The 43,050-nt window shown below is 69.4% G+C and carries 30 protein-coding genes, 1 tRNA gene and 4 pseudogenes; 21 read left to right on the forward strand and 14 right to left on the reverse strand.

What is annotated here, in order from left to right:
* The 3 genes and pseudogenes from ACTWQC_RS33410 to ACTWQC_RS33420 all read left to right on the forward strand — a co-directional run.
* Positions 1 to 309, forward strand: a pseudogene (locus tag ACTWQC_RS33410) (ubiquinol-cytochrome c reductase cytochrome b subunit); the annotation flags it as partial.
* A 430-nt stretch (positions 310 to 739) separates the two neighbouring features.
* Positions 740 to 1,849 carry an alpha/beta fold hydrolase gene (locus tag ACTWQC_RS33415; RefSeq protein WP_443319613.1) on the forward strand — a complete coding sequence of 370 codons (1,110 nt, stop codon included), beginning with the start codon at positions 740 to 742 and terminating at the stop codon, positions 1,847 to 1,849.
* Positions 1,850 to 2,054: 205 nt separating this feature from the next.
* A complete protein-coding gene (locus tag ACTWQC_RS33420) occupies positions 2,055 to 2,423 on the forward strand; it encodes an MmcQ/YjbR family DNA-binding protein (RefSeq protein WP_443319614.1) in 369 nt (122 codons plus the stop codon).
* A gap of 131 nt (positions 2,424 to 2,554) precedes the next feature.
* Here ACTWQC_RS33420 and ACTWQC_RS33425 read toward each other — a convergent pair whose 3' ends face one another.
* From ACTWQC_RS33425 to ACTWQC_RS33435, 3 genes are all read right to left on the reverse strand, one after another.
* Positions 2,555 to 3,529 (reverse strand): transketolase family protein, encoded by a 975-nt coding sequence (locus ACTWQC_RS33425; protein WP_443319615.1) that lies wholly within the window; start codon positions 3,527 to 3,529, stop codon positions 2,555 to 2,557.
* A gap of 136 nt (positions 3,530 to 3,665) precedes the next feature.
* Entirely contained in the window at positions 3,666 to 4,370 is a 705-nt protein-coding gene (locus tag ACTWQC_RS33430; RefSeq protein WP_443319616.1) for a transketolase, read from the reverse strand.
* A gap of 107 nt (positions 4,371 to 4,477) precedes the next feature.
* The gene (locus ACTWQC_RS33435; RefSeq protein WP_443319617.1) at positions 4,478 to 4,768 is read right to left on the reverse strand and encodes a YiaA/YiaB family inner membrane protein; all 291 of its coding nucleotides are present in this window, start codon (positions 4,766 to 4,768) and stop codon (positions 4,478 to 4,480) included.
* Between the two features lie 167 nt (positions 4,769 to 4,935).
* Here ACTWQC_RS33435 and ACTWQC_RS33440 point away from each other — a divergent pair.
* A tRNA-Pro gene (locus tag ACTWQC_RS33440) sits at positions 4,936 to 5,012 on the forward strand.
* Positions 5,013 to 5,040: 28 nt separating this feature from the next.
* Here the strand turns inward: ACTWQC_RS33440 and ACTWQC_RS33445 are convergent.
* From ACTWQC_RS33445 to ACTWQC_RS33455, 3 genes are all read right to left on the reverse strand, one after another.
* The gene (locus tag ACTWQC_RS33445; protein ID WP_443319640.1) at positions 5,041 to 6,276 is read right to left on the reverse strand and encodes a tyrosine-type recombinase/integrase; all 1,236 of its coding nucleotides are present in this window, start codon (positions 6,274 to 6,276) and stop codon (positions 5,041 to 5,043) included.
* Between the two features lie 595 nt (positions 6,277 to 6,871).
* The gene (locus ACTWQC_RS33450; RefSeq protein WP_443319618.1) at positions 6,872 to 10,984 is read right to left on the reverse strand and encodes a phosphorylase family protein; all 4,113 of its coding nucleotides are present in this window, start codon (positions 10,982 to 10,984) and stop codon (positions 6,872 to 6,874) included.
* A gap of 244 nt (positions 10,985 to 11,228) precedes the next feature.
* Positions 11,229 to 11,798: a hypothetical protein gene (locus tag ACTWQC_RS33455; protein WP_443319619.1), complete on the reverse strand. Its 570-nt coding sequence runs from the start codon at positions 11,796 to 11,798 to the stop codon at positions 11,229 to 11,231.
* A gap of 681 nt (positions 11,799 to 12,479) precedes the next feature.
* On the opposite strand from ACTWQC_RS33455, the gene ACTWQC_RS33460 reads away from it, so the two are divergent.
* From ACTWQC_RS33460 to ACTWQC_RS33510, 11 genes are all read left to right on the forward strand, one after another.
* Complete coding sequence (locus ACTWQC_RS33460; protein WP_443319620.1) at positions 12,480 to 14,210, forward strand: phosphorylase family protein; 1,731 nt, start codon at positions 12,480 to 12,482, stop codon at positions 14,208 to 14,210.
* A gap of 15 nt (positions 14,211 to 14,225) precedes the next feature.
* Positions 14,226 to 16,031, forward strand: a complete 1,806-nt coding sequence (locus tag ACTWQC_RS33465) for an AAA domain-containing protein (RefSeq protein WP_443319621.1) — start codon at positions 14,226 to 14,228, stop codon at positions 16,029 to 16,031.
* 99 nt (positions 16,032 to 16,130) lie between these two features.
* Complete coding sequence (locus ACTWQC_RS33470) at positions 16,131 to 17,174, forward strand: DEAD/DEAH box helicase (protein ID WP_443319641.1); 1,044 nt, start codon at positions 16,131 to 16,133, stop codon at positions 17,172 to 17,174.
* A complete protein-coding gene (locus tag ACTWQC_RS33475) occupies positions 17,171 to 18,397 on the forward strand; it encodes a hypothetical protein (RefSeq protein WP_443319622.1) in 1,227 nt (408 codons plus the stop codon). The genes ACTWQC_RS33470 and ACTWQC_RS33475 overlap by 4 nt, the downstream gene beginning before the upstream one ends.
* Before the next feature lie 34 nt (positions 18,398 to 18,431).
* Positions 18,432 to 20,009 (forward strand): AAA family ATPase, encoded by a 1,578-nt coding sequence (locus ACTWQC_RS33480; protein WP_443319623.1) that lies wholly within the window; start codon positions 18,432 to 18,434, stop codon positions 20,007 to 20,009.
* Entirely contained in the window at positions 20,006 to 23,308 is a 3,303-nt protein-coding gene (locus ACTWQC_RS33485) for an AAA domain-containing protein (RefSeq protein ID WP_443319624.1), read from the forward strand. Before ACTWQC_RS33480 ends, ACTWQC_RS33485 begins: the two co-directional genes overlap by 4 nt.
* Entirely contained in the window at positions 23,305 to 24,993 is a 1,689-nt protein-coding gene (locus tag ACTWQC_RS33490; protein ID WP_443319625.1) for a hypothetical protein, read from the forward strand. The genes ACTWQC_RS33485 and ACTWQC_RS33490 overlap by 4 nt, the downstream gene beginning before the upstream one ends.
* A complete protein-coding gene (locus ACTWQC_RS33495) occupies positions 24,990 to 27,005 on the forward strand; it encodes a hypothetical protein (protein WP_443319626.1) in 2,016 nt (671 codons plus the stop codon). Before ACTWQC_RS33490 ends, ACTWQC_RS33495 begins: the two co-directional genes overlap by 4 nt.
* A gap of 1 nt (position 27,006) precedes the next feature.
* A complete protein-coding gene (locus ACTWQC_RS33500; RefSeq protein WP_443319627.1) occupies positions 27,007 to 27,237 on the forward strand; it encodes a DUF2997 domain-containing protein in 231 nt (76 codons plus the stop codon).
* Positions 27,234 to 27,773 carry a DUF1257 domain-containing protein gene (locus tag ACTWQC_RS33505; protein WP_443319628.1) on the forward strand — a complete coding sequence of 180 codons (540 nt, stop codon included), beginning with the start codon at positions 27,234 to 27,236 and terminating at the stop codon, positions 27,771 to 27,773. The genes ACTWQC_RS33500 and ACTWQC_RS33505 overlap by 4 nt, the downstream gene beginning before the upstream one ends.
* A gap of 26 nt (positions 27,774 to 27,799) precedes the next feature.
* Positions 27,800 to 28,354, forward strand: coding sequence for a 4Fe-4S single cluster domain-containing protein (locus tag ACTWQC_RS33510; RefSeq protein ID WP_443319629.1), 555 nt, complete (start codon positions 27,800 to 27,802; stop codon positions 28,352 to 28,354).
* A 285-nt stretch (positions 28,355 to 28,639) separates the two neighbouring features.
* On the opposite strand, the pseudogene ACTWQC_RS33515 reads toward ACTWQC_RS33510, so the two are convergent.
* The 5 genes and pseudogenes from ACTWQC_RS33515 to ACTWQC_RS33535 all read right to left on the reverse strand — a co-directional run.
* Positions 28,640 to 29,670 (reverse strand): annotated as a pseudogene (locus tag ACTWQC_RS33515) (integrase core domain-containing protein).
* Positions 29,671 to 29,943: 273 nt separating this feature from the next.
* Complete coding sequence (locus ACTWQC_RS33520) at positions 29,944 to 30,153, reverse strand: hypothetical protein (protein ID WP_443319630.1); 210 nt, start codon at positions 30,151 to 30,153, stop codon at positions 29,944 to 29,946.
* Entirely contained in the window at positions 30,150 to 31,145 is a 996-nt protein-coding gene (locus tag ACTWQC_RS33525; RefSeq protein WP_443319631.1) for a hypothetical protein, read from the reverse strand. The genes ACTWQC_RS33520 and ACTWQC_RS33525 overlap by 4 nt, the downstream gene beginning before the upstream one ends.
* A gap of 745 nt (positions 31,146 to 31,890) precedes the next feature.
* Positions 31,891 to 33,291, reverse strand: a complete 1,401-nt coding sequence (locus ACTWQC_RS33530) for a tyrosine-type recombinase/integrase (RefSeq protein ID WP_443319632.1) — start codon at positions 33,289 to 33,291, stop codon at positions 31,891 to 31,893.
* 104 nt (positions 33,292 to 33,395) lie between these two features.
* A pseudogene (locus ACTWQC_RS33535) lies at positions 33,396 to 34,093 on the reverse strand (AsnC family transcriptional regulator); the annotation flags it as partial.
* A 446-nt stretch (positions 34,094 to 34,539) separates the two neighbouring features.
* Here ACTWQC_RS33535 and ACTWQC_RS33540 point away from each other — a divergent pair.
* The 3 genes from ACTWQC_RS33540 to ACTWQC_RS33550 all read left to right on the forward strand — a co-directional run bounded on the left by ACTWQC_RS33540 (position 34,540) and on the right by ACTWQC_RS33550 (position 37,457).
* Entirely contained in the window at positions 34,540 to 35,754 is a 1,215-nt protein-coding gene (locus ACTWQC_RS33540; protein WP_443319642.1) for an MFS transporter, read from the forward strand.
* Positions 35,755 to 36,029: 275 nt separating this feature from the next.
* Positions 36,030 to 36,530, forward strand: a complete 501-nt coding sequence (locus tag ACTWQC_RS33545) for a GNAT family N-acetyltransferase (RefSeq protein WP_443319633.1) — start codon at positions 36,030 to 36,032, stop codon at positions 36,528 to 36,530.
* 501 nt (positions 36,531 to 37,031) lie between these two features.
* The gene (locus tag ACTWQC_RS33550; protein ID WP_443319634.1) at positions 37,032 to 37,457 is read left to right on the forward strand and encodes an SWIM zinc finger family protein; all 426 of its coding nucleotides are present in this window, start codon (positions 37,032 to 37,034) and stop codon (positions 37,455 to 37,457) included.
* A gap of 250 nt (positions 37,458 to 37,707) precedes the next feature.
* Here ACTWQC_RS33550 and ACTWQC_RS33555 read toward each other — a convergent pair whose 3' ends face one another.
* Positions 37,708 to 37,863, reverse strand: coding sequence for a hypothetical protein (locus ACTWQC_RS33555; RefSeq protein WP_443319635.1), 156 nt, complete (start codon positions 37,861 to 37,863; stop codon positions 37,708 to 37,710).
* A gap of 173 nt (positions 37,864 to 38,036) precedes the next feature.
* On the opposite strand from ACTWQC_RS33555, the gene ACTWQC_RS33560 reads away from it, so the two are divergent.
* A complete protein-coding gene (locus tag ACTWQC_RS33560; RefSeq protein ID WP_443319636.1) occupies positions 38,037 to 38,159 on the forward strand; it encodes a hypothetical protein in 123 nt (40 codons plus the stop codon).
* A 1,390-nt stretch (positions 38,160 to 39,549) separates the two neighbouring features.
* On the opposite strand, the pseudogene ACTWQC_RS33565 reads toward ACTWQC_RS33560, so the two are convergent.
* Positions 39,550 to 40,188, reverse strand: a pseudogene (locus ACTWQC_RS33565) (transposase family protein); the annotation flags it as partial.
* A gap of 278 nt (positions 40,189 to 40,466) precedes the next feature.
* On the reverse strand, positions 40,467 to 41,051 hold the full coding sequence (locus ACTWQC_RS33570) for a hypothetical protein (protein WP_443319637.1): 585 nt from the start codon (positions 41,049 to 41,051) through the stop codon (positions 40,467 to 40,469).
* 168 nt (positions 41,052 to 41,219) lie between these two features.
* On the opposite strand from ACTWQC_RS33570, the gene ACTWQC_RS33575 reads away from it, so the two are divergent.
* Together ACTWQC_RS33575 and ACTWQC_RS33580 are read left to right on the forward strand one after the other, a co-directional pair.
* Positions 41,220 to 42,350: a sensor histidine kinase gene (locus ACTWQC_RS33575; RefSeq protein ID WP_443319638.1), complete on the forward strand. Its 1,131-nt coding sequence runs from the start codon at positions 41,220 to 41,222 to the stop codon at positions 42,348 to 42,350.
* On the forward strand, positions 42,347 to 43,012 hold the full coding sequence (locus ACTWQC_RS33580) for a response regulator (protein WP_443319639.1): 666 nt from the start codon (positions 42,347 to 42,349) through the stop codon (positions 43,010 to 43,012). The genes ACTWQC_RS33575 and ACTWQC_RS33580 overlap by 4 nt, the downstream gene beginning before the upstream one ends.
* Positions 43,013 to 43,050: the final 38 nt, after the last annotated feature.

A 43,050-nucleotide genomic window follows, 5' to 3' on the forward strand; every position in this document is an offset into this window, starting at 1 on the left:
CGGCGGGACCGGGACAAGGTGCTGCACGGGCGGGAGAGCGGCATCATCAAGCGGCTGCCGCACGGAGAGTTCGTCGAGGTGCACGAGCCGCTCTCGCAGGAGCAGCTGCACACGCTCACCCAGCATCGCCAGTACGAGCCGCTCGAGCTCGGCCCGGAGGTCGAGGAGGTCGACGAGAACGGCGTACGGCGCAAGATCAAGCGCTCGCAGAAGTTGCGCGCGAAACTCAGCCGCGCCTTCTACGGCTCGGGCAGCCAGATCCCCAAACCCGCCAGCGCTCATTCCCGCACCCCGTCCCGCCGTTCGTAGGCGCTCTGGAAAGCGTTTACTGCATTGCGGATTTGGCGCTGGGTTTGTGTCAGGAAGGCGCGCCCGCGGGTCACGATGCCGTCGGCGGCCTGGTTCCGGGCGGAGTCGAGTACGGCGGTGCCCATCGATGCGGCCGCCGCGGTCAGCTAAGGGGCGATCTGGCCGACCACCACCATTGTCTCGGACATTCCAGCACTCCGTCCGCCGCAGAACCACGTACCGAGACTGTCAACTTGCTTTGATTACGGCGAGTTATCCGTCCTGGGCCGACACGAAAGCACAGATCCGAGGTCCAGGTGACCTGCGCGTCGTGAGTCATTTTCACGGCTCACCCTCCAGGGGGCCCTGGCATGAGGGACGTGCGGGCGGGGGAGGGTGGTCCGGGACGGATACCACAGCATCCCTGACAGTGATTCAGGAGGCGAGCCGCATGACGCAGACGACGCACGGCATGGCCGGCAACGGCGCGGGAGCCGGCAGGGGTGCCGGGACGGGTACGGGAGCGGGCAAGGGTACCCGCACGGGCACGGGTACGGGAGCGGGCAAGGGTGCCCGCACGGGCACGGGCGCGGGCGCGGGCAGGGGTGCCCGCACGGGCACGGGCGGCGGTGCCGGCTTCACGTACCGTACCGACCACCTCGAGGCCGCCGACCACGCGCGCGTGGCCACGTACACCTGGCTGCCCGCGAGCGGCGTCCGCCCCCGCGCGCTGGTCCAGATCGCGCACGGCGCCGCGGAACACGGCCTGCGCTACGACCGGTTCGCCCGCTTCCTCGCCGGGCACGGCTACGCGGTGGTGGCCTCCGACCACCGTGGCCACGGCGCGACCGCCGTCTCCACCGGCGGCTACGGCGTCGCGGGCGACGACGGGTGGCGGGCGATCGTCGCCGACATCAAGGCCATCGGCGACCGGGTCCGCGCCGAACACCCCGGAGCGCCCCTGGTCCTGCTCGGCCACAGCCTGGGCTCGATGCTCGCCCGGGACTGCGCGCAGGAGTACGGGAGCGAGCTCGCGGGGCTGATCCTCTCGGGCACCTTCCGCTCGCTGCCCGGCGCGGAGACCGAAAGCGGGATCGCGGACCTGGAGCAGGAGATCGCGGAGCGCGGCCGCGCCGCGCTCTCCTCCTTCATCCCCGACCTCTTCGCCTCCTTCAACGACCCCTACCCCCACAGGACCGGCTTCGAATGGCTGTCGCGCGACGAGGCCGAGGTGGACGCGTACGCCGCGGACGAGCGCTGCGGGTTCGCGTTCAGCGCCGGTCTCGCCCTTGACTGGGTCCGGGCCGTCCGCAAGATCAACGACCCGCGCAACCTCGCCCTTATCCCGGCCCGCCTGCCGGTCCACATCGCGGTCGGCACCGAGGACCCGTGCAACCAGCGGATGACGCTGGTGTACGAACTGCTGGAGGACTTCCGCTACCTCGGCACGGAGGACCTGAGCTGGCGGGCCTACGAGGGGGCGCGGCACGAGATCCTCAACGAGACGAACCGCGACGAGGTGCAGCACGACCTGCTGGAGTGGCTGGACAAGCACGTCTGACGCGTCCGAGTCATCGGAGTTCGGGGCCGGGTCCGGGGCCGCTGTCAGTGGCGGGCGCTACGGTCGGTGACAGTGGGTGACAGCCGGGGACGGGCAGCACCGGCAGACCGGGCGGTCCCGGAGAACCGGGGGTGCCGGGGATGACCGTGCTGCCGGGAGCCGGGAGCCGGTTGCCGGGGAGAGTGGGAGAACGGAGGGCAAGGGGATGGGGACCACGGCCGAGGACGTCCGCAGGATCGCGCTCGCGCTGCCGGAGACGGAGGAGAAGCTCGCCTGGGGCATGCCGACCTTCCGCGTGAAGGGGAAGATCTTCGCCTCGCTGGCCGACGACGACGCCTCGATAGGCGTGAAGTGTCCGATCGAGGACCGGGAGGAGCTGATCGCGGCCGAGCCGGGGAAGTTCTTTCTGCGGCCCGGACACGACGACAACTTCGCGTGGCTGCGGGTGCGGCTCACCGCTCTGGACGACGAGGACGAGCTGGAGGCGATCCTGCTGGACGCCTGGCGCTTGACGGCACCGCGCAGGCTGGCGGAGGAGTACGAGGGGGAGGGCGAGGAGGCGACGACGGGCTGAGAGCGTGTGGTCAGCGTGCGGTCGTGCCCGGACCGGCGGCCAGGGGACCAGCCAGCTGGCGTCGGCCGGTTAGTGGTCAGCCGGTCGGCTGCCGGCTTGCCGGGCGCGCCGGGCGTGCAAGGCCCGCCGGGTCAGACGGGTCGAACGGGCCTGACATGCCTCCCAGGCCTCCCAGGCCGCCCAGGGCTCCCGGGGCTTCCGGGGCTTCCGAGGCCGAGGAAGCCGGTGACGCGCTCGCGCAGCGCACGCGGGTCGAGCCCGTGCGCGGCGAGGTGCTCGTCGATGGTGCCGTACCGGCGCAGCTCGCCGCGCGCCGTGCCGAGCCCGAGGATTCGGTGCGGGGTGTCGGCGAGTGCGTCGCCCGCGGCGGCGGTGGAGGTGCCGGCGAGATAGGGCTCGACGAGCACGACGTCGGCCCGGTCGCCGACGGCGGCGCGCAGCGAGGCCGCGTCGAAGGGCCGCACCGTGGCGGCGTACAGCACGGTCACGTCCAGGCCCTCGACGGCCGCCCGTACGGTGCCGAGCATGGGCCCCACGGCGACGACCACCCCGCCGCGCCCTCGCCGTACGGTCAGGAACCCGCCGTCCCCGGTGACCGGCTGCGGCTCCGCGTTCTGCTGCACGGAGAGCCGTACGTACACCTTGTCGTCCCCGGCGGCCACCGCGTGCCGCAGCAGCCGCTCCGCCTCGTCGGGGTGGCCGGGGACGTGGACGGTCCAGCCGTCGAGGGTGTCGAGGAGAGCCACGTCCCCGGGTGCCATGTGGGTGTAGCCGCCTGCCGGCCAGTCGTACGACGCGCCCGCGCTGACCAGCACGCCGCCCGCGCCCTGATGCCCGAAGTCCAGCTTGACCTGCTCAAACGGACGCTCGACCAGGAAGCTGGCGAACGTGTGCATGACCGGTCGCATCCCGGTCAGCGCGAGTCCGCCGCCCGCGCCGATCAGCAGCTGCTCCCGGATGCCGACGTTGATCACGCGGTCGGGGTGCCTGCGCTCGGCCTCGGCGAAGCCGTCCCTGCCGATCTCGGCGAGGACGACCGCGACACGCGGGTCCTCGTCGAGGAGCTGGGAGGCGGTGGCGGCGAAGCGTTCACGCATGGTGTCCATGGCGGTTCCTCTCGGCGGGGGGTGTCGGCTTGCGCTGTCGGCCGGGGCATGGCGGGGCCGGTGCCGGGGCCGCCCGCTGGCGGCCGTGGCCCGGCGCGGCCAGGGGCAGGGGCCTGAGCCCGACCTGGGGCCGGGCTCAGGCGGTCTTGGGTTCGACGCGGGCGACGACGGCGTGCGGCCGCCCGGGGTGGGGCGCGGTGAAGGCCTGGTACAGCGCCTCGTGATCGCGCCCGTCAACGGTCGCGGCCGACCAGCCCGCCGCCTCGAAGCGCGAGGCGATGCCGCCGGGCCAGCCGTGGGTGGCGGAGGAGTTGTCGATCACGAGGGTGTGCAGCCGGTCGAGGCCCGCGGCCGGCGCGAAGGCGATGGCCTCGTGGTTACTGCCCTCGTCCAGCTCGGCGTCTCCGATCAGCACCCACACGCGGGCGACGGCCAGGCCCTGCGCCCGCAGCCCGAGGGCCGTACCGACGGCGAGCGGCAGCCCATGCCCGAGCGACCCGCTGCCGATCTCGGCCCCGGGGATCAGCATCCGGTCCGGGTGGTGCCCGAGCGGGGAGTCGTACGAGCCGAAGCCCGGCAGCAGCGACGCGGGGAAGAAGCCCTTGGCGGCGAGCACGGCGTAGTACGCCATCGGCCCGTGCCCCTTGGACAGCAGAAACCTGTCCCGGACGGGCGCGTCGGCGGTGGCGGGGGAGACCCGCAGCACGCGGTCGTAGAGCACCCAGAGCGCGTCGAGCGTCGAGGTCGCGGCGGGGCCGTGCTTCTCGTCCCCGGTCATCAGGCTCATGAGCCCGGGCAGATCGGCGTAGCCGTACGCGAGGTCGTCTGATGTGGCGGTCATGACTCGAGCGTGCAACCTCAAGCCTGCTTGAGGTCAACTGGGCCATGTGGAGAACCGGCCGCGCTCACGGTGAGTGACCGCGCCCGGCCGGGTTCGGACGTCGGGCGTCAGACGTTCTTGATGTCGAACGGATCGTGCTCCGAGATCAGCTTGTCCAGCCGGGCCTTGTCCACCCGGCTCGTCACCTCGGTCATCTCCTGCCGGTCCCGCACACACTTGGCGAGGGTGAAGCTCGACGTCACGACGAAGATCATCCCGAGCCCCAGGAACCCCCGCTCCCATGCGCCCACAGGCAGCTTCAAGATGCCGTACGCAACCGCCGCGAGCGAGATCCCGAAAGAGATCGCGGCCTGCACGAAGAAGGCCGTCGTCGTCGGCCGCTGGATCGGTGTACTCATGTCCGTAGGCTCGACCATGGGCCGGGCGCGCGCCTGAGTAGCCGTACTCAACCCGACGTGACCCGTACGTGCCCCGCCCGGGGAATGGGGTGGGCAGCCACCCCCTGAGGTGCGGTATTGTTCTCGTGCGCGGTCGCCCGGGGGGAACCCCAGGCTGACACGGGCACCGGGACGTGGCGCAGCTTGGTAGCGCACTTGACTGGGGGTCAAGGGGTCGCAGGTTCAAATCCTGTCGTCCCGACCAGCGTTTTCGCAGGTCATAGGCCGTTTTCTCAGAGATGGGAAAGCGGCCTCTTCCGTGTTCGCAGGCCTGGTGGTCGCATGGTGGTCGCATACGTGCCTTGAAACTGGGACGCCTGGGGTGAACTGGCTGCTGGGGTGGGGGAGTAGAGCGGCTTGAGACGCTGGGTGCGGCCTTCGGCGTGGTCGCGGTGTGGTCGCAGCCAGTTCGGCCAGTGGCGGCGGGTGCCATCTTGGTCGGCGGTGGTCAGGGCTTGGTCGATGGTGTCGACGGCGTCGTGGGCCGCTTGCTGGGTGAGGTGGCTGTAGAGGTTCGCCGTGGTGGACAGAGTGGAATGCCGCAAGGTCTTCGACACCACGGTCAGAGGAACGCCAGCGGTGATGGTGAGGGTTGCGGCGAGGTGCCGCAGGTCGTGCAGGCCGATACGCGGGACACCAGCTTCCTTTGCCCGTCGGCGGAAGCGGTCGAGTACCGACTGTGGTCGCAGGGGTCGGCCGTCGGGGCGGCAGAAGACAAGGTCGGAGAACGGGTCTGTCGGATCACTTGTATGGGTGCGGATGGCGGCGGCGCGGCGTTTGAGGGCGGCTGCGACGCGCGGGGAGATGGCGACCCAGTTCTTGCTGCTGCGGGTTTTCGGTTCCGTGAGGACCAGTCGGGTGTTGTTGATGGCGGAGAGGGTGTAGCGGACGTAGAGGATCTGCTCGTCGGGGTGGGCGTCGTTCCAGTGCAGGCCGAGTGCTTCTCCTCGGCGCATGCCGGTGCCGATGAGGAGTTCGCACAGGTCGGCCATGAATGGGTCGGTCTGGTGGCAGTAGCGCAGGAAGCGGGCTGCTTCTTGTGGTGTCCAGATGCGTCGTTCGGCTGCCGGTGGGCGGGGGAGGACGGCGGGGCGGGCTGGGTTGTGGGCGAGGCGGCGTTGGCGGACGGCGTCGCCCAGGGCGCTGGAGAGTGTGGCGAGACAGCGGTACGTGGTCACCCTTCCGGGGCCCGCTGCCAGCTGGGCGTGAGCGAAGCCGGCGATGTGGCGGTGACCGAGTGCGTCGAGCTTGAGAGTGCCGAGTGCTGGAACAAGATCGTGGGTTATGTAGTCGCGGTAGCGGGCCAGGGTGGTGGGCTTGAGGACGAGAGCCTTGGCCTTGAGCCAGGTGGTGAGGTAGTCCGCGACCGTCTGGTTCGGGTCGGCGTTGAATCCTCCGGCCTCACCTTCGAGCAGGCGCCGCAGCGCAGCTCGGGCAGCGTCTTCATGAGCGAATCCACCGCGACGGATGGTAGTGCGCTAGCGGGATGTGCTGGGCAGGTCGACGGCGAAGGTCCAGCTGCCGTGGTCACTATCGGTAGCTAGATTGGGGCAGTGTGTGCCCAGCTGGCGGCGGTGCTGGTCACGGCAGCCGCAGCGGCGGTAGACGCGTCCGCGGTCGGCAGAGGAGCGCATGATGATCGCCTCCGGAGGGTGGAGCAAGGTGCCGACACGCTCAGTCTGCGCACACCATGCGACCACCAGCGACCATGACCCCCTCTGACCTGGACTTCACCCGTGTCGAGGCGACAAGTGCGTTGGTGCACCGGAAGTCGCCGCAGGCGAGGTAACCGGCGTCTTGCGTGTGAGTAGGGAGGTCGCGGACGTCGGCGTGGCTCCGCTGGCCATCCGCACCGCGACAGCGCCGCACGTCTGTCAGTCACCACCACAGCGCCGCGTGGCACGGCAGTCACGCCGATGCTGTAGTACTGCGCGCCACCGGGAGAGCCTGTCCTGCGGAGGTGGTGAGTCAGCATGCTCAAGGAGGCCAACAGCCTGGGCCTGACAAGTGCCCTTCGAACCCATCACCGCGGCCTGACCAGCTCAACCACGGGTTATTTTCGTGTCAGTCCCTGGACGGATCGTGGACCGCGAAGAAGTGAAGCCCTGCGTCGCCCGCTACCGCTAGATAACGGCCGGAGGGGTCGAAAGAGGCGTCGTGCAGGTGGGAGTTGGTCCTGATCCAGCAGACGGGCTGCATGTCGCACAGCCGGAAGAGGCCGATGTATCCGGGTTTCGCGAGGAGTGCCGCGTGCGTCTCGCTCGCGGCGACGCGCCAGATCATCCGGCTGGCACCTGGGCGAGTGTCCCCGTGCATCGACGAGGCGGATGCCGGCTGTCGTGCGCCACCCGTCACGGGCCACACACTGAAGACCGTCTCGTGCCATGTCCGGTCACCGGCGGCTGCGATGATCCTGTCGCCGCTCGGGGTGAAGCACGCATCGCCCCATCGCTGCGCGTCTGCCGGGGAATCGAACTCAGTCACCAGCTGTCCATCCGCAGTGAAGAGGCGCAGTGGCTGAAACCAGCGGCCAATCAGGTAAAGCTGATCGCTGGGTGCGAACTGGACGATGATTGGAGGCCCGCCTCGGGGGCGCTGCTCGGCTGGAACGCCGACCTTGTCGACCCACTGCTGCCGTGTCGCCGGGTCGCGTCCGGAGAAGGGGAACGTTTGGCATATGCGTACAGACGGACCTTGCACCGCTGCGAGGCTAAGGGTCAACCAGCGGCTGTCCGCCCCCGCGACAGCCAGGGTCTGGCTATCGGGGCCCCATCGCACGTGTTGCATGGCTGCTCTGTGTGGCGACAAGTTGTCAGCCGAGCCCTGGGGTTCGGCGCGCCAGATCTGGAGAACACGTCGGTCGCTGGTGGTTGCGAGTGCCGTTCCGTCGGGGCGCCAGGCCACGGAGTCCTGCTCGGTGTGGCCATTGCTCAGGGAGATGGTGGGCGACGGCGTGGGGACCGCACCTCGTGCCATGTCGCTGTCGGTTGGCATGTCCCACAGGGTGAGAGTGGCGTTCCCCTGTCGAAGCCAAGCGGGGGCTTCCCGCAGAGCGAGCCGCTCACCGTCGGGAGACCAGTGGACCGTCGTAGCCTGGTGATGCTCGTGCTGCCACAGCACCCGTCGGGCGAGGGGATCCACGACCACGACCGCGCCCTCCACCTCCAGCGCGGCGCTGCTGCCATCGGGCCGCCAGGTCAGCGCGCTGCCCGGGCCCCGCAGGGAGGGGTCGCGCCAGACTTCCGGTTCGCAGTGCTGCTGGGCAGGGTCGGGCCATCTGCGCAGCACCCCGACGTGTCGCTCGGCGGGTTGCTCTGCGGGAGTGTGCGCGAGCAGGCCATGGTCGGGATGCCAGGTGAGGGACACCTCTCCTTCTCTCCGCATGCCTACGCAACCGGTCAGAGGCCTCAGCCCGGCGTCGGTCGCGGGGTCCCACAGGCATACGTCGGTATCGCGGGCTACGGCCAGCGTTCGGGAGTCAGGAGACCAGCACAGGGCGGGTGCCTTGAGAGACAATGGATGGGCCTCAACCGGCGTTGCCTTGATCTCCGTACTGGTCCGCATGTCATAGACGGACAGATCATAGTGGAGGATCCCCGGGGCCTCCTGGGCGGTGCTCGCGTCGTTGTGCTCGGTGGCGAAACGGTCACCGAGCCCAAGGAGCGCCAGTCTCGTCCCATCCGGACTCCAGCGTGCGCGGTTGACGCACGAGACCGGGGGGTCGACGGAGCCCACGGATGTCCAGGCGTGGTCCACATCGATGATCTCCAGTGAGGGCTCTGTTCCCGCGACGGCGAGCAGTCGGCCCTGTGGGTGCCAGTCGATATCGCGGAATTCGCCGCTGTCCGACGTGGCCGAGGAGCGTACAAGAGCGGCGTGGTCGAGGTCCGGGGGTGCATGCAGTGCCCTGAGCCCGCCAGCCATGCGGGCCTGCCCGGAATGGCGTAGCCACTGGCGGAGCGGGAGGCTGCCCCAGGAGCGGTTCTCCAACGTGAGCGCCAGGTCGTGCGCTGAGAGCCCGCCGGTGAGCAAGTGGCCTTCTCGTCTGATGAGTTCGGTCAGTGCTCGGGCCCCTGTGTCGGAGGAGGCTACGTCGTTGTAGCGAACCAGGTCCGCGTCCGTCGCGGTCGGTCCGGATGCGGCCAGGCGTCGGCTGAGGAAACGCATGTCCCGCAGCGTGTCACCCAGTTCCTCAGTCAAACCGGCCTGCTGTAGGTGGAAGGCGAGACTGTCGGCGAACGACCAATCCTCGTCAGCCAGCTGATGCCACCCTTGGGCCGGGCGCAGCATGTCCAGAAGCCGAACGCCTGATTCGGACACGTGCCGTGCTCGGATCCGCCGCAATGCCTCGCGCGTCACGTCGTGCAGACGCAGCCCCTCGGCGCCAACAGCCGACGCGAGTGAGCGGCCAACAAAGCGGTCGCCCTCCGCGCGAGCCCGCACCTCGCTGACGTTCCACAGGCGGTGCAGCAACCGATATGGGATCGTCTCGCCCGGGGGGAACGTGGCCAGAGAGGTGAAGCGCTCCTCGCACTCGTCGCCGCCCGCAGCCACGAGATCCTCTAGGCTCAGCTCGAGCGTGCGGACGATGCCGTTCACCGCGTCGTTGTCGGTCAAGTCGTCGAGGGTGGGGATGCCCTGCTCATCCAGTTCGCGTACGAGCTCGCTCACCGCTTGCGGCACGGACTTGTCGTGTCTGTCCAAGAGGCTGCGCATCAGGTCGGAGATCAGGGCCAGGGCCAGCGGCCAGTGTCCTGTCCGTCGGAGCAGCGGAAGTAAAGCGTCACCGTCGGCCTGCTCTACGCCGAGCATCGCTACGGCTTCCTGGCCGCTCATGTCACCCACGGGGATTTCGGTGCCCTTCAGCAGCCCCGCGCGGCGCGTGGTGACAAGGAGTGTGACCTCATCGCCAAGCCCCAGGAAGGGACGTAGGTCGGTGGCACTCCACACGTCGTCGACCACGAGAAGGACGCGGCGGCCCGTCAGCGCGGAACGCAGTGCCTGCGCCGCGGACATCACGTCAGCGTAGATTCCCGGAGGCGAGCCGCTGAGATGCGATGCCAGCCCGGCCAGGGAACGTACGATCCGGTCGGCTCCTGGCCGCTGTCCCAATTCCGCCCATAGCAACCCCTGGGGAAACCAATCGCGCACCTCCTCGCACGCCCAGCTCGCCAGCGCTGTCTTGCCGAAGCCGCCCGGTCCGCACAGCGCCACATCGGTTTCGCGCTTGCGCAGGGCGGTTAGCAAGCGCCCACCCTCGTCGGCCCGCGGAGTGAACTTCTTGGGAAGAGCGGGGGCCATGTCTGGCGGAGGGGGATTCGGCGGGGTCGTGGCTGCCGCGGCGCCGTATCGCGCCCGGGAACCGTGGTCAGAGGTTTTCCCTGCTGACTCCCGGTCCTGCGCCGAGTATTCTGCCGGCAGTTCACGGATAACGGAGAACGCGAAGGCGGCGGCATTGCGGGCCGCGGTGCTCTGCCAGCCCACCCCGTCGGCGATGTGCTTGTCGCCGTCGGCTTTGTCACTGATGCCCCGCACGGTAAGGGCGGGCAGCCCGTGGTTGAGCTGCGCGGCCTGAGCCGCTCCTGCGCTTTCCATTTCGATGGCGGCGGCGTCCTGGTAGTGGCGTCGCAGCTGCTCCCTCAGGGCGGAGTGTGCCGAGTTCAGCACGACCTCCCCGGCAGCGATGGGGTCGAGATGGACCCTCGGAGGTAGGTCCAGGAAGGGCTGCGGCAGCAGGTGAGTCCACCTAGCTGTTCGGCGCAGGTCTCTGGCGAGCTGCTCCAGCTCGTGCGGGGCAGTCCAGAGCCGGGGGCGGGCCAGAAATTCCCCGTCCTCGTCCTTGCCCCCGTGGTAGGCATAGACGTGCGTGGCGACGACCACATCCCCCAGCTGGATATCGTCCTTGAGCGCCCCAGCCACCCCGACGAAGAACAACGCCCGCGGGTGGAACAGGGCAATCGCCCGCTCGGTCAGCACCGCAGCGCCCTGGTTGCCGTCCCCGATCTCAGTCAGCGCGATCTGCCATGGTGTACCGGGCAGGTGGCCCACGTCGAAGAGCGTGCCAGCGGGATGGCGCCGCTGCTGCATGGCGCCCAGGTGTGCACGCACGGACTGATACTCCACCTCCAGCGCCGTCAGCACGACAAGCGTGGTGCCTCGGCCGTTCACATCGCTCACGTACGCCCTCGTCCCGTTGGATCATTGGTGTGCGTGTGGGCCATCAAGGGCTTCACCAACACGCCCCACGACCACCAGGGCGGCCGCGTTGTTGCTCCCCAGCGGCCCAGGGCCGGCACTCTACCGGCCCCGCGACAGGCCTCACGCGCCAATCGACCTTCCTCGACAACCTGCTTGTTGGGCGGCTGCTCACCAGCTGCGGTTCGGCTTTCCCTCGGACCAGTTGGGGCAGCGGTGCCTGGGCCTATGCCCCGGTTCTCCTCGCGTCATGACCAAGGTCCGCGTACACCACAAGCTGCATGGCCAGAACAGCGATCCCCGCCACCTCAATGACGGACACCACGATGAGCATCGCCGGACATGTGCCCGCTGCCCAGAACACGATGACCGCAGCCAGCGACGCCCCACAGAATGTGAGCAGGTCGACGGCGAGCTGCAAGCATTTGCGGGACCTGCGGCGCCGATCGCTGCGGTGGGCCACTTCCCAGCCAAAGATCTGCCCCCCACTTTGACCACCAGCCAGGGCTGTGAGGCGGGGGGTGAGCTCATCACGTACATAGCGCCCGATCGCCGAGATCTTCTCGTCGTTGACCAGATAGGTCCACCCGAGCAGCACCGAGACCGGTGGCAGCAACAGCAGTAATTCGGCGTGCCCGTCGCGCTGGAGGACAGCAGCGATGACCGCAGCCATGGAAGCGAGTGTGGCGTAGAGAAGGTTGTCCCGGAACCCGATTCGGGCCTGCTGCTCCTCCTTGACCCGTTCGTACTCTGTCACGAGCAGCCCGCCGACTGTGATGTCCTCGCTCGTCGACACAGTTCCCCCTCACGTATGCCGATGCTCAGGTGGGCGCGATAGCGTGGTAGAGCCTTCCGGTACTCTGCCGTAACCCCTTGAGAATTCTGGACACATCAGGCCGTACGGTCGCAAGACCGCCTGCCGCGGGGCTGACCTCCGAGAGTTGGGCACCCGACGACTTCCCTGCCCCATCCGCGCTCCCGCCTGTATGACGAGGGTGCCTGCGGTGGGCGGTGATGGCGGGCTAGGCGGTGCGGTCGTGGTCCCAGACGCGGATCTGTGCGGACAGCCGGTCGGCGAGTTGTTGTCCGTCGGGACCGACACGTTCTGCGCGGCGCCGCTCGCGGCAGTCGTGGTGTTCTGGGCGGCGCGCCCGGTGACGGCGCCCCTGCTTGTCGTCTGCTTGCCGAACTCGCCCGATCGGCGTTCTGGGCGTGCAGATCGTGCTCTACGCGGATGTGAAGAGCCCATGAATCGCGGCCGGATGCCGCATCGGTGGCCGGGATCCGGTAGGGAAGTTGTTCAAAGGGGGCGCACGGAAGCGCTTGGCTTCTGTGTGCACCCGTCCGAGGGTGACTTCGGCAACATGAGCGGTAGAGTGCCGGGCCCTGGGGCCGCGTTGCCACAGGACGTGCCGAACGGCGAGCGCGGGCGGTTCGCTGTCATACCAACACCGGATACAGGGGCGACGGGGACGCTGTGGGTGATGCGAACGGCCAGGGCGGCACGATCGTCGTGCTCACTGCCCTGGATGTGGAGTACCGGGCGGCACGCGAGCACCTGGTCGCGTTACAGCGGCGGTCCGACAAGGGCACGCTGTTCGAAGTCGGCTACCTGAACGGCACACCGTGGCGGGTGGCCCTGGCCGAGATCGGCGAAGGCAACCAGGGCGCCGCTGTGATTACCGAGCGGGCTGTTGCGCTGTTCCATCCGCGGGCCGTGGTCTTCGCCGGGGTGGCGGGGGCGCTCAAGGATGACATCCAGCTCGGCGACGTCGTCGTGGCGACGCAGGTGTACGACTACCACGGCGGCAAAGAGGAGAACGGTGCGTTCCTGGCCCGGCCGAGGGTGTGGGCCGCGGACCACGAACTGGAGCAGTTGGCCCGGTATGTACGCAGAGAGGGCTCGTGGGTGCAGCCGCTGCCCGAGTCTGGCTCGGGCCGCAGGCCCGATGTTCACCTCAAGCCCGTTGCTGCCGGTGAGGTCGTCCTGAACTCGGCTCGGTCTCCACTGCGGGAGCAACTGCGGCAGCACTACCAGGACGCTGCCGCCATCGAGATGGAGAGCGCGGGCGTTGCGAAGGCCGCCCACCTTAACGCGGCGCTGCCGACCCTGGTCGTACGTGGCATCAGCGACCGGGCGGACGGCGGCAAGCACCACGCCGACCGCGCCGGTTTACAGCAGGTCGCGGCGCGGAACGCGGCGGCCGTCGCGTTCTCCGTGATCCGCGAGCTCCCGGAGGAGGACGGGGAGCCGCACAGGGAAACCCCTGCAGGCGGTGCCTGGGAGTCCATGGTCTTCGCGTCGACGGCCACGGACACGGTCGAGTCCCGGGCCGCGGGAGCGACGGTATGGTGCGGCGGCGAGGAGGTCGCATGCGGCGACTACCTCTACCTGCTCCACGACGAGCTGCTAGATGAACGCCCTTCCTCCGACTACTGCTTAATAGCCCGTCAGGCACTGGCACGCCAGCTCAAGCCCGAGCCCCTGCCGCACACGCGCTACGTCTGGTTGCGCCAGGCCGAGGCGCGCTACGACACCGCCGCGGAAACGGCGGCGAGGCCGCTCGCACGCGAGAACGGCTTGCTCAAGCGCCTGGGACGACAGAGCGCGGGCCTGCCCCGGGCCGGTCTGATCACCTCGCAGGGCCGCACTGCCACGCTCGCCCTTCCTTGGCCGACGTCACGGGCCTCGTCAGGTCCCTGCCCGACTCTGGGCACCGCGCTCGATCGGCGCGAACCCCTCGGGCCGGGAAGCCTACGACGCCTGCTCACCGGCCTGGCCGGGCTGTGCACCACCCTGGTGAAGCTGCACCGCCGAGGAGCCACCCACCGCCACCTCATGCCCTCCGGGATCATCGAGCTCGACGACGGCCGCTTTGTGCTGCGTGACCTCGGACTGGCTGCTCACATCCCGGAGCCCGGCGAGGGGCCAGACCCCTACCGGGCCCCTGAGCAGCGACGACGAGCACTGCGGGGGAAGACCGGCTCCTGGACCGACGCTTACCAGCTCGGCGCTCTCGCCTACCACCTCATTGCCGCGCACCCGCCCACCCCCGACAGACCGCTGCCGCTGCGCGCCCATCTGCCGGACATTCCGAAGGAAGCCGACCGCGCGATTCTCGCTGCCCTGGCCCGGGACCCCGCCGACCGTCCGACCCTGAACCAGCTCCAGGTCGCCTTGCGCGGCGCACGCGACGACCTTCGTTGAGGACGAGGAGCCTGAATGCCGTTCCGCACTGTCGGCCTCCCGGGCCCGATCAACCTCGTACCCGGCAAATCTCTGGATTTTTCCCTGCGTCAGAAGGCCCGCAACCACCTCGGCCTGCCCGCGGACCCCGACCAGCTCGCCGTCGACCTCGGTAGCCGTCCCGACGGCGTGCCCGCCACGCTCAGGGAGCCCCAGCGCGCCGGCGGAGACTGGAGCCTGCTCGTCCACGGCAGGACGTACGTCGCCCGGCTGTACCTCACCAAGCAGCGCGGGGACGCGTACACGATCGCCGCAGTCGACCCGCTCCGGATGGGCGACCACCACCGGCTCGCCCAGGGCTGCCTGCTGCTGCGGCCCGTGCGCTGGCAGCTGTGCCACGACTACCGACAGATCCCGCCGGGCTCCGACTCTTACTGGTCGCGGCTGCTGACGGAGTGGCGGCGGATCGGTGAGGGGATCGCTGCGGAGCACGGAGCAGCGCCGCTGCGCGCACACCACGCCGCCTTTCTCGACACCCTCGACCGGATGATCGACGCCACGGAGGCGATCTCCACCGAAACCATGCGGTCCACCCCGCCGTTTCCCTACCGCTCGGTCGGCTCCACTGGCGGGCAACGGCACGGCACACGTGCGGTCTACGAGTTCCGGCTCGCCGGGGAGGGCAGGCCGGAGGAGGGCGCGTTCGTTCAGATACGCGGGGAGCCCGAGCAGCGCGGGCAGGTGACCCGGGTCGCGCACGGCACGGTCACGGTCCGCTTCGACCAGGCGGTCGACTTCGCGCGCCTGGTCCAGCAGGGGGAGCTGGAAGTCACCCCCAGCAGCGTGGTGTACACCAAGCAGCGCGAGGCGGTGGCGCTGCTGCGGGCCGGGCAGGCACGGTCGCCCCGGCTCTTGGAGGCGCTGGTCGACCACAAGGTGCGCCGGATACGTCCAGGCTCCGAAGCTCCCGTCGAGGAGCTCGACACCGACCAGCTCGAAGCGTTCCGCAAAGCCCTGGCTGTCGAGGACATACTGCTGGTGTTGGGGCCGCCGGGCACCGGCAAGACCCGGACGATCACCGAGATCGCAGGTGCCGCCGCCGGTCGCCCCGGCCCCGTCCTGGTGACCTCGCACACCCATCGCGCGGTGGACAACGTGCTGTCCCGCCTGCCGCGCGACCTGGTGACCGTCAGGGTGGGCAACGAGGAAAAGGTCACCGCTGAGGGCCAGCCGTTCCTGCTGGAGCGTCAGGCCGCCGAGCTGCGTCAGGAGATCGTCGGGACGATCGGCTCCAGGAAGGACGGCTACGCCGAGGTCGGCATCGCCGAGCAGTGGGCGCGGGAGCTCGACGGCAGGCTGGAGAAGCTGGAGGTCCTTCTGACCGACGAGTCGCGGTTACGCGACCAGTACGCCGCGGTCCGGCGCGCTGCGGGCGGTCCCGCGCAGACCCGCGTGGATGACCTGACCGCCGAGCGCGGGCGCCGGGAGCGCGCGGCCGACCGCAACCAGCGGCGCATCGACCGCCTCACCCGCGCCCACCAACGGGCCGGGAACCGCGCCGCGTGGTGGCTGATCGGAGCCCTCTTCGCGCTGCTGGCCACGGCGTACGAGCGGCGGCTGGCCACCGTCCGGCAGAGGATGACGGACCTGGACGACGCCGTACGGCGCATCCGCAACGACCTCGCCGTGGCCGAGCAGGAGCTGGACGCGGTCACGCGAGACCTCGCCGCCGTACGGGCTGCCCGATCGGCCGTGGAGCAGGCCGAGCGGCTCAGCAGCGAATGCCGTGAAGAGGCCGGCACCGCTGCGCGGGCCGCTCGCGCCGCCGTGCCTGCCACCTAGACGCTGCCCCCTCTCCCCGACGACGCCGACCACAGGGACCTGGCAGGGCTGCGAACCTGGCTGGCCGGGCGCCTGCCACTGCTCGCCGCCCGGCAGAAGCTGCTGACCAAGTGGCACGAGGAGGTGTCCGGGGCAACCGACCAGCTCTATCCCGAGCTGATCCGCTACGCCCACGTGATCGCCGCCACCTGCATCGGCACAGCTTCCCGCCCCGAGCTGTCCGGCATCGACTTCGAGTTGGCCATCGTGGACGAGGCCGGGCAGATCGGCATGGCCGACGCGCTCGTACCGCTGGTGCGTGCACGCCGGGCGGTGCTGGTGGGCGACCATCAGCAGCTGCCGCCGTTCCTCGACTCTGAAGTGGAGGCGTGGGGCAGGAACGTCGCGGATCCCACGGTCACGAGGCTGCTGGCCGAGAGCATGCTGGAGACGCTGGTGCCCCGGCTGCCCGACAGCCACTGCGCGCTGCTGACCCATCAGCGCCGGATGCCGCCAGTGATCGCCGACTTCATCTCCGGCACCTTCTACGAGGGGAAGCTGCACACCGCGGTGGAGCGGGAGCACCGCGACCGGCTGTTCACCAGCGCGATGGCCTTCGTCGACACCTCGGGACTGCCCGCCGCCGACAGGTACGAGAAGCAGGGGCACGCGGGTGAGCGGTTCGGCCAGCGCGGCTACACCAACCGGGCCGAGGGCGCGCTCCTCGCAGAGCTGGCCGCCTTCTACCACGGGCTGGGTGTGGAGTGGGCGGTCATCGTGCCCTATCAGGCGCAGCGGTCCAGGATCGCCAGAGCGCTCGCCCGGACGATCGACCCAGATCACGTCGACCTGAATGTGGGCACCGTCGACTCCTTCCAGGGCGGCGAGCGTAACGTGATCTTGTACGGGTTCACCCGCAGCAACCCGTACGGCAAGGTCGGCTTCCTCAAGGAGCTGCGCCGGGCGAACGTCGCGTTCACCCGGGCCAAGCACCAATTGGTGCTGGTCGGCGACATGTCGACGCTGACCGACGCGCGGCACCGGGGCTTCCGCGAGCTGGCCCATTCCTTAAAAGGCCACCTAGAGGCGCATGGCGAGATCCGCCCGTACGCGCAGATCCGCGACCACCTGGCCGCGCTCGCCGAGGGGAGCGGACGCGCGTGAGTACGACGATGCGGCTGATGTCCTACCCCGAGGAGCGCGTCCTGGAGCACGCGGCGTACGTGCTCGAGGCCGTTCCCACGCGGATCTACCTGGTCCTGCTGCCGGTGTGGTGCGTCGAGGTGCAGGCGGAGGTCACCGCGGGAGAGCCGTACGAGCTGATCGACCGCTTCCTGGAGCGCGGCATCGCGGAGGCCGGGCTCGACACCGCGGACGACCTCGCCTCGTTCTTCGCCCTCGAACCGCCCCTGGTCGCCCAGGCCTTGCGGTTCCTCACCGCGATCGGCCACATCAAATGGTCCCGGTCAGGCCGCCTCCAACTCACCGAGCTCGGCCAGCGGTCCGTACGTGACAACAGGCGCTACACCGTCACTCGGAAGGACCGGCGTCGGCTGTACTTCGACGCCTTCGCTTGCCGTCCGCTGACCCGCCCGTACTACGACGAGCGGAAGGTCACCTTCCTGTCCTGGGGCGCGGCGCAGGAGGTGCTGAACCGGCGCGACGGGCCGCGTACCCACATCTTCAGCACCACGCATGGGTTCCGCCGCGAGGCGCTGGCGGAGCTCGCCGATCACCCGGAGCGCGACCGCTACAACCTGCCGGAGCGCATCGACCGCCCGGAGAGCCTCAACGAGGAACTCGCGTTCCTGCCCACGTACGTCGTCCGTGCCGTCGGGTCCGACGGCAGGGCGCGGCACCTGGTCTACACCCAGGCCGCTGACGAGGCCGATGTCGAGCTCACCGCCGTGTGCCAGAGCACGCCGGAGATCACCAGCGCGTTGGAAGCGGAGGAGGTGGACGCCGCCCCCGATGGCCAGGACCGGGACTTCCAGGACCGGGTGGCCAGGTGGCTGAGCACCAGGAACCTGGGCCAGCACCAGCCGGTCCGGGGCCGGAACGGCGGCTGGCGGGTCACGCTCCCCGGCGGCAGCTTCGGCGCGAACCGCGCGGTGCCGCTCACGAAACTGGGCTCGTTCGTGGTGCTGGGCACGTCCTTCTTCCACCTGTGGTGCAGTGACGAACGGGTACGCCGAAAGGCCCTGCTGGAGCGGCTCGATGCCTATCTCGGGGCCCGCGGGGCCGCGGACCGCAACATCGTCATCGCCCGGATCGACCTGATCTCCCGTCAGCTCGATCTGGGAGCGGTGTCCCTCCAGGACCTGTGGCGGGCCGCGGCAAGTGCTGGCAGACAGGGTCTGGCCGACCAGCTCGCCCGACTCGGATGACGGCACGTCAACCAGCGAGCCCAGAAGGAGAAGCGTGACCGCTACGTACGACGATGTACACCGCCTCGTGAGGTCCGGCGCAAACGTGCTGCACGTGGCGTCCTTCGAGTGGGAACGGGTGCGCGGCTGGTGTATCGGGCTCGCGCGCGATCTCAAGGTCCCGCTGGAGGTGTGGAGTTCGTCCACGGGGCTGCTCGCGGTCGACGCCGACGGGAGCTGCTCCCCGCAGGACGAGGGGCTGACCGATCCGATCGAGGCGATGCTGCGGCTGCGGGACGCGGCCGGCGGCGGCGTGCTGCTGATGGAGGACGTGCACCCGTACCTCGAACCCCAGCACCACCAGATCGCTCGCTGGATCCGGGAGATGTGCCGCCTGGAGGCTTCGCCGCGCCGGCTGCTGGTGCTGTCCACCCCACTGCCGGGGCTGCCCGTGGATCTGCAGAAGGAGGTACCGACGGTCGAGCTGCCGCTGCCGGGAACGGACGATCTGGCGGTCGTCGCCGAGCACGTCGCCGAGCAGCACGGCGTGACCCACGACCAGGACCGGACGCTGCTGGAGGCAGCCCGGGGACTGACGGTGATGGAGGCGCGCCTGGCGTTCGGGCAGGCGGCGCAGGAGCTCGGCCGCCTCGGCCCCGCGGCCGTGCCCCTGGTGGTCCGTGAGAAGGAGCGGGTGATCCGGCAGAGCCAGGTACTGGAGTACTACGAGCCGGACGCGCGCATGACCGACGTCGGTGGCCTCGAGAACCTGAAGGTGTGGCTTGACCGTCGCGGGCGGGCGTTCGGTGCGGGGGCCCGCGCGTTCGGCCTGGACGCGCCCAAGGGCGTGTTGCTGCTGGGAGTTCAGGGCTGCGGCAAGAGCCTGGTGGCCAAGGCCGTCGCTGCCGCCTGGCAGTTCCCTCTGCTCCGCTTCGACCTGGGCAAGGTGTTCGGCGGCATCGTCGGCCAGTCCGAGGGCAACATCCGCTCCGCGCTCCAGGTCGCACAGGCGCTCGCCCCGTGCGTGCTGTGGATCGACGAGATCGAGAAGGGGCTCGCCGGGATGGGTTCCTCCGACCAGTCGGACGGCGGTACGACGGCTCGTGTGGTCGGCACGTTGCTGACGTGGATGCAGGAGAAGCGCGACCCGGTCTTCGTGGTGGCCACCGCCAACCGCATCGAGATGCTCCCTCCCGAGTTGCTGCGGAAGGGCAGGTTCGACGAGATCTTCTTCGTCGACCTGCCGACGCTGGGCGTGCGCAAGGAGATCATCGACATCCACCTGCGCAAGAAGCAGCGCGACCCGGCCGACTTCGACCTCGACGCGCTCGCCTCCGAGGCGTACGGCTACTCAGGGGCGGAGCTGGAGGAGGCCGTGCGCGAGGGGCTGGTGGAGGCCTTCGCCGAGGGCAAGGAGCTGCGCACCGAACACATCGACCAAGCGCTGAAGTCGACGTTCCCGCTGTCGCGCACGATGGGCGAGCAGATCGGCCAGTTACGGCAGTGGGCCAGGGTGCGGGCACGGCTGGCCAGCCCCGAACTCCCCGAGCAGCTGCCCGCGGACACCCAGGGCGGTGTGCCGCGCCTGCGCCAGGAGACGGGCAACCCGTTTATCCCGGGAGCACGCACGTGAAGGGCCTGTACTTCCACGCCGTCGCCGGCCACCCCAACGTCGCCCCTGCTCTGATGCGCCAGACATCGAGCACCCTGCGCCCGTTCAACCGCTTCCTGGGCCAGGCCATCCACACTGCCAAGCAGCGGCAGTTCCGCTACCAGCTCCCGTGGGAACCCGTCCGCGACCTGCAGCAGGTCCACCTGACCGCCCTGGACCGCAGGGTGCTGGTACCGCGGCGCAAGCCCGCCTGGCACGTGACGGACTGGCCCGCCGACGCCGTACCCGACGTGACCCAGCCGCTGATGGCGGTCAACCGCAGCGCGGTGATCAACGTGCTGGACTACCACCGGGACGCGGCCGGGCTCCGCCTCGACCTCGACAGCGATCTACGCGAGGACGACCAGGTGTTCTGGTGCGGCCGGCGGCACGCGCTGGCCCGGGAAGCGGCGCCGCCCCCGCCGTCGTCGGTCGAGGATGCCCAGGGCGCGGGCCTGCGCCTCGTACGCACCCCCGAGCCGGAGGAGGACGGCTGGGTCCTGGTCGTGGAGGGGTGGAACGGGGAGGGCGACCTCGTCGTGGACGGCGAGCCGGTCGAGCCGCACGTGCTGCCCGAGTTTGAGGGGCTGCGACGGTTGCGGGACGCGGAAGGGCGCTCCTACGAGCTCACTGGCGGCACGCTCAAGGTGGAGGAGCTGCCCGCCGAAGGACTGCTCACCGGCGACAACGGCGTGCGCTTCGCGTGGGCGGCGCCGCGGCGCGGAGGCGGAAGAGGCTCCAAGGGATCATGGGTACAGCTCCTGCCACCCGAGAACACCGACCCGGAGGACTTCCTCGACCCGCGGGCGGCCTTCTGCGAGGGCGAGGTGGATGAGGTCTGGACCCAGGCGCGCCACAGCAGAAACACCGTTTTCAAGGTCAAGCGCGTCGACTCGGACAGGTACCAGCTCCTCCTGGACCGCCTGCCGCCGCGCGGTGCCTCTCTCTTCCTGCCGGTCAACATCCGTAACCTGCAACTGCAACGGCGCGCCCTGCGCCAGCTCACCGATGCGCCGCTGCCGCATCACCACGGGCTGCTGCGCCTGTGCGAGAACCCGGAGCGCGTCCGGTGGCCCGCCGTCCGCCCCGCCCCTCCGGAACGATGGACCGAACTCACCGACCCCACCCGCAGCGGCACCGAGGAGCAGCGCGCCTTCGTCGCCAAGGCGCTGGGCTCGCCGGACCTCGCGATCTTGGAAGGGCCGCCCGGGTCCGGCAAGACCACCGCCATCTGCGAGCTCGTCCGGCAGTTGATCGCGGACGACGAGCGAGTGCTGCTCTGTGCGTCGACGCACGTCGCGATCGACAACGTGCTGGAGCGGCTGCTGGACGCAGGCGCCCCGGTCGATGCCGTCCGCATCGGCCGAACCAAGCAGGTCGACGAGAAAGTGCAGGCCACGCAGATCGACCACAAGGTGGAGGCGCTGGTCGAGAGCTGGCGGGCGGTGCCGCATCTGAGCGTGCTGGGTGAGGGCGAACTGGCGGCCATGGCAGAGCGTACGGTGGTCAGCGCGGCCAACCTGACCTGCGGCACCACCATGGGCATCGTCAACCACCCACTGTTCGACGCCCACGAGCAGGAGCGCAACCCTCGGGAGCGGAGCATCACTTCCCTGCCCCACTGGGACGTGCTGATCGTGGACGAGGCCAGCAAGACGCTCATCCAGGAGTTCCTGGTGCCGGCACTCATGGCCAGGCGATGGATTGTGGTGGGAGACATCCACCAGCTGCCGCCCTTCGCCGACCGCGCCGACATCGTGGCCAATTTGCGGTCCCTGGCGGACGAGAACGACCGCGAGGTGCTCCCGCCGGACCACCAGCGCGCCTGCCTGCTGCTGTTCCGCCTGGCCCGCCGCGCGCTGCGCCGCACCGAGGCGCGCTGGCTGGTGGTCGAACCGCCCGGGGTCCTGGACCGGCTGGGCGAGGAGTTGGCGCACCGTGAGGACTTCCCGCTGTCGGTGGCCCGGGTGGTGGCGCGCACCGGAGAGCGCAAGGGGCCGTTCCTCGAGGTGAGTGCGGAACGGATACGCGCGGGAGACCCGGCCGCGCTGGCGCTCGCGGCCTGCGACTGGGTGCTGGTCGGGGATGACGTCCTGCCCGAGGTGGCGGACCACCTGCCTGCCGACCTGCTCCACCACCGCGACCTGACGGCCCTCGGCGGGCGCGGGCTGCCCGAGACCCACCCCCTGCTCTTCCGCCACGCCTGGTGGCTGGAGCGCGCCGGGCGCCTGCCCGCGAGCTACTGGGAGCGGCGCGATGAGATCTCCACCTTCGCCGGGGCCGAGTCCTGCGAGCGGCGCTGGCTGTCTGAGCACGACCTGGCCAACGAGATCGCCTGGCGGCTGACCCGTATCCATGAGCTGAAACACGGCCGAGACCAGCGCGAACCGGAGCGGCTGTCCCGGCAACTGCGCGAGCTGCTCCCCGCGGCGGTGGACATCTCCGAACCCGTCGCGGAGATCCAGGACATCGGCCTGCCCAGCATCCTGGAGGTGCTGCAAGAGGGCATCGGCGACGGCCGGGCCCGCGCGTCCGCGTTGACCGAGGGCCTGCCGAACCGCCAAGCCGGCGCGTTCCGGGCCCGCTTCGGGAGCCTGTCGTACCAGCACCGCATGCACGCCGACATCTCGGCCCTCCCCCGAGCGCTGGTCTACGGCGGCAAGTCCCTGCTGGACGCGAACACCATCGACGCCCGGGACCGGGACCTCGCATGGAACTTCGGGTCCTTCCGCGGGCGGCGGGCCTGGGTGGACGTGCGCGGTCGCGAGCGGGGCGGGGTCAACGAGGACGAGGTCCGCGTCATGGAGGCAGTCGTCCGCGAATTCCTGGCCTGGGCGAGGAAGGCCGGTCCGCCGCGGCGTGCCTCGCCGCCGGTGTGGGAGGTGGCGTGTCTGTGCTTCTACGTCAGGCAGGAGGGGGCGATCTCCGACATGCTGCGCCGGGTCTCCGGGGACGACCGCCGCAGCCGCTTCCGGGTGGGCAACGTCGAGATCGTATGCGGCACCGTGGACCGGTTCCAGGGGCGTGAGGCCGACCTCGTGCTGCTCTCGATGCGGAACACCGCGCGGGTGGGTTTCCTCGACAGCCGTAATCGCCTGAACGTGGCGATCACGCGGGCCCGCCAGCAACTCGTCGTCGTGGGAAACGCCGGCTACTTCGCGGGGTGCCGGACGGCCGAGCTGGAGGAGCTGGCCAGGCACAGCTCACGCGAGGACGCCAGGAACTGGCTCAAGGGCAGCGGAGGCAGCATGACCGGCAAGAGGGGCAAGGGGCCACGATGAGAACGGAATTGACGGACGAAGTCCCCGTCAGCCGGTTCGCGGCGTTCGCCGAGATGGCGTCGCTGGAGCAGCGTCCGGAGCTCGGCGCCATCTGCCGAGCGGCCCGCACTTCCGGAGGGCGCATCGCCCCGTCGGTGGTGCAGCAGGCGCTGCCGGGGCTGACTGACGCCGGCGCGGCGAACGTGGTCCGCTGGTGCTGCGACCTGGCCCTGTGTGACCGCTCCGGCAGCCTGACGGGGCTCGGCGAGGTCGTCGCCGACACGGACCGGGCGCCGGTCCCGGAGCAGGGCGTGTACGAGATGTGGGTGGCCGGCCACCCGCTGCTCGGCTCCCGCCTGCTGCACGTCGAGCGTCTGACGTCCTCGCGCGACGGCCGGTTCCCCGATACGGACGCCATCCCGGTGGAGCCGGACCGCAACACCGCGCACCCGTCGGTCGTGGATCCCCAGCGCCGGTTCGTCCTGAGGTCCTTCCCGTCGAACCACGGCAGGCACGGCGCTCTGCGCCGCGAGTCGCGCGCCTACTGCCGGGTGACGTGGGTGCTGGACTGGACCCACGGCCCACACGGCGCCAGCGAGGTCCGGCTGGACGGCGCCATCGACACTGCCTCCGGCCACCGCCCGATCCGTCACGAGCCCGAGCGGATGGAGATCGACCTGTGGCGGCTGGCGGACACGTGGGCGCTCGGCCCGCTGCGCGCCCACGGCAGGTGGTCCGCCGAGGACCGCAGGCTCGCGGTCCCCGTCGCCCGGCTGTCCGTACCGGAGCAGGAGGCATTCGCCATGACGCTGGACCTCGGCGGGGTCGAGGTAACGGGCTACGGGCACTGGAGCAGCGGCGCCGTACTCTCGGACGTGCCCATCGGCCCGGCGACCGCGGACGACGCGCAGGCATGGGCGATGGCCCGCCTGGACCGGCGCTTGGAGGGCAGCGGCCTCCGCCACACCCGCGTACAGGTCCGCGGACTGTTCGCATCCGTGACCGAGGACACCCCGCTGGCCGCCCCAGGGCCGATCCTGCCGGACCACGATGCGCTGCTTGCGCGATACGAGCTGGCTCCGGAGGTGTTCTGGCGGCTCGCCGCACCCGTCGACCTCGCCCCGACTCCCGTCTCACAGGAGGAACTCGGGCCGATGAGCATCGAGGCGGGGAACCGGGACTACCTGGTCTCTACGGACTACGACAGTGCGGTGGTCCGGGTGCCTTACCGGGGCGGCTGGTCGATGCGTATGCTGCTCGACCGCCTCACCGGCGACGAGAAGCCGCGCCGCCTGCTGCTGGTCGACAAGTACGTGCGCGGACGCGACAACCTCCGCAGCCTCGAACTACTCGTGGCGACGCTGGCGGAGCTGGGATCTCCGGCACTGGATGTCTGGACGGGCAACGACACCGACGACGCCACCGCCGCCCACGTCGAGCGCCTCACCGGACACCGCCCCCGTCGCTACCGCCAGGTCTTCGGGCACTCCGTCAACCTCCACGACCGCTACCTGGTGGTGGTCCCGGAGCGCGGCGCCCCATACGGCTGGCAGATGACCAACAGCCCGCTGGACGCCCGCGTGGACGACGGCGTGGAGCCCTCGCCCGTAACCCCCCTGCGCTGGCGTGACCTGGTCGCAGCGCGGCTGAGCGTCGAGCAGCTTCACCGGCCCATGGCAGCGTGGACGGAGGCCGACGGGCGATGACGACCACGACGCAGCTGACAGGAGCCATCCCGGCCAGACTGGACGGTGCCGGCCGAAGGCAGGACCGCAGAGCCACGCGGCTGGACACCGCGTGGTTGATCCAGGGGCGGACCAGTGCGCCACCCAGCTCCCCGGTGTTGGCGCGCGATGCGCACGCTGCCGTGCCCGTGCCCGCGCAGAGCCCCGCCCTGGTGATCATCTCGGACGCCGTCCCCGCGGTCGCAGACTCCGCGGCGGCTGCCATCAGTGCCGGTAGCCGCGTCTACGCGCTGGCCCCTGACGGCTGGGCTGCGCCCGACTGGCTCCTCGGAGCGCCGCCCACCGGGGTGCTGGTTCGCCGGGTACGGCAGGCGCCTGTCGCCGCCGTGTTGTGCGGCGATTGCGGCTGGCTCTGGATGGGGCCAGACGGGCCCGGCGAGTGGCGTCTGGCGCTGGAGGCGGAGCAAGTTGAGGCGGCGCGCCTGGCTTTCTTGGACCTGTACTGGAACCGGTCCGACGACGAGGGGTGGCCCGCCAAGGGCGACGTGCGGTGGCGCCCGCGCGGCGAGGCCCCCTTCGACCTGCCAGCCCCCGTGCCGCACGCTGCCGTCCGGCTGGAGCCGGACGGCGCGCGGCTGCCCGAACCCGATCCCGGGTCGGCGGTGTACGCGTGCGACGGCCGCCTCCCGGACGGGGAGGCCGCACGCGTCTGGGTGCCCCCGTCCGGCGAAGGGCACGCCAGTCTTGCGGACGCCGTGCGGCGGGGCACCGACGTCGTCTGGACCGACCTCGGCCTGCCACCTTGCACGACGGGTTCGCGGGCCACGGCACTACCGTCCACGGCGCGCTGGTCGCTGCGCACTTCCCTGACGGACCACCAAGCTGCCGCGCTCACCCGGGTGCTGGAGCTGGAGCCGGATGCGATATTCCGGACGGAAGCCACTCTTGGAGAGGCCGAGGAACGGGTCGGCCCGCACGGCCGTGTGTGGCGCGCCGGTCAGGAGCAGCCGCAAGCCCTCATCTCTGAGGAGGAGTTGGATGCGGGACTGGTGGTGGCCACGTCCCTCCGGGGCATGCCCGCAACCGAGCCGCCGTCGTGGCCCGAGCCCGCATTGCTGGCCCTCTCGGTGCGGTGGCGGTGGCGGGTCGGCACGCCGTTGTCACCCAAGAGCGGTGTGGAGGACTCCCTGGTGCGGTCGTGGCGGATCCTGGACGATCAGTATGCGGCCCGGGTGAAGGCAGCTCTCACGACGCTGGCCTCGTTGGAGGAGAAAGAGGGCACGCTGGGCCGGGCCTTCACCGTGCTGAAAGGAGCGCTGCTGGGATTCGGCCGCTCCCGGGAGAACTTGCGGGCGGATGTGCTCAAGTGCGGCGAGGTCAAGCCTTCTGAGGTAGGTCCGGACGACGCCCGCGAGGCCCTGGCACACCTCGCAGAGGTCGAGGCCCGGGTCGCGGAGTTGCAGGAGGAGGTGGCCGAGGCCGAGCGGAAGGCGCGCGAGGAGGCGGAGCGCAACCGCCAGAAGCAGGAGCACGCCGCAGCCTGCGAGAAGGCCCGCAAGGATCTAGCGGCCCATGAGCAGGAGCTGGCCGACAAGCAGCGGCGGCTCACGGATATCGAGACGGATCTCGGGACGCTTGCCTCACAGAACAAGGTCGAGGGCATGTCGAAGAAGGAGCGCAAGGACCACCGGGCCAAGCAGCACAAGCTCCGCGACGAGCAGACCAGATTGAGCAAGCGAATCCGCATGTTGGAGCAGTCCGTGGAACAAGCTCAGGCGACCATTGACAAGCCCTTCGAGTTTCGTCCGCCGGCTGCTCTGGCACCCAGCAAGCGGAGTACCGGCTCGTTCGTTCCGCCGGCGAGCGCGAGTGCTGCGGAACAGGTTCCGGACGAGGCCATGCCCGAGGTGGGAAGCCTGCTGCGCGCGGGCAAGGAGCGCCTGCTCGCGATCAGCCGGTGGGAGGAACTGGACCGCGGCGAGGCGGAAGCGGCGAGGTTGGGCGCGCGCCTCGTTGCCACGCGTAAGGGGTGAGATGAAGGAACAGCGCATCGAGGTGGAGATCGACCGTGACGGTCGCATCACGGCTGAGGCCGACGGCTTCTCCGGCGATGCCTGCCTTCGCGACCTGGAGAAGCTGCTCGACGGGCTGGCGGAGTGGGAGAGCACGCAGCGCAAGGCGGACACCGACGAGCGCACCGTCACGCGCAACCGGGCGGCGCGCCTGGGCAGGACGACGGAACCGGGCGGGGGGCGGACGGCATGAGCGCCTACATCACCCTGGCCACGCCCATGGCCGACCAGGAGAGCCTGGTGAAGGCGCTGGCAGACCTTGGCTTCCCAGCGGACCGGGTCGAGGTCCACGGCAGCGCCGTGCCGCTCGTCGGTTACGAGGGATCCAGTCGGGGGCAGCGGGCCCACGTGGTAATCCGCCGCCGGCACGTTGGCCAGCTGTCCAACGACATCGGCTTCGAACGGACCGCCACGGGGTTCCGGGCGCACGTGAGCGACTACGACCAGTCGCGCTACGGCCAGCAGTGGATGCGGAAGCTGCGCGCCCGTTACCAGCACCACGACGCCGTCAAGCAGGAAATACTCGCGCGGCAGATCCGTGAGGCCGCCGAGACGGAGGCGCGCAGGCTGGCCGAGATCGAGGCACGCAGACGAGAGGAGGAACGGCAGAGCTTGGTGGAGGCGCAGCGCCAGGCCGTCCACGACAAGGCACGAAACATGGGATACCGCGTCCAGGAGACTCGTCAGGGCGACACGGTCCGGCTCGTCCTCGTCAAGCGTGTCTACTGATGTCCTGAAGTCTGGTGTTTGAGGACATGCTGAACATTGCCCGGACGATCCCGCGCAGCGCGGTCAACGGGCCTGGGGAGCGCTTTGTGGTGTGGGTTCAGGGTTGTTCCCTGCACTGCCCCGGGTGCTGGAATCCGGACACCTGGAGCCACCGGCCGAGGACGGAAGTCCCGGTGCACGACCTGGCGGAGACGATCCTTGCTACCGAGGGAATCGAGGGCATCACCCTGACCGGCGGCGAGCCTTTCGAACAGGCGGCCCAGCTCGCGATATTGGCCTCCCGGGTTCGCGCCGCCGGTCTCTCGGTCATGGCGTTCACGGGGTTCGAGTTGAACGAGCTCGACTCGCCAGCACGCAAGGAGCTGCTGGCGCTGTGCGACATTCTCGTCGCCGGACGGTTCCGCCGCGCCGACCGCTCGCTCAATCTGGTCTGGCGCGGCTCCTCCAACCAGACAGTGCACTTCCTCACGGAGCGCTACTCCCTGGCCTCGATGCCCGGAAAGACGGCGTGCGAGATCCACATCGGGGCGGACGGGAGCGTGACGGTGACGGGCTTCCCGTCCTCGGAGGTAATGGAATAGCGAACGCGGTGTGCGGATCAGCGTGGGCGCTGCTCTGATCTGCTGCTCAGCAGGGCATGCGGGGTAGTGTCTGGCCTACATCGCGCATTCACCGGAAGGCGACATCCCGCGGAGCCCGGGTGGCTTCCGTGCAGCAACCACGTAAGCCCGCACGCGGGGCCACCCTAGCCGACGACTGACCGTCAATAGTTTCCAGTGCACTCCCTGTGCAGCCAGCCTGTTCGAGCGTTTCCGCGCGAGGCGCGTGTCGAAACTCTGCGGGTGCCGATAAATCATCTGTACTGGTCAAGCTGCATGTCGGTACTCGCGAAGGGTTCCACCAAGCTGATCTCGTCGACGGATCTCCAGGCGTCTGATCTGTCCTGGCTCGGTGATCGGTTCGGGTAGCGGGCGGAGCGGAGCCGCTTGATTCAGGGCTCGGTGAGGCCGGTGCCCGTTGTAGTACAACTCGAACTCGCGCAGGGCATGGAGCAGATGGCGCTGGTCCCATATGAGAGTGCGGTCCAGCAGTTCGTGCCGGCAGGTCTGTATCCAGCGCTCCATGATGGAGTTCATCCGCGGCATCCGGATGCCGCTGGTGACGATCTCCAGCCCGGCATCGGTCAACACAGCGTCGAAGGCTGGCGTGAACTTGGAGTCTCGGTCGCGTATCAAGAACCTGGCCTTGCTGCCTGCGTCCTCCAAGTCCATGACGAGGTTGCGTCCGAGCGCACGATCCAGTCCGCGGTGGGGTGTGCGGTGGCTCCGAGGATCCGGATACGTCTCGTGGCGTGCTCGATGGCCGCGAAGACGTACAGGCGCGCCCCGGTCAGGGTGCGGGTCTCGAAGAGATCGCAGGCGAGCAGCGCCTGGGCCTGGCTGCGCAGGAAGGCGGCCCAGGTGGTGCTCTGGCGTTCCGGCGCAGGCGGGATGCCGTTCTCCTTCAGGATTTCCCAGACGGTGGAGGCGAGGGCTGCAAGCTCGCCGTGGATTCTGCGGTACCCCCACGAGACATTTTCCCGGGCCAGGCGCAGGACCACGGCGCGGATCGAGAGGATGGTGGGTGGGCGCCCGCGTCGCCTCGGCACGCAGGACGCGGCATGGCGCCGATTGAGCAGGTCACGGTGCCAGCGCAAGATCGTGTCCGGACGCACCAGTAGAAGGAGCTGCCGCAGCTTATGTATCGGGAGGCGATGGAGCAGCCCGGCAAGCACGATGCGGTCGGTGTCGGTTAAGGCAGGCTTGCCGACCTCGCGTTGCAGGACCAGTAGTTGGTGCCGCAGGGCAAGGATCTCGATGCCTTTGTCCCGGTCGCTTATCGGCAAGAGACGCAGCAGGCCGAAGGTGTGGGTGGCGGCGAGGTAGGCCAGGCGCAGCAGCGCGACAGATCATGATGCCGCCCGGCTCCTGGCCACGTGAAGATCGCGGGGCGAGCTGCAGGTGCCGACCAGAATGCGGTGATTAAGGCCGTAACCGGCGCGGATGATCGGCACCCGCAGTGCGCTGATCGTGGGCCCAGGAGGAACACCCCCTCCCCGCCTTTCTTCCGAACCGCAAGCGTTTTGCTTCTCGGATACTGTACGAGTCCGGGGACAGCACGTGGTGTGGTCTCACGGCTGATGATGTTGCCAGCACGGACACGAGGCGCCGCTGTCGTCAGGCTCGTCGCCTTCACTTCTAACTTCCAGGCATTCGCGAAACTCACGCCACGCTTGGATCACCCCGTGCGCCTTGGCGAGAAGTTCTTGGATTTGGGAGAGCAGCAGGATCAGGGCACCGAAGAAGGCCAGGATGAATAGCGTTACTGTGTCCCAGGTCACCGTGACGCCTCCGCGTCCTCGCTAGCCTCGGTCGCGGGAAGCACCCGATTTAGCCAGGATTGCTCGGCCCCGACGCTCTCCAGCGTCGCTCGAACACCGTCGTCCTCAAACGCCCGTTCGGACCGGAATCTGATCTGGAGCTCGCCGGAGTCATCGTGGGTATGCGCGAGGTAGTACGTACACTGCCGCGAGAGGGGCCGATTGGGAGGAAATTGTAGGTGGCACGTGCAGTTGTGTCGCTCGATCTTGAGTGGAATACCCCAGCTGCGATCACAAAGGCGAGCGAGGAACCCATTGTGGTCGAGTGAGACGCCAGTTGCCGTATCGAGTTCTATCCTCCACTCGTCGCTTTGAATCCAAGATCTCGTGGAGTAGGCCGAGCTCGACGTATGGAAGAGCGCGATTCGGCGGAAAAGCCCTGAACCGAGCCAGGCCAGATTTCGTTCAGCTCGCATCGTGAGCGGTGCTTCAGCCTCGTGCTCCCGCTCATAATGAGTGAGGCCCGGTTCCTCCCACAGCGGGTGCAGCTTTCCATCGAGCAAGGATTCCCGCCGTTCGCTGAGCTCTTGACGCCAGTTGGTACCTTTAGTAGCCCGCAGAATCACCCGAGCATCGGTTCCAATCATGGCCAAATGGAGGTCAGCCCCACGGGTGGCTGCCACACGGACGCCGGGAATTGCATGCACCTGAATGCCGGGCTCGGCGTAGGGCAACAGCTGCACGATTGCGAAGTCGCTCATTGGGTGTGCAGCGCCGCCCGAAAGCTCTGTATGGCTATCTAGCAGGACAACAGGCCAGCGATCTGATGGCCGAATCGCGGAGATGCCCAACGGGTGTGCCCACCACCAGCCGCCACTGTTGAGATGCGCCAAAATTTGGGATTCAAGATATGCCTGCTGCGTCGAGGCTTGAGGGATGGGGATACGGTTATCTGCATGCCTCAATGCCTCTAGAGCAAGCTGATGAGGCTCGCCGGTGTAGAGGTTCCGCATACGAGCGAGGCGGCAGAGACGTCCGCCGGTAGCCATAGCACGACCCGTTCCCGAACGCTGCTGCCCCTGAGCATCCGACAACTGATCGGCGCGCCCTTGTACGGACGCAATCGGACATACCAGACCGTTCAGGTGAAGCTATGGCTCCTTCATCCCCGAGTGGCACTGTACTGGGGCAGCTCAGTGCCGGAACAGGCCGCCTTACGGCCATCTCGATGATAGCGCTGAGATGCCTTAGGTGGGGTAGGCCGCATGAACTGCCCAATGTGAGACTGGAGATGTTCGCGTGGCTGGGCGTGGGTGCACCGAAGGACCCTGCCGGTCTGGCACGCCGCACCTCCGGCTCTGTATCGCGGACCACCCTGCGGTTTGAGCAGGCCGAGCCGCCTGCCCTACCGCTGTGGCCTGGCGGAGGGTGAGTGGCCGCAACGGACCCGGGAGTGGTGGGCGATGCGGCAGTCCTCGCGGCAGGCCGAGCACTTCTCCTCGACATCGCCGCCCTGTTCATAGCTGAGCCGCAGTGAGACAACTCACTGCGGCTCACACGCCTTCTCACAGCGCTCTCACGGACTAGGTGTCATGAGGTGGCATCAGGTGTGACGTTAGACGGACGAGATAGGCCCCGACCTGCGCGATTCGGACTGAAGAACCCTAGACGCACTTGTTTTCGAACTGGGGGTCAAGGGGTCGCAGGTTCAAATCCTGTCGTCCCGACCAGCGTTTTCGCAGGTCATAGGCCGTTTTCTCAGAGATGGGAGAGCGGCCTTTTCCGTGTTCGGAGGCCTGGTGGTCGCATGGTGGTCGCGTATGTGCCCTGGAATTGGGATGCCTGGGGTGAACTGGCTGCTGGGGTGGGGGAGTAGGGCGGCTTGAGCCGCTTGTGCCGCCTTTCTGCGTGGTCGTGGTGTGGTCGCAGCCAGTTCGGCCAGTGGCGGCGGGCGCCGTCTCGGTCGGCGTTGGTCAGGGCTTGGTCGATGGTGTCGACGGCGTCGCGGGCGGCTTGCTGGGTGAGGTGGCTGTAGAGGTTCGCGGTGGTGGACAGCGTGGAGTGGCGCAGGGTCTTGGACACCACGGTCAGGGGGACGCCGGCGGTGATGGTGAGGGTGGCGGCGAGGTGCCGAAGGTCGTGCAGGCCGATGCGGGGCACTCCGGCTTCCTTCGCCAGCCGGCGGAAGCGGTCCAGAAGCGTCTGGGGGCGGAGAGGCCGGCCGTCGGGGCGGCAGAAGACCAGGCCTGAGAACGGGTCTGTCGGATCACTTGTATGGGTGCGGGTGGCTGTGGCGCGGTGTTTGAGGGCGGCTGCGACGCGCGGGGAGATGGCGACCCAGTTCTTGCTGCTTAGGGTCTTGGGCGCGGTGAGGACCAAGCGGGTGTTGTTGATGGCGGAGAGGGTGTAGCGGACGTAGAGCACCTGCTCGTTGAGGTGGACGTCCGTCCAGTGCAGGCCGAGTGCTTCTCCTCGGCGCATGCCGGTGCCGATGAGGAGTTCGCATAGGTCGGCCATGAAGGGGTCGGCGTGGTGGCAGTAGCGCAGGAAGCGGGCTGCTTCTTGTGGTGTCCAGATGCGGCGTTCGGCTGCCGGTGGGCGGGGGAGGACGGCGGGGCGGGCTGGGTTGTGGGCGAGGCGGCGTTGTCGGACGGCGTCGCCCAGGGCGCTGGAGAGTGTGGCGAGACAGCGAAACATGGTCACCTTCCCGCGGCCTGCTGCCAGCTGGGTATGGGCGAAGCTGGCGATGTGGCGGTGGCCGAGTTCGTCGAGCTTCAAGCTGCCCAGGACGGGGACAAGATCGTGGGTGACGTAGTCGCGGTAGCGGGCCATGGTGGTGGGCTTGAGCACGAGTGCCTTCGTCTCGAGCCATGTGGTGAGGTAGTCCGCCACGGTCTGGTTCGGGTCGGCATTGAACCCGCCGGCCTCACCCTCGAGCAGGCGCCGCAGGGCCGAGCTGGCGGCGTCCTCGGTGGGGAAGCCGCCGCGCCGGATGGTGGTGCGTGTCCCTTTGGGGTTGGGCAGGTCGACGGCGAAGGTCCACATGCCGTGGTTACGGTCGGCGACGAGTTTGGGGCAGTGTGTGCCCAGCTGGCGGCGGTGCTGGTCGCGGCAGCCGCAGCGGCGGTAGACGCGTCCGCGGTCGGCAGAGGAGCGCATGGTGATCGCCTCCCGAGGGTGGAGCAAGGTGCCTACACGCTCAGTCTGCGCACACCATGCGACCACCAGCGACCATGACCCCCTCTGACCTGGGCTTCACCCGTGCGAGGCGACAAGTGCGCTGGTGTTTCCTCGCACGCGGCGGGCCCGCCGATGATCTCGGCCAGCCTGCGCCTGACCGCGGACTCGGAGCGGCCTGTCGCCTTCCGGAGCTCCGCATAGGTGGCGCGTCCACCCCGCTCGAGGGCGGTGACCAGTGGCTCGTCCTCCTCGGTGATCAGGGCGGGCCCCGGGCGCGGGTGCGGCTCCGGGGTGAGTGCGGCGGCCTCGGCGTCGGTGAGTCTGCCGCTCCTTGGAGAGCCAGCCGGCCGGGCCGCCGTAGAAGCGGTGCAGCAGCTGGTGGGCGCGGATCTCGACGATGTGCGGGGTGCGCGGCAGTTTGCCGAGCAGCAGTTCTCGCTCTCGCCGCGGGTGCGGGCGCGGGTCTGGCAGACCACCTCCGTGCCGCCCGAGGTGAGGCCTATCCACACCGTGTCGGGGCGCTTGGCCAGCGCGTCTGCTACGGTCGCGGCCCCTCGGGCGTGCAGCGCAGCCGCAGCATCCAGTGCTCAAGTCCCATCCGGGCGCTGGCGCAGCGGACGGCGACGACCCGCAGCCCCGCCTCGGACCGCAGTCTGCGGAAGCGCCGCGCCACGGTCTGGTCGGAAACGCCGAGCACGGCGACGATCCGGCTCAAGGAGGCGCGGGCATCGAGCTCGAGGGCGTGCAGCAGCCTGAGATCGAGTGTCTCATCTCGTGGGATTCCATGCCGACAATCCCCCTCGTGTCGGATTCTGGCGAACTTCCCGTCGTGGCTGGGGACATCGAACGTGCACGCCCGATCGTACGGGAGTGATCGAAGACCGCGGTGCGGGCCGTATGCACGCTTGCCGCACGCGGTTCGGCCGCACACAACGCCACTCAACGCCGTACGGGGAGAAACAGATGCGTAAGGGCCGCTCACCGCGGGCTGTCTGGGGACGTTCATGTTGTTGCTGGATGTCACCATCGTGGTCGTGGCGCTGCCCGACATGGCGCGGGCGCTTAACGCGTCGCTCTCCGATCTGCAAGGGGTCATCGACGGCTATGCGCTGGCGCTCGCCGCGCTGCTGCTCGGCATAGGCGCCGCCGCCGACCTGCTGGGCAGGCGCTCGGGTCCATGCGGCGGGAGTCGGGCTCTTCGCGGTGGCTTCGCTGGCCTGCGGTCTGGTGTCGTCGCCCATGGCACTGGTGGCCGCGCGCGTGGTCCAAGGGGTGGGAGCGGCCGCGATGTTCGCGACTACGCTGTCGCTGCTCGGCTCGGTGTATCAGGGCAGGCAGCGCTCGGTCGCGCTCGGTCTGTGGGGCGCGGTCAGCGGTGCCGCGGCGGCGATCGGCCCGGTGGTCGGCGGGCTGCTGACCGAAGGCCCGGGCTGGCGGTGGATCTTCTTCGTGAATCTGCCGGTGAGCACAGCGGCGCTCTGGCTGGACCCGGCGCACCGTGCCCGAATCGCCTGCGGCGTGGGGCTGGCAAATCGACTGGGCGGGCACGGTGGTGTTCGCGTGCTTCGCGGGGGCGACGAAGTACGCGGTCGTACGGGCGAGCAGCTCCGGGTGGACCTCGGCGAGCACCGTGACCACGTTCGGGCTCGCCTCGCTCGCGCTCATCTGCTTCGTGCTCGTCGAACGCAGGGCGGCCCATCCGCTGCCGGACCTATCGTGTTCCGCAAGCCCGTGTTCGTGGGCGTGATGGCGGGGGCGCTCGCCTTCAACGCGGCGGCCTTCGCCGTGGCTCCGTACACCTCGATCTGGCTGCAGACGGTGCTCGGGCTCAGCCCGGTGCACGGCGGTCTCACCGTACTGCCACTGGCCGCAACGGCCTTTGTGGCGGCCGTGGTCGGCGGCTGCATGCTGCACGGGGTGCAGCCGCGTCTGACGATCGGCGTCGGCCTGGCACTGATCGACGCCGGCACGCTCGCGCAGGCCGTGCTGGACGCGGGCTCGTCGTGGACCGCGCTGTTGCCGGGCCTGGTGCTGGCGGGCGTCGGCACGGGGCTGGTGTCACCGGCGCTCGCGGGCGCCGCGCTCGCCGCGGTGCCGGCCGAGCGCGCGGGCATGGCTGGCGGTGCGGTCAATACGTTCCGGCAGTTCGGATACGCCTTCGGGGTCGCCGTCTTCGGCACGGTGCTGATCTCCGTATGGAAAACACGCTCACGAGCGGTCAGGCCCATGCGCTCGCGGGCGGCGGCGCATCCGGGCTGCGTGGGTCTCCGAGCATGCGCTGCGGGCGGCATTCGCCTCGGGCCTGAACGCGGCGGCGCTCCTCGCGGGTGTCGTCGGAGTGCTCGCCGGGATCGCGGTGCTGGCGCTGGTGCGGGAGCCGGGCCTCGTCGAGCGGGAAGCGCCCGGAGCCGGGGAGGCGGTCCCGGCGCAGCCCCCCTCTGATCCGTGACTGCTCGTTGTCCTCGGCATGAGGATTGAGTGGAGCGTCTTGTGCCGAACGACCTGTGGAGGTTGTTCCGGAACGTGGTGCCTGCGGTACCGAAGCGTCCCCAAGGCGGGGGCCGTCGGCGAGCCGACGACCGCGCAACGGCTCCCGCCGACTGCACCGACGCTATGAACACGTCGCCGACCACTTCCTCGGCTTCGCAGACCTGGCCTGCGCGATGATCTGCTATCGCACCCTGCTCCAATGAAGGACGGATCCGAGAGGGAACGGAATGCCCAAGCTGCGCCAGGCCCGCGTCTCCGACCACGGCACGATCGTCGAATGTGTGCAGCGGTGGTGGGGAGACTCACGCACCCCCGAGCAGGCCCGCGAACTGTCTCTGCTGCTGCCCAAGCTGTTCCTGCAGTTCTTCTCCGGCACCAGCCTGGTCCTGCAAGACGATGCCGACATCACAGCGTTCCTCATTGGCTTCTACGCCGCCGACAACGACAAGGAGACCTACATCCACTTTGTGGGAGTGGACCCGCAGCTGCGTGGACAAGGCACAGCCCGCAGTCTTTACGCGGCGTTCTTCCAGCGCGCCGCTGAGGCAGGCCGCCAGGAGGTGCGGGCGATCACCTCGCCATCGAACACGGGATCCATCGCATTTCACCGCGCCATGGGGTTCGCTCTCGAAGCAGGCGATCGCGAGGTCGGCGGGCTTCCCATACACAGCGACTATGACGGCCCTGGACAGGACCGAGTGTGCTTCTACAGGAAGATCGCTCCCTGATCCACAATCACCACTTCGCCAAACGCCACGGCCCTGCAGGTCAAGGGGTGTTTCTGTATCAGATTGCTGGTTTGGCGTGACGTTCTGGCAGAACATGGGTTGGGTCGTTGGGCCAGGCCAGGGGTTTGGGGCGTTGTCGGGGGCGGGAGACAGGGCGCGGCTGCTGGATCTGTGCTGGATGAAATGACGGCTTGTCAGTTGCTGAAGAGTGGCTGTCTCCGACGCGGAATGTGACGGAGTCGGACGTCAGCGGTGGCCGTATTGTTGAACGAGGTCGGGCGGGTGTTCGCCCGGGTTCGCGGCTCGGTCAGTCCGACCGAGGCTCCGGCCCCGGCCCCCAGTCCCCGGAGTCTGCGCTCCCGGCCCCGGCTCCCCCTGCCCGCCAGGCTTGCCCCGCCCACTCCCTCAACCCCATTTGTCCCCCGTAAGACGGGACTTGGCCGTAGGCCGCCCGGTGCTCCGCGAGACGGACGTAAGGTGCGGAGGTGGGGCGGGAAGGCCATGGATGTGTTCACCGAGGCGGATCTGCGGAGGCTGGCGGGGGCGCGCTCCTTCGAGCGGGAACATGGCTATCTGGACGCGGTGACCGCCGTGGAGGTCGGCGACGGCTGGATCACCGCCACCGTCCACGGGACGGACGCGTACGAGGTGGAGCTGACCGTCGACGGGTCCGCGGGGCTCGCGGGGGAGTGCGACTGCCCGTACGGCCTGGAGGGCAACTTCTGCAAGCATCTGGTCGCGCTCGGTCTGAGCGTGCTCGCCCGCCCGGACGAGCTGCCACGGCAGCGCACCAGGGCCGCGACCGTGCCCGGGTACTCGACGCGTGGTTGGACGGGCTCTCCCGGGACGAACTGCTCGCCCCGACCTCGCCCCGGATGGCAGCACCCATCTGGCCATCGCCCGCGATCTGGACGCCGGTACTCATGAAGCCCTGAGCTGGGCGGAAAGAGGCGTCAAGGAAGCCTCGGCCCCCTCTCGTGGCTGCCTTCCCGGGCTGGACACCCGTTCGGTCGACTACCTATGCGACCGTTACACCCGTGCCGGCCGGCTCGGTGACGCGGTCGCCCTGCGCCGCGACCACTTCACCGCATGCCGCTCCCTCACCACGTACCAGTTGCTGCGAACGGCGGCAAAGGCGGCGTCCCGCTGGCAGTCCGAGCGGGCCGGGGCCCTGGAACTACTGCGAGCCGACGCCGCTCCACAGCAGCGTCTGCGGCACCGAGCTCACCCGTATGGCGCGCACTGGTACGACGGTCCCGTGCTCGTCGACGCCCTGCTCGACGACGAGGACATCGACGCCGCCTGGCAGGCCGCCACCGAGGCCGACGCCCACGACCGGCTGGCGGTACCCCAGGCCAAAGGCTCTGGGGGAGGCTCGCCCTCGCCGACCGGGCCCGCGCCACTCGTCCCGCCGACGCGCTCGGCGTCTACCACCGCCTGGCCGAACCCCTGGCGAAGGAGACCGGCAACCGGGCGTACGAGGAGCTGACCAGCCTGCTGTTGAGCATGCGCGACTGCCACCGCCGTCTGGGCACCCCTGACGAGTTCACCGCGTATGTCACCGGGCTGCGCACCGAGTACAAGCGCAGGCGGAACCTGATGCGGCTCCTGGACCAGCACGGCCTGTGACCTCGCAGGGGCGCTCGCCGCAGGCAGTGCTTGTCCGCCGGGTACGGTGGGGCCGTCGGTTGTGGGATGACGCGACCACCACCTTGCGCATCGGTGACGCGGACGATGCCGCGTCGCTCTCTCGTTCGCCCGGCCCAGGCAACCCGTCAGCGGGGTGCTGCGCAGTGGCCGTTTTTGCCTGCGTCATGGCTGGTCAGGGCGGTGCCGGGGCGGCGTGCGACGGGCACCGCCGGGGTAGCGGCCCCTTGTTGGATCCCTGCTGGATCGTGATCCGTCACATGGCGTCTCCGCAGGTGACAGCAGAGTAGCCGATGTTCCGCTTCAACATTTAGTGCTCGCCGTAGCGTCGATGTAGGGATCTGGCAAATGTGCAGGTCATGCGGGGTCGGCTCCATTCGGGGCCGACCCCGTCGCCGTGACCGGTGCTGGATCCGTGCTGGATATCCTGACGTCTCGTCACCTGTGGTCATCCCTGGTTATCCGTACCGCTGCTGGATCGGTGCTGGGATCGATCTGACGAGGCGTCAGCGAGATGAGGGCGTGTCGGGCTGCGGATTTCGTCGCCACCGGCCGCCGTCGTGGGGTGTTCCGGGGTGCTGGCCGCCGGGTGGCGCCGTTCCTGCGGCACGCCGCACATTTTGCCCGCGCGGGCGTCCGACGGCGGGCATGCCTGGTGGTACGGGAGCGCCCGCGCGATTGCTCATTGGGCCGGGGTGGCGTCGCCTGCCTGTGCCCCGCAGTCACGCCAGCAGCGCGGCGCGCAGCTCGGGGTCGCGTAGGTGGTGCAGAGTTCTTCCTCGTCGCACTCGAAGTCGAAGGCCACTGCGACCTTCGGCATGGTCGCCGCGCTCCACATCGCTGCCTCCGTACTGGGGCTGCACGGCGAAGAGACCTCCGAGCGCGCCGAAACCGTACTCGCCGAGGCGGTCGGGCGGCTGCGCTGGGCCACCGCGAGGTCACGGCGTGAGCCGGCCCTGGGGTGGTCAGTGACCCGCAGTCGGTGCCGCCTGCACGGGGAACTCCACCAGCGTCGCGGCACGCAGCTCTTCGTCGCGCAGCATACGTAGCTTTTCGGGTTGCTCGTCACCCAGGACGAGGTCGGCACCGGGCAGCACGGCCTGTCGCAGCATCGACTGCCACACGTCCGCGAATGGTTGGTTGCGCAGCACGTCGAGTGCGTCGCGCATGCCCGCCTCGTCGCCGTCGCGCCTGGCCCGGCCCCAGTCACGGATGACGACCCGGGCTTCCTTGCGGGCCAGTAGCCGGGACTGGGGAAGTCGTCGCTCGTCCAGATCAGGCCCAGGACCTCGATGGTTATGTGTCCCCTGGTGGTCAGCCTGCGGTATGTGCACGCGCTGTCTGCGTGCAGGGCCTGCTCTGACTGGCCCTTCGGGCGCCGGGTCGGGACGAGGACGCCGATCCCGGCGCCGATGTAGCCCTTGTCGGCCAGGGTGGGCAGGCCGTCGGCCGCGGCCTTATATAGCGCGGGCAGTGCGTGGATGCGGGCGGCGGTGATGTCGGGGACGCTGCCGGGCTCTACCTCGGAGAGCCACAGTGGGGTGCCGTCCGGGGCGGACAGGAACTGCATGTTGCCGCCGAATGCCTTGTGTTTCTGGCTGAACCACAGGTCGTTGCCGTTGTCGCGGACACCCGCGAGGCGGTCGGACTCGATCAGCGTGCCGTCGAGTATCACGTGGGTCATTCCCTCGCGTCGGCAGCGGTCCAGGACCTCGTGCAGGTCCGGGGCCTGGCCGGCCAGGACATCGATGCCTTCGTGCAAGTAGCGGTAGCCGGTGGCCTGGGAGACGTCGGCATCGCGGGCCAGGCAGTGCACGCAGCCGCGCTCGCGGAACCATCGCAGTACCAGCACGGCCTGGCGGAACGGGCCGAGCGCCCGGCTGCCCCGCGGAGTGCCGATGCGCCGTCGGTGCGCGGCCAGCAGGCGGGACAAGTGATCCACGACGTGGCGTGGGACATCGAGCGTGGCAACATAGGTGACCAACGCGAAGCCTCTGGCGGTTACGGACATGATCTTGTGGTGAGACCTGTCCTACCAGGGGCTTTACGACTGTCCGCAGCCGGGTACAGCTCTAACGTCACTCGCCTGGCTGCCCAGGCTCGCACTCACCGGCAAGCCGAGGCCGTGGGAGCCTCGCTGACTGCGGCTGCGGTAGTTCACCACCGCTGCTTCCCCCACCCGGTGGCCGTCGACGGTCGGTCGTCCAGGACCCGCAGTCGCCAGGTGAGACGGGAGACGTTCCAGGGCGCCCGGCTGCGTACGCCACGTTGGCACCGGTGGGGCCGTAGTCAGCGGCGGCGGGCGAAGCGCGTCTTGCCCCAGGGCTTGTACATGGAGATGACGGTGGCCAGCATGAGCAGCGCCAGCCCGGTGCCGACCCCGATGCCGAGTTGGACACCGACGGTCTGGCTCGGCGTCGTGATCTGGTGCTGCAGCCAGTGCCGGAAGAGGAAGTGTCCGGCCAGCATCAGCGCGATGTTCACTGCGAGCTTGGCCGCGATCCAGTAGTGCTTGAGCAGCCCCCAGGGAGTGGCCAGTGCCAGGAGCAGGCCGGTCAGGAGGGACGACCAGGCGAGGACGGCGATCAGCTCGATGCCGAGCAGTTCCATGACGAGGCGGGTCGCCCGGACGAGTTCGGGGTTCCCGGTGAAGAGTCCGACGAGTCCGAGGATGAACTGGGCGACCTCCGCCCCCAACCAGCCGACGGCAACGGTCACATGGCAGGTCAGCACGAACTTCCTGGCCCGAGGGCGCAGGCGCCACCTCGGCCCTCCTCCCCGAGCCGCGCTCCCGGCCCGTCCGGCCCGGATCTGGTTCCGTAGCCGTACGGACGTGGTGTCGGCTCGGGTGGCGGGTGTCATGGTTTCGGTCATGGCTCCTCCGTTCGTCGCTGGCCGCATGTGTCGCGGTGCGGTACGGGAAGCAAGGATCACCGGGGCAGGAGCCCCCGGTCGTCGTCACCGGCGTTGATTCGCGCCTACGCGGGGCTGCGTACTGTGCTGCGCTGCACTGCGTGATCGAACGGGTTCTATGCTCGGGCCATGGTGCGAAGACCCGCAGGAGATCAGGGGGCGGTGCCGCTGCCCGGGCCGCGAGCCGGCCTGGCCGCCGCCGGACTGGCCGTCCTCGCGGTCGTCGGCTCGGATTTCGCCGCCTCCGTTCAGGACTGGGAGCGTTCGCCGGGCGTGTGGGCCTGGCTGGCGGCGGCGGTGACGGCCGGTGCGCTGGCCTGGTGGCGGGTGGCCCCGGTGGTGATGCTCGCGGCGGTCGCCGCCGGAACGAGCGCCTATCTCCTCGGTGGATACGCGCCGGGCCCGGTCCTGCTGTGCATGGTGTTCGCGACGTTCCAGGTCGCCCGCGTCCGTGCGCTCCGGGTCTCCCTCCCGGCGTGCGGCGCGGCTGCCGCCGTTGTCGTGGCGGCGTTGCTGGTCAACGTCGCGGACCAGAGCAGCCTGGCGGTGATCATCAGCATCGCCTGGGTGAACTGGCTTCTCCTGCCGTGGTCGTTGGGAACGCTGGTCCAGGTCCGGACCGTGGCCGCCGCCCGGCTGCGCACCGAACTGGTCGAACGAGGGGCGCTGGAGGAACGTGCGCGTGTCGCCAGAGAGGTGCACGATGTCGCCGGGCACGGCTTCTCGGTGATCGCGATGCAGGCCGGCGTCGCGCTGCTCGTGCTCGACGACGATCCGGCCCAGGCCCGCGAGTCGCTGCAGGCCATCCGCACCACCAGTACCGAGGCACTGAGCGATCTACGGGTCGCGCTCAGCATGATGCAAGCGGCCGCGACCCCCGGACTCGACGGCCTGCCCAGGCTGGCCGAACGTGTCCAGGGCGCGGGGCTGTCGGTGGTCCTGCACATGGAACCGGTGCCCGATCTGCCCGAGGCCCTCGATGCCGCCGCCTACCGGGTCGTCCAGGAGTCGCTGACCAACGTGCTGCGGCACGCGGGCCAGGCCCGGGCCAAGGTTCAGATCGTCCATGAGAACGGCACCCTGCTCGTCGGAGTCGACGATGACGGCACCGGGTCGCCGAACCACTCCGACGGGCGGGGACTGACCGGGATGCGCTCCCGGATAGAGGCCCTGGGCGGCACGCTCACCGCCGGGCCAGGCGACGAAGGCGGGTTCCGGGTACGCGCCCGGATACCCGTTCCGGAAGGAGCAGAACGATGATTCGGGTGGCGCTGGCTGATGACCAGGCGCTGATGCGGATGGGCCTGCGGGTGCTCATCGAACGCGAGGACGACCTCGAACTCCTCGGCGAGGCCGAGGACGGCGCTGCCGCGGTCGCACTGGTCCGGCGGACCACTCCTGACGTCCTCCTCCTCGACGTCAAGATGCCGGGGATGGACGGGCTCGAGGCGCTGCGCACCATCGTCGACGACCCGGCCCTCAAGGGCACCCGCGTCGTCATCGTGACGACCTTCGAGATCGAGGAGTACGTCTTCAGCGCCCTCCAGGCAGGCGCCAGCGGCTTCGTCCTCAAGGACTCCGACCCTCTGGAGCTGGTCCAGGCCATACGCGTGGCCGCGGCCGGCGACGCGCTCCTCTCGCCCTCCGTCACCCGCCGCGTCGTCTCGCACTTCGCCCGCCACATCGCGGGCGGCACCACCACCTCCTCGGCGCTGGAGGAACTGACCGACCGCGAGCGGGAGATCGTCGCCTGGGTGGCGACCGGCCGCTCCAACGACGAGATCGCGAAGGAACTCTTTCTGAGTCCGGCCACGGTCCGTACGCACGTCGGCCGCGCCACGGTGAAGCTCGGCGCCCGGGACCGCGCCCAACTGGTCGTCTTCGCCGTACGTGCCGGCCTGACCCTCCCCAGCGACCCCTGAGACATACGCGGTGGTGGGGGAGGGGGGAGGGGGGGGGG

Origin of the sequence: Streptomyces sp. 8N616 (genome assembly GCF_052246385.1) — a bacterium.
Lineage (GTDB): Bacteria > Actinomycetota > Actinomycetes > Streptomycetales > Streptomycetaceae > Streptomyces.

Excerpts from the sequence above, each read along its gene's own strand:
- ACTWQC_RS33415 (WP_443319613.1), top strand. The coding sequence starts at position 740 with ATGACGCAGACGACGCACGGCATGGCCGGCAACGGCGCGGGAGCCGGC.
- ACTWQC_RS33420 (WP_443319614.1), top strand. The coding sequence starts at position 2,055 with ATGGGGACCACGGCCGAGGACGTCCGCAGGATCGCGCTCGCGCTGCCG.
- ACTWQC_RS33425 (WP_443319615.1), bottom strand. The coding sequence starts at position 3,529 with ATGGACACCATGCGTGAACGCTTCGCCGCCACCGCCTCCCAGCTCCTC.
- ACTWQC_RS33430 (WP_443319616.1), bottom strand. The coding sequence starts at position 4,370 with ATGACCGCCACATCAGACGACCTCGCGTACGGCTACGCCGATCTGCCC.
- ACTWQC_RS33435 (WP_443319617.1), bottom strand. The coding sequence starts at position 4,768 with ATGAGTACACCGATCCAGCGGCCGACGACGACGGCCTTCTTCGTGCAG.
- ACTWQC_RS33465 (WP_443319621.1), top strand. The coding sequence starts at position 14,226 with ATGCCGTTCCGCACTGTCGGCCTCCCGGGCCCGATCAACCTCGTACCC.
- ACTWQC_RS33490 (WP_443319625.1), top strand. The coding sequence starts at position 23,305 with ATGAGAACGGAATTGACGGACGAAGTCCCCGTCAGCCGGTTCGCGGCG.
- ACTWQC_RS33495 (WP_443319626.1), top strand. The coding sequence starts at position 24,990 with ATGACGACCACGACGCAGCTGACAGGAGCCATCCCGGCCAGACTGGAC.
- ACTWQC_RS33500 (WP_443319627.1), top strand. The coding sequence starts at position 27,007 with ATGAAGGAACAGCGCATCGAGGTGGAGATCGACCGTGACGGTCGCATC.
- ACTWQC_RS33505 (WP_443319628.1), top strand. The coding sequence starts at position 27,234 with ATGAGCGCCTACATCACCCTGGCCACGCCCATGGCCGACCAGGAGAGC.
- ACTWQC_RS33510 (WP_443319629.1), top strand. The coding sequence starts at position 27,800 with ATGCTGAACATTGCCCGGACGATCCCGCGCAGCGCGGTCAACGGGCCT.
- ACTWQC_RS33525 (WP_443319631.1), bottom strand. The coding sequence starts at position 31,145 with ATGCGGAACCTCTACACCGGCGAGCCTCATCAGCTTGCTCTAGAGGCA.
- ACTWQC_RS33530 (WP_443319632.1), bottom strand. The coding sequence starts at position 33,291 with ATGCGCTCCTCTGCCGACCGCGGACGCGTCTACCGCCGCTGCGGCTGC.
- ACTWQC_RS33545 (WP_443319633.1), top strand. The coding sequence starts at position 36,030 with ATGCCCAAGCTGCGCCAGGCCCGCGTCTCCGACCACGGCACGATCGTC.
- ACTWQC_RS33550 (WP_443319634.1), top strand. The coding sequence starts at position 37,032 with ATGGATGTGTTCACCGAGGCGGATCTGCGGAGGCTGGCGGGGGCGCGC.
- ACTWQC_RS33560 (WP_443319636.1), top strand. The coding sequence starts at position 38,037 with ATGCGCGACTGCCACCGCCGTCTGGGCACCCCTGACGAGTTCACCGCG.
- ACTWQC_RS33570 (WP_443319637.1), bottom strand. The coding sequence starts at position 41,051 with ATGACCGAAACCATGACACCCGCCACCCGAGCCGACACCACGTCCGTA.
- ACTWQC_RS33575 (WP_443319638.1), top strand. The coding sequence starts at position 41,220 with ATGGTGCGAAGACCCGCAGGAGATCAGGGGGCGGTGCCGCTGCCCGGG.
- ACTWQC_RS33580 (WP_443319639.1), top strand. The coding sequence starts at position 42,347 with ATGATTCGGGTGGCGCTGGCTGATGACCAGGCGCTGATGCGGATGGGC.